Source organism: Paenibacillus methanolicus (assembly GCF_008124765.1).
GTDB lineage: Bacteria > Bacillota > Bacilli > Paenibacillales > Paenibacillaceae > Paenibacillus_Z > Paenibacillus_Z methanolicus.
This window is the reverse complement of sequence record NZ_VNHS01000005.1, coordinates 1-56670: the sequence shown is the minus strand read 5'-3', so window position 1 is coordinate 56670 and position 56670 is coordinate 1. Positions and strand designations below refer to the sequence as shown.

General features: G+C 54.0%; 62 protein-coding genes and 3 pseudogenes (1 of these 65 only partly in view). 20 read left to right on the top strand and 45 right to left on the bottom strand.

Going from position 1 to position 56670, the window contains the following annotated elements; all coding sequences use genetic code 11:
• Positions 1-334: the end of a sugar ABC transporter substrate-binding protein gene (locus BCM02_RS14210; protein ID WP_148929777.1), read on the top strand. The gene continues 665 nt to the left of window position 1, outside the view; the window shows 334 of its 999 coding nt (coding positions 666-999); the start codon falls outside the window, past its left edge; it ends in the stop codon at positions 332-334.
• Between the two features lie 82 nt (positions 335-416).
• On the opposite strand, the gene BCM02_RS14205 is transcribed toward BCM02_RS14210, so the two are convergent.
• Together BCM02_RS14205 and BCM02_RS14200 are read right to left on the bottom strand one after the other, a co-directional pair.
• The gene (locus BCM02_RS14205) at positions 417-4940 is read right to left on the bottom strand and encodes a glycoside hydrolase (RefSeq protein ID WP_187434216.1); all 4524 of its coding nucleotides are present in this window, start codon (positions 4938-4940) and stop codon (positions 417-419) included.
• Positions 4941-5389: 449 nt separating this feature from the next.
• Entirely contained in the window at positions 5390-6424 is a 1035-nt protein-coding gene (locus BCM02_RS14200; protein ID WP_148929776.1) for a LacI family DNA-binding transcriptional regulator, read from the bottom strand.
• Between the two features lie 254 nt (positions 6425-6678).
• Between BCM02_RS14200 and BCM02_RS14195 the strand changes: the two genes are divergently transcribed.
• Positions 6679-8001, top strand: a complete 1323-nt coding sequence (locus BCM02_RS14195; protein WP_148929775.1) for a glycoside hydrolase family 43 protein — start codon at positions 6679-6681, stop codon at positions 7999-8001.
• 175 nt (positions 8002-8176) lie between these two features.
• Here BCM02_RS14195 and BCM02_RS36615 read toward each other — a convergent pair whose 3' ends face one another.
• A complete protein-coding gene (locus tag BCM02_RS36615; protein WP_148929774.1) occupies positions 8177-8668 on the bottom strand; it encodes a DUF1036 domain-containing protein in 492 nt (163 codons plus the stop codon).
• A 564-nt stretch (positions 8669-9232) separates the two neighbouring features.
• Between BCM02_RS36615 and BCM02_RS36610 the strand changes: the two genes are divergently transcribed.
• From BCM02_RS36610 to BCM02_RS14175, 3 genes are all read left to right on the top strand, one after another.
• Complete coding sequence (locus BCM02_RS36610; protein ID WP_148929773.1) at positions 9233-9760, top strand: DUF1036 domain-containing protein; 528 nt, start codon at positions 9233-9235, stop codon at positions 9758-9760.
• A 299-nt stretch (positions 9761-10059) separates the two neighbouring features.
• Positions 10060-10683: a TetR/AcrR family transcriptional regulator gene (locus BCM02_RS14180; protein ID WP_148929772.1), complete on the top strand. Its 624-nt coding sequence runs from the start codon at positions 10060-10062 to the stop codon at positions 10681-10683.
• Positions 10684-10717: 34 nt separating this feature from the next.
• The gene (locus BCM02_RS14175) at positions 10718-13096 is read left to right on the top strand and encodes an MMPL family transporter (protein ID WP_148929771.1); all 2379 of its coding nucleotides are present in this window, start codon (positions 10718-10720) and stop codon (positions 13094-13096) included.
• Positions 13097-13174: 78 nt separating this feature from the next.
• Here the strand turns inward: BCM02_RS14175 and BCM02_RS14170 are convergent, their stop codons facing one another.
• Entirely contained in the window at positions 13175-13783 is a 609-nt protein-coding gene (locus BCM02_RS14170; RefSeq protein WP_148929770.1) for an SGNH/GDSL hydrolase family protein, read from the bottom strand.
• A 178-nt stretch (positions 13784-13961) separates the two neighbouring features.
• On the bottom strand, positions 13962-15479 hold the full coding sequence (locus BCM02_RS14165; RefSeq protein ID WP_148929769.1) for a GGDEF domain-containing protein: 1518 nt from the start codon (positions 15477-15479) through the stop codon (positions 13962-13964).
• Positions 15480-15801: 322 nt separating this feature from the next.
• Here BCM02_RS14165 and tyrS point away from each other — a divergent pair.
• The 4 genes and pseudogenes from tyrS to BCM02_RS14150 all read left to right on the top strand — a co-directional run.
• A pseudogene (gene tyrS, locus BCM02_RS14160) lies at positions 15802-16755 on the top strand (tyrosine--tRNA ligase); the annotation flags it as partial.
• Positions 16756-16841: 86 nt separating this feature from the next.
• Positions 16842-16970 carry a hypothetical protein gene (locus BCM02_RS36335; RefSeq protein WP_281288185.1) on the top strand — a complete coding sequence of 43 codons (129 nt, stop codon included), beginning with the start codon at positions 16842-16844 and terminating at the stop codon, positions 16968-16970.
• A gap of 15 nt (positions 16971-16985) precedes the next feature.
• Positions 16986-17660 carry a TetR/AcrR family transcriptional regulator gene (locus tag BCM02_RS14155; RefSeq protein WP_148929767.1) on the top strand — a complete coding sequence of 225 codons (675 nt, stop codon included), beginning with the start codon at positions 16986-16988 and terminating at the stop codon, positions 17658-17660.
• A 117-nt stretch (positions 17661-17777) separates the two neighbouring features.
• Complete coding sequence (locus BCM02_RS14150; protein WP_148929766.1) at positions 17778-18767, top strand: phage baseplate protein; 990 nt, start codon at positions 17778-17780, stop codon at positions 18765-18767.
• A 99-nt stretch (positions 18768-18866) separates the two neighbouring features.
• Here BCM02_RS14150 and BCM02_RS14145 read toward each other — a convergent pair whose 3' ends face one another.
• The 10 genes from BCM02_RS14145 to BCM02_RS14100 all read right to left on the bottom strand — a co-directional run bounded on the left by BCM02_RS14145 (position 18867) and on the right by BCM02_RS14100 (position 27189).
• Positions 18867-19163 (bottom strand): hypothetical protein, encoded by a 297-nt coding sequence (locus tag BCM02_RS14145; protein WP_148929765.1) that lies wholly within the window; start codon positions 19161-19163, stop codon positions 18867-18869.
• Positions 19164-19263: 100 nt separating this feature from the next.
• On the bottom strand, positions 19264-20265 hold the full coding sequence (locus tag BCM02_RS14140; RefSeq protein ID WP_148929764.1) for a phosphotransferase enzyme family protein: 1002 nt from the start codon (positions 20263-20265) through the stop codon (positions 19264-19266).
• Positions 20262-20546, bottom strand: a complete 285-nt coding sequence (locus BCM02_RS14135) for a hypothetical protein (protein WP_148929763.1) — start codon at positions 20544-20546, stop codon at positions 20262-20264. Before BCM02_RS14135 ends, BCM02_RS14140 begins: the two co-directional genes overlap by 4 nt.
• A gap of 80 nt (positions 20547-20626) precedes the next feature.
• Positions 20627-21532, bottom strand: a complete 906-nt coding sequence (locus BCM02_RS14130) for a GNAT family N-acetyltransferase (RefSeq protein ID WP_187434215.1) — start codon at positions 21530-21532, stop codon at positions 20627-20629.
• A gap of 120 nt (positions 21533-21652) precedes the next feature.
• Entirely contained in the window at positions 21653-22306 is a 654-nt protein-coding gene (locus BCM02_RS14125) for an HAD family hydrolase (RefSeq protein ID WP_222871010.1), read from the bottom strand.
• Positions 22307-22393: 87 nt separating this feature from the next.
• Positions 22394-22996 (bottom strand): hypothetical protein, encoded by a 603-nt coding sequence (locus tag BCM02_RS14120; RefSeq protein WP_148929761.1) that lies wholly within the window; start codon positions 22994-22996, stop codon positions 22394-22396.
• Between the two features lie 33 nt (positions 22997-23029).
• Positions 23030-23431, bottom strand: a complete 402-nt coding sequence (locus BCM02_RS14115; protein ID WP_148929760.1) for a GNAT family N-acetyltransferase — start codon at positions 23429-23431, stop codon at positions 23030-23032.
• A 169-nt stretch (positions 23432-23600) separates the two neighbouring features.
• Positions 23601-23975 (bottom strand): hypothetical protein, encoded by a 375-nt coding sequence (locus BCM02_RS14110; protein ID WP_148929759.1) that lies wholly within the window; start codon positions 23973-23975, stop codon positions 23601-23603.
• Positions 23976-23992: 17 nt separating this feature from the next.
• Entirely contained in the window at positions 23993-26371 is a 2379-nt protein-coding gene (locus BCM02_RS14105; RefSeq protein ID WP_484217499.1) for an SBBP repeat-containing protein, read from the bottom strand.
• 155 nt (positions 26372-26526) lie between these two features.
• Positions 26527-27189, bottom strand: a complete 663-nt coding sequence (locus BCM02_RS14100) for a hypothetical protein (RefSeq protein WP_148929757.1) — start codon at positions 27187-27189, stop codon at positions 26527-26529.
• 89 nt (positions 27190-27278) lie between these two features.
• Here BCM02_RS14100 and BCM02_RS14095 point away from each other — a divergent pair, with 89 nt between their 5' ends.
• The gene (locus BCM02_RS14095) at positions 27279-27428 is read left to right on the top strand and encodes an S-layer homology domain-containing protein (RefSeq protein WP_148929756.1); all 150 of its coding nucleotides are present in this window, start codon (positions 27279-27281) and stop codon (positions 27426-27428) included.
• 105 nt (positions 27429-27533) lie between these two features.
• On the opposite strand, the gene BCM02_RS14090 is transcribed toward BCM02_RS14095, so the two are convergent.
• A complete protein-coding gene (locus BCM02_RS14090) occupies positions 27534-28403 on the bottom strand; it encodes an SDR family oxidoreductase (RefSeq protein WP_148929755.1) in 870 nt (289 codons plus the stop codon).
• A gap of 208 nt (positions 28404-28611) precedes the next feature.
• Here BCM02_RS14090 and BCM02_RS14085 point away from each other — a divergent pair, with 208 nt between their 5' ends.
• A complete protein-coding gene (locus tag BCM02_RS14085; RefSeq protein ID WP_148929754.1) occupies positions 28612-29193 on the top strand; it encodes a TetR/AcrR family transcriptional regulator in 582 nt (193 codons plus the stop codon).
• Positions 29194-29532: 339 nt separating this feature from the next.
• On the opposite strand, the gene BCM02_RS14080 is transcribed toward BCM02_RS14085, so the two are convergent.
• Positions 29533-30231, bottom strand: coding sequence for a DNA alkylation repair protein (locus BCM02_RS14080; protein WP_148929753.1), 699 nt, complete (start codon positions 30229-30231; stop codon positions 29533-29535).
• Between the two features lie 30 nt (positions 30232-30261).
• Positions 30262-30714 carry a MarR family winged helix-turn-helix transcriptional regulator gene (locus tag BCM02_RS14075; RefSeq protein ID WP_148929752.1) on the bottom strand — a complete coding sequence of 151 codons (453 nt, stop codon included), beginning with the start codon at positions 30712-30714 and terminating at the stop codon, positions 30262-30264.
• 124 nt (positions 30715-30838) lie between these two features.
• Between BCM02_RS14075 and BCM02_RS14070 the strand changes: the two genes are divergently transcribed.
• Complete coding sequence (locus BCM02_RS14070) at positions 30839-31282, top strand: GNAT family N-acetyltransferase (RefSeq protein ID WP_148929751.1); 444 nt, start codon at positions 30839-30841, stop codon at positions 31280-31282.
• Entirely contained in the window at positions 31282-31944 is a 663-nt protein-coding gene (locus BCM02_RS14065) for a YczE/YyaS/YitT family protein (protein WP_148929750.1), read from the top strand. The genes BCM02_RS14070 and BCM02_RS14065 overlap by 1 nt, the downstream gene beginning before the upstream one ends.
• A gap of 65 nt (positions 31945-32009) precedes the next feature.
• Here BCM02_RS14065 and BCM02_RS14060 read toward each other — a convergent pair whose 3' ends face one another.
• Both BCM02_RS14060 and BCM02_RS14055 read right to left on the bottom strand, forming a co-directional pair.
• Positions 32010-32507: a DinB family protein gene (locus BCM02_RS14060; protein WP_148929749.1), complete on the bottom strand. Its 498-nt coding sequence runs from the start codon at positions 32505-32507 to the stop codon at positions 32010-32012.
• 90 nt (positions 32508-32597) lie between these two features.
• Positions 32598-33482 carry a LysR family transcriptional regulator gene (locus BCM02_RS14055; protein WP_148929748.1) on the bottom strand — a complete coding sequence of 295 codons (885 nt, stop codon included), beginning with the start codon at positions 33480-33482 and terminating at the stop codon, positions 32598-32600.
• Between the two features lie 119 nt (positions 33483-33601).
• On the opposite strand from BCM02_RS14055, the gene BCM02_RS14050 reads away from it, so the two are divergent.
• Positions 33602-34342 (top strand): MBL fold metallo-hydrolase, encoded by a 741-nt coding sequence (locus BCM02_RS14050; RefSeq protein ID WP_148929747.1) that lies wholly within the window; start codon positions 33602-33604, stop codon positions 34340-34342.
• 19 nt (positions 34343-34361) lie between these two features.
• Positions 34362-34535, top strand: a pseudogene (locus tag BCM02_RS35685) (cell wall hydrolase); the annotation flags it as partial.
• Positions 34536-34657: 122 nt separating this feature from the next.
• Here the strand turns inward: BCM02_RS35685 and BCM02_RS14040 are convergent.
• On the bottom strand, positions 34658-35164 hold the full coding sequence (locus BCM02_RS14040) for a DUF4188 domain-containing protein (RefSeq protein WP_148929746.1): 507 nt from the start codon (positions 35162-35164) through the stop codon (positions 34658-34660).
• A 229-nt stretch (positions 35165-35393) separates the two neighbouring features.
• Here BCM02_RS14040 and BCM02_RS14035 point away from each other — a divergent pair, with 229 nt between their 5' ends.
• The gene (locus tag BCM02_RS14035; protein WP_148929745.1) at positions 35394-36095 is read left to right on the top strand and encodes a YfjL-like protein; all 702 of its coding nucleotides are present in this window, start codon (positions 35394-35396) and stop codon (positions 36093-36095) included.
• 127 nt (positions 36096-36222) lie between these two features.
• Positions 36223-37326, top strand: a complete 1104-nt coding sequence (locus BCM02_RS14030; protein WP_148930130.1) for an NAD(P)H-dependent flavin oxidoreductase — start codon at positions 36223-36225, stop codon at positions 37324-37326.
• A gap of 44 nt (positions 37327-37370) precedes the next feature.
• On the opposite strand, the gene BCM02_RS14025 is transcribed toward BCM02_RS14030, so the two are convergent.
• The 11 genes from BCM02_RS14025 to BCM02_RS13975 all read right to left on the bottom strand — a co-directional run bounded on the left by BCM02_RS14025 (position 37371) and on the right by BCM02_RS13975 (position 45648).
• Positions 37371-37898, bottom strand: a complete 528-nt coding sequence (locus tag BCM02_RS14025) for a histidine phosphatase family protein (RefSeq protein ID WP_148929744.1) — start codon at positions 37896-37898, stop codon at positions 37371-37373.
• An 82-nt stretch (positions 37899-37980) separates the two neighbouring features.
• Positions 37981-39012, bottom strand: coding sequence for a DUF5050 domain-containing protein (locus tag BCM02_RS14020; protein WP_187434213.1), 1032 nt, complete (start codon positions 39010-39012; stop codon positions 37981-37983).
• A gap of 90 nt (positions 39013-39102) precedes the next feature.
• Positions 39103-39639 carry an NUDIX hydrolase gene (locus BCM02_RS14015; RefSeq protein ID WP_148929742.1) on the bottom strand — a complete coding sequence of 179 codons (537 nt, stop codon included), beginning with the start codon at positions 39637-39639 and terminating at the stop codon, positions 39103-39105.
• Between the two features lie 37 nt (positions 39640-39676).
• Positions 39677-40060, bottom strand: a complete 384-nt coding sequence (locus tag BCM02_RS14010) for an HIT family protein (protein WP_148929741.1) — start codon at positions 40058-40060, stop codon at positions 39677-39679.
• Between the two features lie 341 nt (positions 40061-40401).
• Positions 40402-41106 (bottom strand): hypothetical protein, encoded by a 705-nt coding sequence (locus BCM02_RS14005; protein ID WP_148929740.1) that lies wholly within the window; start codon positions 41104-41106, stop codon positions 40402-40404.
• Between the two features lie 140 nt (positions 41107-41246).
• Complete coding sequence (locus BCM02_RS14000) at positions 41247-41540, bottom strand: hypothetical protein (protein WP_148929739.1); 294 nt, start codon at positions 41538-41540, stop codon at positions 41247-41249.
• A gap of 199 nt (positions 41541-41739) precedes the next feature.
• Complete coding sequence (locus BCM02_RS13995; RefSeq protein WP_148929738.1) at positions 41740-41976, bottom strand: hypothetical protein; 237 nt, start codon at positions 41974-41976, stop codon at positions 41740-41742.
• A 62-nt stretch (positions 41977-42038) separates the two neighbouring features.
• On the bottom strand, positions 42039-42476 hold the full coding sequence (locus tag BCM02_RS13990; RefSeq protein ID WP_246183372.1) for a rhodanese-like domain-containing protein: 438 nt from the start codon (positions 42474-42476) through the stop codon (positions 42039-42041).
• Positions 42477-42652: 176 nt separating this feature from the next.
• Positions 42653-43024 (bottom strand): copper amine oxidase N-terminal domain-containing protein, encoded by a 372-nt coding sequence (locus BCM02_RS13985; RefSeq protein WP_187434212.1) that lies wholly within the window; start codon positions 43022-43024, stop codon positions 42653-42655.
• Positions 43025-43205: 181 nt separating this feature from the next.
• Positions 43206-44435, bottom strand: coding sequence for a cytochrome P450 (locus tag BCM02_RS13980; RefSeq protein ID WP_148929736.1), 1230 nt, complete (start codon positions 44433-44435; stop codon positions 43206-43208).
• 331 nt (positions 44436-44766) lie between these two features.
• Entirely contained in the window at positions 44767-45648 is an 882-nt protein-coding gene (locus BCM02_RS13975) for a TetR/AcrR family transcriptional regulator (RefSeq protein ID WP_148929735.1), read from the bottom strand.
• 148 nt (positions 45649-45796) lie between these two features.
• Here BCM02_RS13975 and BCM02_RS35265 point away from each other — a divergent pair, with 148 nt between their 5' ends.
• The gene (locus BCM02_RS35265) at positions 45797-45949 is read left to right on the top strand and encodes a hypothetical protein (RefSeq protein WP_187434211.1); all 153 of its coding nucleotides are present in this window, start codon (positions 45797-45799) and stop codon (positions 45947-45949) included.
• Between the two features lie 320 nt (positions 45950-46269).
• Here BCM02_RS35265 and BCM02_RS13970 read toward each other — a convergent pair whose 3' ends face one another.
• Positions 46270-46809, bottom strand: a complete 540-nt coding sequence (locus tag BCM02_RS13970; protein ID WP_148929734.1) for a hypothetical protein — start codon at positions 46807-46809, stop codon at positions 46270-46272.
• A gap of 270 nt (positions 46810-47079) precedes the next feature.
• Positions 47080-47826: an SDR family NAD(P)-dependent oxidoreductase gene (locus tag BCM02_RS13965; protein ID WP_148929733.1), complete on the bottom strand. Its 747-nt coding sequence runs from the start codon at positions 47824-47826 to the stop codon at positions 47080-47082.
• 179 nt (positions 47827-48005) lie between these two features.
• Here BCM02_RS13965 and BCM02_RS13960 point away from each other — a divergent pair, with 179 nt between their 5' ends.
• Positions 48006-48356 carry a winged helix-turn-helix transcriptional regulator gene (locus tag BCM02_RS13960; protein ID WP_148929732.1) on the top strand — a complete coding sequence of 117 codons (351 nt, stop codon included), beginning with the start codon at positions 48006-48008 and terminating at the stop codon, positions 48354-48356.
• Here BCM02_RS13960 and BCM02_RS13955 read toward each other — a convergent pair.
• The 9 genes and pseudogenes from BCM02_RS13955 to BCM02_RS13915 all read right to left on the bottom strand — a co-directional run.
• Positions 48357-48618 (bottom strand): annotated as a pseudogene (locus BCM02_RS13955) (transposase); the annotation flags it as partial.
• 155 nt (positions 48619-48773) lie between these two features.
• Positions 48774-48977 carry a hypothetical protein gene (locus BCM02_RS13950; RefSeq protein WP_148929731.1) on the bottom strand — a complete coding sequence of 68 codons (204 nt, stop codon included), beginning with the start codon at positions 48975-48977 and terminating at the stop codon, positions 48774-48776.
• Between the two features lie 151 nt (positions 48978-49128).
• Positions 49129-49404, bottom strand: a complete 276-nt coding sequence (locus BCM02_RS13945) for a hypothetical protein (RefSeq protein ID WP_148929730.1) — start codon at positions 49402-49404, stop codon at positions 49129-49131.
• 115 nt (positions 49405-49519) lie between these two features.
• Positions 49520-50362 (bottom strand): tyrosine-type recombinase/integrase, encoded by an 843-nt coding sequence (locus BCM02_RS13940; RefSeq protein ID WP_148929729.1) that lies wholly within the window; start codon positions 50360-50362, stop codon positions 49520-49522.
• A gap of 329 nt (positions 50363-50691) precedes the next feature.
• A complete protein-coding gene (locus BCM02_RS13935; RefSeq protein WP_187434210.1) occupies positions 50692-50934 on the bottom strand; it encodes a hypothetical protein in 243 nt (80 codons plus the stop codon).
• A gap of 374 nt (positions 50935-51308) precedes the next feature.
• Complete coding sequence (locus BCM02_RS13930; RefSeq protein WP_148929728.1) at positions 51309-51509, bottom strand: tautomerase family protein; 201 nt, start codon at positions 51507-51509, stop codon at positions 51309-51311.
• A gap of 228 nt (positions 51510-51737) precedes the next feature.
• Entirely contained in the window at positions 51738-52601 is an 864-nt protein-coding gene (locus BCM02_RS13925) for an NAD-dependent epimerase/dehydratase family protein (RefSeq protein ID WP_148929727.1), read from the bottom strand.
• 173 nt (positions 52602-52774) lie between these two features.
• Positions 52775-52960 (bottom strand): 4-oxalocrotonate tautomerase DmpI, encoded by a 186-nt coding sequence (dmpI, locus tag BCM02_RS13920; protein ID WP_148929726.1) that lies wholly within the window; start codon positions 52958-52960, stop codon positions 52775-52777.
• A gap of 37 nt (positions 52961-52997) precedes the next feature.
• Entirely contained in the window at positions 52998-53579 is a 582-nt protein-coding gene (locus tag BCM02_RS13915) for an NAD(P)H-dependent oxidoreductase (RefSeq protein ID WP_148929725.1), read from the bottom strand.
• 135 nt (positions 53580-53714) lie between these two features.
• Here BCM02_RS13915 and BCM02_RS13910 point away from each other — a divergent pair, with 135 nt between their 5' ends.
• Complete coding sequence (locus tag BCM02_RS13910; protein ID WP_148929724.1) at positions 53715-54563, top strand: helix-turn-helix transcriptional regulator; 849 nt, start codon at positions 53715-53717, stop codon at positions 54561-54563.
• Positions 54564-55156: 593 nt separating this feature from the next.
• Here BCM02_RS13910 and BCM02_RS13905 read toward each other — a convergent pair.
• Both BCM02_RS13905 and BCM02_RS13900 read right to left on the bottom strand, forming a co-directional pair.
• Positions 55157-55597, bottom strand: coding sequence for a DUF4259 domain-containing protein (locus BCM02_RS13905; RefSeq protein ID WP_148929723.1), 441 nt, complete (start codon positions 55595-55597; stop codon positions 55157-55159).
• 265 nt (positions 55598-55862) lie between these two features.
• On the bottom strand, positions 55863-56354 hold the full coding sequence (locus BCM02_RS13900; protein WP_148929722.1) for an immunity 26/phosphotriesterase HocA family protein: 492 nt from the start codon (positions 56352-56354) through the stop codon (positions 55863-55865).
• Positions 56355-56670 lie beyond the last annotated feature (316 nt).

Below are 56670 nucleotides of genomic sequence, written 5' to 3'. Positions count from 1 at the left end.
CGAGACGATGATCGAGGCCCATCCTCATTTCGACGCCTTAGTCGGGCTCGACTTCGTCTCCGCCTCCGCGTCGACGCTCATCTGGAAGGCGAAAGGCTTGGACCGCCTGGCCGTCTCCATGGGGATGACGACGACGAGCAAGGAGGCGCTGACCAACGGCCAGCTCGCCGCCGTGATCTCCCAGCGCGAAGAGGATTGGGGCGCGCTCATCATGGAGACGCTGCTGGCGGCGAGCAAAGGCGAGCCGGTCGCGGAGCGGATGGAGACCGGCATTCAAGATATTCGGCAGGACGACGCAAGGGTAGCCGAGGCAAATAAGCAGTCGCCGTCTTGATCCGGCGATTTGGATCTCTAGCTTGGCGAATACAGCAAAAAGACCTGCAGCGCTCGTTGCAGGTCTTTTGCCTATTGAATGCCTACTGAAGAATGAGCTTCGCCAACGCCGCCAAATCTTCAATATCGATCTTGCCGTCGCGGTTAATATCCGACTTGGCCGCTTCCGCCCAATCCGGGTCCGCGCTCGTCTTCCCGTAAGATTTGGCCACGAGGGCCAGGTCGCCGATGCTGACCTTTTCGTCCTCGTTGACGTCGCCAGGAGACAGCTTGACGATCGCGTCCTCGAACGCGCGCAGCGCGGAACTGAGGTCGCGAAGCGCTTGCTCGACCGCCCCCTGTGTAGCGCCCGCGTTATTCGCAACGGCCGAAGCGGCCGCGATCGCCTGCGCCAGCGCGTCCTTCGCGGTTTGCGGCGCTTGCCCGACGTCCGTGCCGGCGGCCGTGCCGGCGTGCTTGGCTTGCGCCTCTCCGATCAGCGCGCGCAGGGCCGCTTTGTCGATCGCGTTGATCTGCACCTCGATCGCGTCTCCCGCAAGCGGCGTCTCGATGCCTTCGCCGCTCGCGGCGGACGCCGCTTGCAGCGCGATGGCCGCGAGGCCCGCTTCGCTGTCGGCCTTGACGTTGAACCGCAGCTTGAACAGCTCGCCGCCCTCCGTGCCGCCATCTTCGCCGGTCTTGGCCAGCAGCAGCCGGGTACGGCCCGGCTCATCGTCCTGCCCGACGAGCTGATAGCCGTCGTTCAGCAGGACGATGCCGCTGTCAGCCAGCTCCAGCCTCTCGGCGTCGTATGCAACGGTAATGTCTTGCGCTAGGAAAGCTTCGCTCGGACGCGGGAGCGCGACCGTCACGTCGAACGGCTGCCCGCTCTCCCCGATCTCCGGGCCGGTCAGCGTCAATGCGTTCGGCTGCTCTCCGCCTTGCGCCGCTTTCTCGACTTTCAGCCAGCTGATCATCGGCTTGCCGCTGCCGGCTTTCACCGCTTTGACGACAAGCTCGCCGTTCGTAACTTGAACGTCCGCGAACTCGTGCGATTCCCGTTTGTTCCCGATGACGTAATTCGCCAGCTTCGTCTCCCCATTGACCGTCACGTTCATGACCCGGTTGTTATCCGTCCACGGATCGAAGAATCCGGCCGTGACCTTGTACGTTCCGTTCGGCAGCTCGAAGCGGTAGGCCAGCCCTTTGCCATTCGCGGTGCCGTCATACTGCCGGATGGATTCATGCGCATCGACCGGAGCAGTGTGGGCCCACGTCTGGCCGTCGTCCGCTTCGTAGCCCCATTTCATTCCCGTAATCGGATCGGCGCCGTACGGCTGCTCCTCCAACGATTGGAGCGAGCCGAGCGTCTCGCCCGTCTCCGGCTGACCGGTCGATCCGTCGCCGGCATCGACGTAATAGAGCAGCGGGCTGCCCTTCGGCGTGCCCTCCGCCGGGAGCGATTGCGCCCGTCCGTCAGCTCGCTCGGCAATGACCGAGAAGACGTACGCCGTATCGTTCGCGAGTCCGGTTACGATCGTCGTTCTCGGATTAGCCGGAATTTCGATCGCTTCGGCATCCGGCGCGCCTTTCGCCTTATAGCGGATGAAGTAGGCGTTCGCCCCTTCCACCTCGCTGTATTGGAGCGCGATCTGGCCGTCGCCGGCCTTTGCCTCGTAAATCTCTGGAATAGCGCTGAAGCTGCCGGCGTCGCGCGTGATTCTCAGCGCGGAGAACTGCGCGTCCGCCCAGCTGTGCAGTCCCGCATAGCCGCTCGTATACAGCGTGTCGGCGACGTCGAACAGCTGCTTGTCGTCCGCGAACGCTTGGATCCGTTTGCCGTCCAGCTTTACCTCCAATTTGTACAATTCGCCGAGCTTCGCCGTGAACGGAACCGGCACCGCGAGATTCGCGCCATCCTTCCGAAGAACCATCGCACCGTTCTCGAACCCGAACCAATACCCTTTCGAACCGGCGCCGCCGCGGAAAACGACGCCCCAATCCGCGCCTGCCGTCGCGTGCTTAGCGACCGCCGTAATCGTCCCGTCGATCACCTTCGCGTCCTTCACGCTGAGCTCGCCTTGATGGTCGCCGCCGGAGGCATGCTTCATCAAGCCGTCTTCCATCGCCCAGACGCTTACCTCTTGCTGGTAACGGGTCATCTCCCCGCTGTCGAACGTATCCTCGAAGCGCACTTCTTCCGCTTGCGGCGTTACCGTCTTCTCCGCATAGCCGCTTCCCGGACCGCCCTTGCCGACCGTAGATACGCGGATCGCGACCGGACTGCCGTTCGTAAGTCCCTTCAATTCAAGCTCGGTTCCGCTCTGCCGCTTCGGAGCCGCGGCGACCGCGGCGCCCGAAACATATTGAACCGCGTATCCGGCGGCTCCTTCCACTGGAGCGAATTCGAGGCGGACCGAGCCGTCGCCCGGGATGGCGATGATTTTGCCCGGCGCCGGAATGTCCGGCTTCACTTGGAACTCTGCCGTAGGCGCGCTGACCTCCGCGCCATCGACGGCCTCTAAGACGCCGTAATACGTCGTGCCGTTGCGAAGGCCTTCCACGTTGATGATACCGGTTGAATCGCCGCTTATCGTCTCGGCCGCGTAGGATCCCGATTCGGTACCATAACGCACCCGATACGAAGGGACGCCCGATTCGGCCGGGAAGCGGAGCGCGAATCCGCCGTCCGTCCCCGCGGCCGCGACCTCCGCCGGCGGCAGCAGCTGCGGCGTGCCGGTTACGCGCTTGGACGGCGGGCCGAAGCCGTTGCGGTTGCCCGCGCGGACGGTGATCGCGTACGACTTGCCGTTATCCAGCCCTTGGAGAACGACAGGCGCATCCGTCGATTGCGTCACGGTGCGGTCTTCGTTCTCCCGCTCGCCCCGGTAGCTGATTTCGTACTCCGTGGCGCCTTTGGCCGCTTCGAACTCGATCTGAAGCCCTTTGTTCAGCGGCGTCACGCCCGACACTTCCGGCGCGGCCGGCTTGTCGTTGTCCTTCACGACATCGCCGGTCAGCGTGACGACCGAGCGCGGCGGAATGACGGTCTCGAACGTGCCGTCGGCTTGCGCCTCGGCGTCCTGCCCTTTGCCCAGATCGGAAGCCTCGCTCGTGACGTACGATTGCATCGCGAATACCGCTTCGTTCTTGCCCAAGCCGTCCAACGCGACGTTGATCGGCTTCGGCTCGGCGCTGTCGTTGACGAACACCGCCGTAACGGTCTTCTCCTCCTCGTGCCGATAGGCCGAGCCGAGCAGCCCGCTTCGCGCCGCTTCGTCGATCCCGGTCAATTGCACGCGGTCCGCGCCGGGACGAATGAACTTGCTGTAATTGCCGAGCGTCCACAGCATTTTGGAAGTCAGAATGTTCTGCTCGTCGGCCGGAAGGTTGAAGTCGGTGTAGATCAAGCCGTCCTTGTAGTCCTCCTTGGAGACGGCCGTCCACCACTGCCAAGCCGAGGCGTTCGCCCGCGTCAGGTCGAAATGGATCGTCCTGGCGACCACGAGCGCGGGAGACATCCCCAGATCGCGGCCCGGTCCGTAAGAGCCGAGAATGCAGTATTCGCTCATCCAATACTTCGCGTTCTCGTCGTATTGCTTCAGATTGTCGGCCAGCAGCTCTCTAAGCTTACCAAGCCGGTCGTCGCCCGGATTGCTGTAGTCGGACCAGTACGAATGGGAGGCGATCTTGTTGCCGACGGCTTCCTTCAGCTCCGGGTCGCCCAGCAGGTCCTTGATGTATTCGCGGTATTTGCCAAGCCCGAGCGCGTTGGCGCCGCCCTTGTACTGCTCCTGGTTCGCGAACGCCTTGTAGACGGCATCGTCCAGCAGCGCCGTAATCTCGACGCCGTCGGGCGCGCTGATTTGCGAGTCGATCCCTTTCGCCTGCAGCTGCCGGTACAGCTCCAAAATGACCTTTTTCATATCCTCGTTGTTGTACCGGTTGCCCTCCTGTCCAGCCTTGTTCCAATCCCATGTCGGCTCGTTGATCGGGCTAATGTAATCGAACTTCAGGCCTTCCTGCTCGAAATGTTCGAGGACGTCGACCAGGTAAGTCGCGAATTCGTCCTCGTACCCTTCCTTCAAGTTCGTCGAACCGACGGTCGCGTCCGGCTGCCCATGACCGTTCTTCGTCATCCAGACCGGCGGGCTGTTGACGAAGGCGATAAGCGTATCGACGCCCCGCTCCTTCGCGGCCTTCAGGAACCACTGCTGGCCGGCCTGCTTGCTCCAATCGTACGTCTCTTCCGCGGACATCTTGAACGCCTCCGCCCGCCGCCACGGATTGCCGATGATGGCTTGGTCCGTCTCCGTCGAGCCCGCGCCGATGTTGAAGCGCCAAGCCGAGAGGCCGATGCCTTTGTCCCGCGAAAAGAGCAGGTCCGCCACCTTCGTTTTATTCGCGTCCGTCCAATGTTTCCCCAGCTGCTCCATCGACCACGCGTCCGATGCCCCGAAGTTATCGATGGCTTGGAACGTCGTGGAGGCATCGATCACGATGCGGGTTACCGGTTCGGCCGCCGGAATGACCGGATCGGCCGCGTAGAGCGGTCCCCCATACAGCGAAAATCCGCACATGCCCGCCAAAACCGCGGCCGTGCTCTTCTTCAATCGTTGTCGACTCAACGTCTTCCCCCCTAGCAGAATTCGTGCCAAATTACGTGCATATCCTCACCGGTAAATCAAGATTGCTGCCGTTTCCGTTCAAGTCCTCCGGCCTGCGCAAGCCAACCAGCGCCCTCCGTCGCCTCCTTATCCGGCCATGCCGCCGGCGAAGTTGCCCATTAGTGAAATGGGTTTCATGAAACCGGTTTCTGTAGCGGGCGAAAAAAGAGAGCGCACCTCGTCGCTCTGCATGAAAGGGGTTTCACTTCTCGATTTTACTGCTTGCGGGTCGCGGGCTGCATCGAACTAAATGCCCATTGCGCACGCGCCCGGCGGAGCTTTTTTTGTCGCATTGTGTTGGGGAGGGGTAACGCCGCTCGAGGGGCTTAGCAAGGTGATGGATGCATGCGATTAACGAGCTTCGGCTCACTATTGCGCCTCGCAGCCGCCGGAACGCAACAACTTCCGCGCTACGCCATCCCCGGCGCTCGTCCCGTGCTTTGCCTGACGACGAGCTTGGGCTGCAACACCGTGCTGCGCTTGGCGGGCAGGCCGTTGTTGATCTGATAGATCCGCTCGACGGCGAGCTTGCCGAGCTCGTTCGTGTTCTGCGTCACGGTCGTCAGCTCCGGGATGACCGCCGTGGACAGAGGCGAGTCGTCGAAACCGACGATCGAGATGTCGTCCGGTATCCGCAGCCCCCGCTCCGTCGCCGCTTTGATCGCGCCGATCGCCGTGAAGTCGTTGACGCAGATGACCGCGGTCGGACGGTCGGCCTGTTCCAACAGCTTCGCCATCAGCTCCCTGCCGGCCGTGATGGAGAACTCGCCGAAGAGCAGCCGGTCCTTGCGCAAGCCGAGTCCGTGCTCCTCCAGCTTCCGCTTCACCGCCTTCACCTTCTGGATCGTCGTCGTCAGCTCCTCCATCCCGCCGATGAACGCGATCTCGCGGTGCCCGAGGTCGATCACGTGCTGCGCCGCAAGCGCCGCCCCGGCCGCTTCATCCGTGTAGACGCGATGCAGCTGGCTTTTGGCCAAATGACCGTTCACGAGCACGACCGGAATTCCCTTGGCGGTATCGACGACCTCCTGCACAAGCTCGGGCGGGCAGTTCGCCAGATTGATCCGGCCCCCGACGAAAATAATCCCCTCGACCCGCTTCTCCCGCAATATGGACAAATATTCCGACTCTCTGCCGTATTCCCCGGCCGAATTGCATAGGAAGAACGTGTATCCCTTCTCGCGCGCTTCGTTCTCCGAGCCCCAGAATACTTCCGGGAAGAACGGATTCGTAATGTCCGGCACGATCATCGCGATGGTGCCGGTCTCTTTCTTGATCAAGCTCCGGGCCAACGCGTTCGGCTGGAACTTATGCTTCTCGATGACGCGCAGGACCGCCTCCTTCGTGCTGGCCTTGACGGGCGCCGTGCCGTTCAGCACCCGCGACACCGTCGTGACCGAGACGTCCGCTTCCTTCGCGATGTCGTAGATCGTAATGTTTTTCATTCCGCTTCACCCTGACCTCATTGTTGTCTTCATGATAGCAGATGATAGCTGGCTATGAAACCCATTTCATGTCTGCCGCCGGATGAACGGCGCGCGTGCCAAGCGCTTGCTTCGCCCGGATGCGCCGTTCCACCGATCCGCGTAACAGAACCCACTTTTATCGCATCAAACTCCGTAGGCGGCAGAGGACCGCAGGGCGTATACTCTCGTCGAAAGCGCTTTCGAAATTGTCCATGCGAGGAGTTGATCGATTCATGTATGTCCGTTTCTCCCTGCGCCAAGGCATGTCCTGGCTGCTCTGCTGTTGTCTCCTGCTCGGCTTGTCGCTCGCCTGCCTGCCCGCCCCTGCTCAAGCCGCGACGAGCGTGTACACGATGTCGGCTTTTACGAACGCGAACGAATCCAACCTGTATATGTATCAGTCGTACAACGCGACGAACTACGGGCTGATGAAAGGCCCGGCGTATACGCCGCCGACCGGACTCATCCGCGACCCGAGCATCATGAAGCATACGGACGGCAACTATTACATCGTCTATACAACGAACTGGAGCGGCAATACGATCGGCATCGCGTCCAGCCCGGACCGGAACAATTGGACGTTCGTCCGCAACGTGACGCTATCGATTCCGAGCGGCATCGGGCATACGTGGGCGCCGGAATGGTTCAAAGACACGGACGGCGGCTTGAATATCATCGTCTCGCTGTCCCCGGGCAACTACGAGAATTTCCTGCCCTACAAAATCGCGGCGTCCACCGGCAATCTCGCCACGACGTCGTTCTCCGCGCCGGTCGCTCTCCAAGGGCTCGGTCCCAATTACATCGACACGTTCATCGTCAAGAGCGGCGGCACCTACCACGCGTTCGCCAAGAACGAAACGACCAAATATATCGAATACGCGACGGCTTCCAGCTTGACCGGTCCTTACACGTTCCAGCGCGCCGGCGACTGGGCCGGCTGGGGCTCCTGGGTAGAGGGTCCAGCGCTCGTGCAGCTGGATAGCGGCGCGTGGCGCATCTATTTCGACTCCTATACCGATGCCAAATACTACTACAGCGATTCCTCCGGCGGCTTCCTCGCGTGGACGGCGCGCAAGGAGCTAACCGCGCTGTCGGGGACGGTGCGCCATATGACCGTGCTCAAGGAAACCGGGCAGCCGGGCGATGTGCGGCGAGTCGAGTCCTACAACAATGCCGGCTACTATATTCGCCATTCCAATTATCAGGCTCGCATCGATCAGAACGTAAGTCCGGCGGACGACGCCCGCTTCCGGATCGTGCCGGGACTCGCCGCCGCCTCGGGCGTATCGTTCGAATCCGTCAATTTCCCCGGCTATTATCTAAGGCACAAGAATTACGCGCTCGTGCTGGAGAAGGACGACGGCACCGCGACGTTCAAGAACGACGCCACCTTCGTGAAGACCGCGGGACTCGCCGCTTCTTCCGGCTGGAGTTCGTATCGTTCCTATAACTTCACGGACCGCTATATCCGGCATTACAACAACGCGTTACGAATCGACCCGATCGCGTCCGCGCAGGAGAAAGCCGACGCCACGTTCCGCGAAGTGACGCCATAAGGCGAAAGGGGGCCAACCGTCATTTAGGATGACGAGCGGGGTCCCCTTTGCTACTCTTGAGCCTAACTTTTCGTCCCAATTCACAACGTAAAGAAACATCGCAATCTCGTGTTGATTGTCGAGATTCGAGTTGGTTCAGCTTACAACTGTACAACTCGATGGCCGCCGGGCGGCATTACTTTTTTCTAGGGCTTCCCGTTAGTCGTTTCCCGTTCTCTGATTTACGTGATAGGTTGCGTTTCGTGGGTAAGGCCATATGAGTATTTTTGCGCCTCTCATTTCTTTGCGCACTGCTTGCAATGAGGTTGATCGTGTAGTTCACCGTACCTGCCGGAATACTGATTGTTCGAAATCCGAGTCTCCTGCAATTGCTGCATACGCCTCCCGGAACTCCCCGGCTCCAGCATCCGTTATGACCATTATTCGGCACGTCCGTGGTGAAGTTACCGGACCATGTCATCGTTCTTGCCGTATTCTCGGCATAATAATAAAAGTCGCTCCCCCCTACGGTGCCGCTTACAAGCTGCCGCGATTGACCAGGATCCAAACGGTACCAGGCAGCTAAGATAATTCTCTCTCCTATGATGTGGAAGCCGCATCGAGTATCGTGAAAATATATGGCTACGCGCAGGACGGAATTCGTGGTGTTACGAAAAAAGAGACTCATTGATCTCACCCCCACTTAAAGTCTTACCACCCGCATTGCAGCTGTGGGAGAAACACTCCGACAACCACAGTTGCGCTGTGTTATACCTCGTAAAATGAGATGGTGTAGTCATGGCCGCATCTCAGCCGCATATTGCCCCAGGAACCCCATTTGGCTGTACAATAATTCGGTTACCCCGATTATTTTTCCAGTCGAAGATCTCGAGTCCTAATGTACCAGCCTGTCCAACGAGTGTGTCTTTGCTGACGAACTTCTGCTTGGGATCGTACAGAACGCAAATTGCTATTCACGTTTTTTTGTCAATTGAAAACCTCCTCTATCATGAATTACTAGAATCATATGAATTAGTAGAGGTAATCGTTCTGATTTACTAGCCCAAATCATAGAAACGCTTCTAAATTAGAACCAGTCTGTGTCGTAACTGTCGTTGGTTTGTGGCAGGAACATCAACTTTTGGAACAAAAAAAGAGCCGCAATTACGCGGCGTATTAGCGATGTCCACTTCCTTTCTCGAAAACCTGCATACGTTATGCATGTAATTCAATTCGAAAGGAAGTGAAAGCGATGGGATTTAATTTTCGTAACAATACCCATCTAACCGTGTATGTTGCCGCAGCCTACTACAAACCAAGCTGCAGGACCGACTCCGGCTCCACGATACCTTTCCCCAACTGGTATGAAGCGGTTGGTTGGTACCAAGTGAACCCTGGGCAAACGGTAGAGGTTGTGAGGGGAGCCGTAAATAATCAACAAATCTATTTTTATGCCGAATCTATATCCAGGAGTCTTGTGTGGTCTGGCGGGAACACGATTAATCTTCCTCAGAATGCATTCCGTCTTTGCGGGGGCGCAGGCTACTGCGATGCTCCGTTATGTCGAATAGTGGGAATGAGAAGAATCTCAGTTGGAAATTACAGGAACTATACTGTTAATCTTTCAACCGGCAGCAGTCAGAGAAAATCTAGGTTTAGAAACGTCCACACGGAATTAATCGGAAAACGGCCGAACGTTGGTCGGATCTCCCCGCCCGATGTTAGCGGCGATCGCGTGTTGCGGCCTCGTGCTGGTCGGAAATCAATTTCGAAACGTTAGTTTAATAGAACCCCAATGGCTGGTTGAACTCTGCGAGGTACGGGACTGCTCCCGGCCTCGCTTTTTCATGCATGAAGCAACCGACGCGCAAAGTCAAAGAAGTTGTCTTCACCCTCCAACCTCCCCGCGAATTGGCATGCTGCTCTCGGCTTAGCCGATACGCCTGCTGCCGCTCGCATCGAGAGCGTCACAATGTTGTAAACTTTGCACATTGTGCATCATTGCACTTTGAGCAATAATATATATAGACAGTAGCCCATCATCCCATCCGATAACGATGGAAAGGAGAATCTGCTTACGTGCTTCACGACAAGCTAACCTTGCGAGATAAGAAGAAGGAAGCAACTGCCGCCGCACTGGCGGAGACGGCATTCGAGCTGGCGCTGGAGCATGGGCTGGACGGCTTCATCGTCGATGATGTCGTGAAGAAGGCCGGCTATTCGAGACGTACGTTCGCCAACTACTTCTCCTGTAAGGAAGAAGCGGTTGCGGCCGGCGCGGTGACCGTGAAGAACGAAGAGGAATACACCGCTTTGTTATTCGCCTCGCTACCTCCGGATACGACGCCGCTCGATATGCTGTATCGTCTGATGACGATGCAATTGACCAAGGATTTTCTATTAAAGCTTCGCCGGTTCGTCTCGCTGGCCAAAGGTTATCCTACGCTTGAGCCCTATAGTTTAAGCATTCTGCATCGCTTGCAGATGGCCGCCCAGCAATTGTTGGCGGAGTTCGCCGGCGAGCGCTATCCCGCCGAGTACACCCATCTGCTCGCCGGCGCGGTCTACGGCGCGTTCGTCCCCGTTCTCGACGGCAGCATGAACGTGCTGCTCCCCGGCGAGGAGCCGGGCGACCAGACGGACGCGATCACTTTCGAGCAGTATTTGAACTCGACCTTCGCGTATTTGCGCAACGGGTTCTAAGAATTATTTTGGCTAATAAAGGAGCGCTTTACCCATGTCCACGTTTCTGTATAAGTTAGGCCGCACCGCCTACGACAAACCATGGCATTTTCTCATCAGCTGGGTCGTCATTCTCGGGATCGTCGGCGCCATGCTCGGCATCAACGGCATTCATTCCAGCTCCGAGATGAAGATCGCGGGCACCGAATCGCAGAAGGTGCTCGACAAGTTAACGGAAGAGCTGCCGGCCGCATCCGGCGGGCAAGCGAGCATCGTGTTCACCGCGCCAGAAGGCGAGCGACTGGATACGCCCGAACGGCTGGCGGCCATTCAGAAGGCCGTCGGCGGCGTCTATGACAAGGATTATGTGATTAACCCGGCTGAATTGGCAGCCGCGGCCGGCGCTTCGGCTGCCGCCGGCGGCCAAGAGGCGCAAGGCAATGCGGCATCGCAAGCCGGTCAAGACGCTGCTGCAGCCGGTCAAGCGAGCACCGGCGCGGATCAAGCAGGCGCTGCCGGAGGCGAAGCGCCTCCGTACGGCCCGCTGGTCGTGGACGGCGTGCCGGTCATCGGCGCCATGATTGCCTCCGACGCCAGCGTCGCCTTGTTCCAATTCCAGTTCACCGAGCAGCTGACGTCGCTACCGGCCACCGTGCCGGATGAGGTTATGGCCGCGGTGAACGCGGCGCAAGAAGGCAACACCGGCATCGGCGTCATCCCGAGCGAATCGCTCTCGACCATGCCGGCGATCGGCTCGACCGAAGCGATCGGCATCGCCGTCGCCGCCGTCGTCCTGTTCATTACGCTCGGCTCGGTCGTTGCCGCGGGTCTGCCGCTGCTCACCGCGATCTTCGGCGTAGCCATCAGCATCGGCGGCGCGTTCGCGCTCTCGAAGTTCGTCCAGATGACCGATATTACGCCGGCCCTGGCGGTCATGATCGGCCTTGCGGTCGGGATCGACTACTCGCTGTTCATCGTCAACCGCCAGCGCCGCATGGTACTCGACGAAGGTTTGACCGCGCGCGAAGCGGCCAGCCGGGCGGTCGGCACCGCCGGCAGCGCCGTCTTCTTCGCCGGCCTCACCGTGATTATCGCCCTGTGCGGCATGCTCGTCATCGGCATTCAGTTCCTGTCGACGATGGCGCTCGTCGCCGCGGCGACCGTCTTCGTGACCGTCCTGCTGTCCTTGACCTTGCTCCCGGCTCTGCTCGGCTTCGTAGGCGAGAAGATCTGCACCGCCAAAGCTCGCGAAGCGGCCAAGAAGTCCGCGAAGAAAGCCGATCAGGGCTTCGCGAATCGCTGGGCGAAAGGTACGGTCAAGTTCCGCTGGCTCATTATCGCCGGCGTCATCATCGTGCTCGGCGTGGCCGCGATTCCGGCCGCCAAGATGGACCTTGGCATCCCGTCCGGCGCCTCGGCGGATCTCGACACGACGGCTAGACAAAGCTACGACGCGATCACCAAGGGCTTCGGCGAAGGCTTCAACGGTACGCTGCTGCTCGTAGCGGAGCCGAAGGACGCGTCGGCGGCGATAACGCCGGAGCAGCTGGGCGGTCTGGTCCAAGAGCTGCAGAAGCACGAGAACGTGTCGGTCGTGACCCCGATGGGCTTTAACGAGTCCGGCAGCATGGCCATCGTCAGCCTCATCCCGAAGACGGGACCGACGGATAAAGAAACGAAGGATCTCGTGCACGATTTGCGCGACCCGGATTCGAGCTTCGCGAAGGCGGCGAACGCGACGATCGGCGTCACCGGCTTCACCGCCATCAACATCGACATGTCGGCGAAGCTCGCCGAAGTGTTCCCGCTGTACGTCGGCATCATCGTCGTGCTGTCGCTCATTATTTTGCTGCTCGTGTTCCGCTCGATCATCGTCCCGATCAAAGCGACGGTCGGCTTCATTCTGAGCATCCTGGCCACCTTCGGCCTGACGACCGCCGTCTACCAGTGGGGCTGGCTGCACGACGTGTTCGGCTTCGACACCGGCGGCCCGCTGCTCAGCTTCATGCCGATCATGGTAACCGGCATTCTGTACGGGCTGGCGATGGATTACCAGGTGTTCCTGGTCAGCTCCATGCGCGAATCTTATGTCCACGGCAAACGCGGCGCCGAGAGCGTCGTGAACGGCTACGAAATGGCAAGCCGCGTCGTCCTGGCCGCCGCCGTCATCATGGTGTCCGTGTTCGCCGGTTTCATCTTCGCGCCGGATGCGATGATCCGTCAGATCGGCTTCGCGCTGGCGGCCGGCATCCTGATCGATGCCTTCATCGTGCGCATGACGCTCGTGCCCGCGATCATGTCGGTATTCGGCGACAAAGCCTGGTGGCTGCCGCGCTGGCTGGACCGCCTGCTGCCGAACCTCGACGTCGAGGGCGACAAGCTGATCGCCAAGCTGAAGGCCGAAGGTCAATCGAAGGCGAAAAAAGCGGTTTAGTCGAGTTGAAAACAAAAGGTACGGCCTCCGCAAGATGCGGGAGCCGTACCTTTTTGGTCATTTGCTGCACCGGCAGCTTCAGCCGTACCGCTCCAAATACCCCGCAATATATGCGGCCTGCAAGCGCCGCACCTCTTCCGTAAAATGCACATGGTCCCAGAAGGCATCCGTACCGAATGCGCGGGTGAACGCGTACAGATCGAGCGTGGCCACGTCGTATCGGCTCATAATCTCGTCCGCGATCGCGTTATAGGCGACGACATCGTCATGGTAACGATGAAAAGCGGCGATGCGGGCGTTATGAATGTCTTCGACCGCATCCGTCGTGCGAAGCCAAATGACGGCTTGCGTCATTTCCCGCGCAATAATGACGATCTCCTCCAAATTGCGGCGGTACGGATCCGGCGGCACCTGCTTCTCGCCCGTCTCCGGATCCGTCTTCACATCGTGCAGTCCGCAATTAAGCAGCAGCAGATCGTAACGCGTCCCTCTCGCCTGCTCGCTCTTCAAATAGTCGAGCACCATCGCGCTGTCCCCGCCGTTCGCGCCGACGGGATGGTCCAGATCGGCGAGCGCCTCTTCTTCGCCCCGCTTCCGGTCATAGACGAACCGCCCCTCGGTCATCCGCTTTAAGTAAGGCCCATACTGAATGGAGATGCTGTCTCCCAGGACAAAAATCGATCTCATGACGCAAACGCCTCCTCCGCTATCGTTTTCCAATCGTTTCCTCTCCCTACTATAAATCGATGACCGCGGCCGGCACAATAGACCTTTTTCGGGCTATTGTCCTCACTTCCGATCCAACGCGAAAACAACCACGCCCGTAGGGGCGTGGTTGTGAGGAATGCGCTAATTCTAGCGGCTGTTAATCGCTGACGGCAGCGGGCTGCTTCTTCATCCGGTACATCCGCTCATCCGCCCGCTTATACAAATCGTCGGCGTTCTCGCCATCGCGCGGATAATGGCTGATGCCCACGCTCAACGTCACCTCGATGTGCTCGCCGTCGGCGGCAAGCCGGAACGGACTCGCCTCCTGCGCCTGCGCAAGCTTCGCGAGAAAACGGTCCGCTTCCTCCTGGCCGGCGGTCAGTACGACGAATTCATCGCCTGCGAACCGCGCGACGAATTCCGCCGGTCCGGCCGCCTCGGACAGCTTCGCCGCGACATGGCATAACGCGAGATCGCCCGCATGATGGCCGTAATTGTCATTGATGGCTTTGAATTTGTTCAAGTCCATCAGAATGAGAGAGCACGAGGCCGATACGCTCAGCAGCCGGTCCAATTCGCGCTGGAACGCAGCGCGGTTGTACAAGCCTGTCAACCCGTCATGATAAGCCAAATACGTGATCTGCCGCTCGTTGTGCTTCATCTCCGTAATGTCCCGGATCATGATGAACTGCAGCGTTTCGCCCCCGACGACGATAAACTCGGAATCCATGGCGATAGTTCGGTTCATCCCGAGCGCGGCGGATAGCATCAGCTCCGTGTTCTGCATTCGGGTCTGGGCGCGAAACGCCGCCTCATAATCCCTTAGCCACGCTTCCCGCTTCGTCTCCGGCACGTTGTGCATGATATCGGAGGAAGAAGCCGGCAAATTCAAAATGTCGAGCGCGGCCGGGCTCGCTTCCCGAATGGCGCCTTGCCCGTCGACGATAAGGATGCCCAGCGGCGCCCGCTCGAACAAGATCCGGTATCGCTTCTCGAAGGAAGGCAAGTCGTTATATTTGACCATGTTGATATAAATCCCGACCATGGCGAAAATCATCGAATGCGTAGTCAGCTTGTCCAAATAATACTGCTGCGATTGGAACAGAATGCTCGCGACGTTGATCCCGACTCCGAATCCGGTCGCCAAGAGCATCGCCGTGAGCAGAATGCGGGCCGGACCCGGCTCTCGTCTGAACAACGGAATAAACAATCGAAGGATCGTCCCGAGCGCGACGAACGTGAGCCCCCAGAACGCATACATGCCGGGACCGGGTTCATAGAAGACCGAACCATCCGATCGCAGGCCGACATAACCCGTGGACGACACGAAGGGAATCGATAACAGCTGGACGAGAAACGCGGCGATTAGCGCCTTGTACCAACGCGCATGCCTCTTCTCGTAGGCACGGGTATAGAGGAACCAATAATGAAGAACAGATACCAACAGGAGCGTGATGAGCGGAAACAGGATATAGAGGAGAATCGAGGCCCGGTGATGGAGCGGCGCGCTGTTCATGAAGAACATCGCCATAAAATTCAACGCCGCCACGGCAAACATCCGCCCGGCCGCCCGATAGAGGTTGTTCCGATAGTCCCGGCACACGATCATCACGGTCATGCAGACCATGGCCAGCGCGGGAACGAGAAAAATGATGGCAAGCAGGTAAATATTCATCCGTTTACCCTCTCTAAGGTGTCATAGGTATGTTATATCATATCCGCTACATGCCGTCTATTCGACTAAAGCGGTGAAGTATGGGCACGCTAGGCGAAATCATGCAAACCAAGAAACATCTGCGTATATCGACGTTCGTTGCGTAATTCCCGTTCGCTCCGGGCAGAGCGCTTGACGAGACCTCTCGATCATGCGATACTAAGCGAAATCATCCGACCGAACGGTCGGTCGGATTAGGAAGTGAACCCGCATTTATTACAAAGCTTGTCCTTTACGTTGAGCTTTGCTTGAATATATGAACATAACGAAGGAGAGATGAACGATGCATATTCTTGACGATTTGGCGTTCCGCGGACTCGTTCACCAGGCAACCGACCTGGAAGGATTGCGGGAACAACTGAATAAGGGGACCGTGAAGTTGTATGCCGGCTTCGATCCGACGGCGGAGAGCCTGCACATCGGCCACCTGCTGCCCGTCTTGACCTTGCGGCGCTTCCAGCAAGCCGGCCATGTCCCCTTCGCCCTCGTCGGCGGCGCGACCGGCATGATCGGCGATCCGACGGGACGAAGCGAGGAACGTCCTTACAATACGCACGAAATGGTGGAGCAATGGACGAACAGCATCCGCGGCCAGCTGTCCCGCTTCCTCGACTTCGACCATCCGGAGCGCGCCGCGCGCGTCTTCAACAACTTCGACTGGTTCCGTTCGATCAACGTCATCGAATTCCTGCGCGACACCGGCATCCGCTTCACGGTCAACTACATGCTCGCCAAGGAAACCGTCCAAAGCCGTCTGCCGCTTGGCATTTCGTTCTCGGAGATGAGCTACATGCTGCTGCAGGCATACGATTTCCGCTTCCTGCACGAGCGGCACGGCTGCTCGCTCCAAATTGGCGGCAGCGACCAATGGGGCAATATCACGGCGGGCCTGGAGCTCATTTCCCGCAAGGATGGCGGCGATGCGTTCGGCTTAACGATGCCGCTCATCATGAAGTCCGACGGCACGAAGTTCGGCAAGACCGCGGGCGGGGCAATCTGGCTCGATCCGGACAAGACGTCGCCGTTCCGGTTCCACCAATTCTGGCTGCAGACCGACGACGCGGACGTCATCCGGTTCATCAAGTACTTTACGTTCCTGTCCAAGGAAGAGATCGAGCGGCTGGAGCAAGCCGTCCGAACCGCGCCGGAACGGCGCGAAGCCCAGACCATGCTCGCCCGCGAGGTAACGCTTCTGGTGCACGGCGAGGAAGCGCTAAGCGGCGCGATCCAGGTTAGCTGAGCGCTGTTCCGCGGCAACGTCGAGACGCTGACGGCCGTCGTGAGAAATACAAGATGACTTATATGCGTGAACCTATATAACGCTTGTATTTGAACGAAAATCCGCGACGCGACGCGATCCGTCTCGTGACCGCAGAACAGGCGCTTCACGGCCGGTATGTCCTCGTGAAGGTCGGGAAGAAAAAATACGTCACGGCCGAATTCGGCCGTTAAGGAGATCGTTACGCCATGATCGTGGACCAAATCAAACAGCAGGCGCTCCGCTTATTCGCCTCCAAGGGCTACGAAGCGACCTCGCTCGACATGATCGCAACCGAGGTAGGACGCAAGAAGCCTTCGCTGTACACCCATTTCGCCGGGAAAGAGCAGTTGTTCCTCGCCGTCTTCAACGAAGCGATCGCGGAGGAAATCCGGGTGTTGGAGGAATTCTACGACCGGCATCGCGGGCAGCCGTTCGATCAAACGCTGCTGCGCCTGATCGAAACCTACAAGGAACGTTACCTGCGCGACGACCGCCTGAAGCTCATTCTCTACCACGGGTTTATCATCCCGCAGGTGCACAAGGCGAAACCGCGATCGCCCTCTTCTAGCGGCGATGCTGGTTACGTTCCGGCGAAATCCAGGATGGTGGATAAAGGTGAAACTTATCCATTCCTGGATTTAGAGGAGACGATCAAGGACGCGCTGAATCGATACTTCGACCGGAAGGAGCAGCTTGCCCGGCAGCGACTGACCGAAGCCGCGTCCAGCTTGGCCGTCGACGTCGACGCCGCCGTGCTGGCGTATTCCAACCTGCTGGAGGGCATGCTGGTGGAGCTGATCTATGCCGGGCCCGACCGATTCGATCGGCGGCTCGCCGGGTCGTGGGAGGTTTTCCGGCGCGGGATTCTTAAGAAACATTAATATTTATTAGTCCTTACAGGCTATTCCAGATTCGAGGCCCCTCGCGGATAATCAAATGGGCAGTCGGAGGGTCCACCTCTTCCGACCGCAATTTCGATCTCGAATGGAGGCATCGTAATGAACCAGAACCAAAAGCCGGGCGCTCGGAGAAGGCCGATTAAATTCGCCGCGTCTCTTGTGCTCGCCATGCTGATGTTCGGCATGTCCGTCATCCCCGCGATCGCGGCGACTCCGGCCAAGACCATCAACGCTTCGGCCACCCTCGCGTACAATTTGAAGGGGCTGAAGCACAACGTGGCCGTCCAGAAGGCGTATATCGCCTCGACGTACCTGTACGTCACGCAGCGCTCCGGAGGAACCGTCTACCTGTCCCGGTTGCTCATGAACGGCAAAGACGCCACTTACGTGGACGAGATGACGATCACCAACTCCGGCCACGGCCAATCGCTCGACATGTACACGTACAACGGGATCAATTACTTCTATTTCAGCTCCAAAGCGGATGCCTCCACCTCGTACTACTGGTCGCTGCAGGTGGCGAGACTGCAGTATAAAGCCGGCGCGACCTACGATTACACCGACCTGCACCGGTTTACGTACATGAATTATGCCAACAAAACCGGCGCTCGCCTAGGCGAGACGTACCGCGTCGACGGCGGCGGCAACAGCACGCATACGGTTTTCCGCGTCCAAACGGCGGAAGGCACGGTAACGTGGTCCATCTACGACACCGTCAAGCTGAACAAGCTGCTCGACGCCAGCGAACAGGTGCGCATGGATAGCGCCGCGGCGGTCAGCGCCTGCGTGGGCAGCTTCACCCAGTCGGGCAGCGGCATCGTTCGCCCGAACGGCTCGTTCCAAGGGCTCGATATGCTGGGCAGCACGGAGATCTACACGTCGGGCGGGGCGGAAGGCGAGACGCCGCAAATCGCGAAAATGTCGGGCTCCGGCGCCTACAACACGCTCGTGAAAATCACGAACGTCGGCAACCATGAGATCGAAGGCGTGCAGACGAAGGACGGCAACGTCTATTTCACGATCGTCACCGATCCGGTGAACAAGCAGAACACGCAGAAAGTGTACTACGTGCCGGATAGTATTTTTTAAACTGCGCCTAGGCGCGAATAGAGAAAAAGGCAGCCATTGGTCATGTCGACCAGGGCTGCCTTTCGCATTCGAGCATGAACGAGCGGACTCCGACTGACCTCAAGGCCCCGTGCCGACGCTGCCCACGTACCAGAACGGTCCGGTTTGCTTGAGGTAAAATACGCCCATCTCGCCGCCCGTCGCCCGGTCGGTGAAGCCGCGCACATCGTACAGATGCCCATAGACGCGGTCCTCCCGCTCCATATTCGTAATCCCCGCCGTCCAACAGTCAATCGGATGCAGATGGAGGAGCATGTAGCGGCGAATCGCCAACTCCGGCGATAAGAACGAGACGAGGCCGAGTACGATGACCGCCCCGATCGCGATCTTCCATACATGTTTTCGCAGCCATGGCAACCGAAACACCTCCCTCTTCCTTTGCCGTTCCGGCCTTAATCGCATGGACAAACTCACGCCTTAAGAATCGTTGCACGATCGCGAGAATCCTTACCCCTCCCTACCCCAACGACTCGAACAGAAACGGCGCGCCGTTCACGTATGCCCTGAGCAGCGCCTCCGCGTAAGGCTGCTCTTCGATCAAGCCTTCCGTCTCGAGCGGATTCTCCGCGTGGAAGCTGTAGCTTTCGATCATCGCCATGATGAAGAAGCTCTCCAGCTTCGAGATCGCCTCTTGCTCCAACGGCCTCGCTTCCTCGTATCCCGCTACGAAGCTAGCTCTCTGCGCGGGGGGCATGCCCATAATCGCCTGCGCCATGTCGTAGTGATGGTAGCCGTAGCCGCAGCGGCCGAAATCAATCGGGTACGGCTCGTCATCGCGAAAGACGACATTCCCGATATGCAAATCCGCGTGAATCATCCCATAATTTCGGTCATGACCCGATAGAGCGGCGAGCGTGGCCTCCACTTGATCGGCCGCCCTGGCATACAACGTCATCGCTTCCTCCGAGATGAAATGACGGTGATGTCGCCTCAAATGCGCCCAGTCGCGTCTAAAACTCTCCAAGCCCCAAGCCGGGCGCGAGAAACTAGGCGACGGGCTAAAATCGGCGCTCGCTTCGTGCAGCTCCGCCATGAGCGCCCCCATTTTCCGCGTCGTCTCCTCGGTCAGCGCCCCGCTTCCCCGATGTTCTCCCTCGATCCACGTCAACACGGTCGCGTGAAGTTGCTGACCACCGCATGTCGACGCCGTCGTCACATAAGCGCCGTCTCGATTGGCAACCGCTTCGGGGATCGCCAAACCCTTACGCTTCAGCGCGGTCAACCATTCGAGCTCCGAGGCGATTTCCGGGCGCGGCTTGCTGCCGGGATGAATACGGAGCAGGTACGAGTCTCCTTCGCCGGCCGCGATGCGGAAGGTGACATGTTCGGACACTTGTACAAAGCGAATCTCGTTCCATTCCAGTTCATACTGCCGCACCGCATGAAGCGCGGCTTGCCTGGCTTCCGCAAGCGTCTGGCGCCGGCTGGCATCCGTCTCGATTTGAAAACCGCTATTCATGGCTTTTTCTCCTTATTGACCATGTCTCCGCTCACTCGTTCAAACAGCTCCCGATAATGCGACATTCCGAAATCCCGTTCCAGTCCGGCGATTCTCCCCCAGAACTCTTCTTCTTCGAACCCTTCGAAGTTTTCTGCAATGTACCAAGCGAGATTGTGAAACGCATGCGCAACCCGAAACACGCGATTCCAGTTGTCTTCGTTGTACGCGCCGCCATTCTTGATGTCCAGGAACGCTTGGTAATTCAACGTTAAATACGCCTTTCTTCTACGACCGTCCATGCGTCCTCCCCTTATTCCTCTTCTATGCCGACAAAAAAAGCAGCCGCCGCGGCAGACTGCTCCTCGTTCCCGCGTCTTCGCTAAAGCTCCCGGCGATAACGCGCTTCCTCTGATTCGACCTGGAATCCGGCGGCGCGATACAACGAGAGGGCGGATTGGTTGGCCGTCTCCACCTGCAGCGTAGCGGTCGCGCAGCCGCATGCTTGCAGATAGGCAAGCGCCCGAGCCAGCAGATACGCGGCAATCCCCTGCTTCCGCCATGGCTCCCGCACGAACACATCCTCGATCGCGCCATCGCCGTCCTCGTCCACCCACGCCATGATACTGCCGACCAACAAACCATGCTCACGTACGACGAAAGCCGTCCACGACGCCTTCTTTTGCCTGGCCGCGAACGCTTCCCGTCCGATCGGCGCCTCCGGCCAAATTTCGCGATCCGCGGCCAAGTATTCGTCGACGCCGTCTTCCGAATTCCAGGGCGAACAGCGATACGGCGAAGCAAGCGGGGCCGGTTCAATAGAGCTCGATCCTTCTCTTCGCATCGTATACAAGCTCTTCCAGTAGACGAATCCTTTGGACTGGAAAAAGGCGTTGTTATGCGTCTCCGTGGATCGATTGCCGACCGCGATCATCGTCCGATACGGCCCGGGCAACGCTTGTTTCAACGCATGCGCCCGCTGCAGCAATGGCTCGTAGAGTCGCTCGTGCAGCGAATAGTCGGCCGCTCGGTGCGGCAGCGTTTTTAGATTGAGGAAAATCACATGTTCGCGCTCTGCCGAGCTGCCCGGCGGAATCTCGGTCATGACGCTCGCTTGCCCCTTGCCTACGATTCGCCCGCCCTCGATTGCTAGGAAGACGTTCGGCCACTCCGCTTCTTCTCCGACCCACCAGAACACGACGTCATCGTTGGCCGTCACGACTTGGTACATTTCGCCCAACTGACCAAAATCCTCACGGGTAAATAGCCGCACTTCCGTCTCTGCCATGTAACAAAACACCACCATTGCATGGTTTATCCAATTGCTTCGATAACCGTATTGTAGCATGTCGCCGGATGCCTCAGATGGTAGGAAACGATTATAGCGAAAGTGACGGACGCGACGAGACTAAGATGAGCTGGAAGCGACGCACGCGCGTTCGACATAGGCTCGGAATTCCGCGACCGACGTGAACAGCCGATCCGGCGCTTTCGCCGACAGCAGCTCCGATTCGGCCGTCTCGGCCCACGCGGCCGATACGATCGGGACGCCTGCTTCGCGGGACGCGTCGATGTCGCTTGGCGCATCGCCGACGTAGATGGCCTCGTCCGGCGCGATGCCAAGCCGCTTCAGCACATGCTCGATCCCCTGAACCTTCCGCGGTCCCTGCGGCGATCCGGTTTCGATGACTTCGAAATACGCATCGAGGCCGAATACGCGCAGCGTAATGTCCGTGCTTCTCTGACCTTTCCCGGTCACCATGGCCAACCGAATGCCGCTTCGTTTCGCCCAATCGAGAATCTCTACGATCCCATCGAACGGCTTGGCGCAGACGTGATGAAGCGCGCGATAGTGAACGAGGTAATCTTCAATGCCTTGATCGTAAGCATCCGGAATAAGCGCGAGCACGGTTCCTTCTTCGGACGGTCCGAACGTATCGATAATCTCCTGATCGGTCAGCGTCCTGCCCGCATGCGGCTCAATGGCGGCTTTGAATGCGGCGATGCACAGCGGCAGCGTATTGCCGATCGTCCCGTCCAGATCAAAAATAATGGCTTTCATGATCATCAAGCTCCTCCGCCTGGAAATTTGGCCCATCTTACATATGACGCGGTCGAACGCCAAAAAGATGATCCGTCGATGCGGAGACTACTCGGATTGAACAACCGGCGCTACCATGCGATCGATATACTGGTGGAAAATCTCGTAGTTCTCCTTCACCTTCCGCATGTTGGCATCAAGCGTATTCCCTTCCAAGGGGGCGGCAGGGAACGAAAAAAAGTACTTATTGTACTGCGCGAAGAGCTTCGGATCATTCTCTTTGATCGCGGCGAGCTTCTGCACGCGCTTCTGCGTGTATTTCGTCTCGCCTTGGTACATGCCCTCCACTTCGGCAAGCAACTCCGGCAGCGTGCGCGGCGGGTTGTCCTCCAGATCGGCGATATCGTCCTCGCCGTCCTGCCATTCCTTGACCGCCGCTTCCTTGCGCATATCCGACAGCAGCTCGCGCACGCCGACAACCTCGTTAATTTCGCGCAGCAGCGCTTCGCCTGGAATTTCCGGATCCCGCTCGCGTGCTGCCTCCGTCGATTCGTCCGGTTGATCATCCGACGGCTCGTCCATCTCGCCCTGCGGCGTTGGCGAGACGACAGTCGCGGGCTCCGGCAGCGACGGTTCATATTGCGTAATCGCCACGCCCGCGATGACGGCCGCGATGGCCGCGGCGGCGACGGCAAGTACCTTGAGCTTCAAGCGATTCCTCCTCCCTTCGATCTCTCGCCGCGCTTAGCGCACGCGGCGATTCATCAGTCTTTCGTTGCGCTGGAACCCGTACTGCTCGTACAATCCGTGGGCATCGAGCGTCCCGAGCAGGCTATGCAGATTGCCGAATTGCTCGATAATGCAAGCGACCAGCTGCTTCCCCAGCCCCTGCTTCCGATGCGCCACGTCAATGATGACGTCGCACAAATAGAACACGGTCGCATGATCCGTGACGACGCGCGCGAACCCGACCTGCTCGCTCCCCCGATAAATTCCGTAACAAATCGAATTGTCGATCGACTTGCGGACGACTTCGACGGCGCGCTGGTTAGCCCAGTAACTATTGGAGAGCAGGCGGCAAATCCGCTCGAGGTCCAGCAGCCCTTTATCCGTGCTGATCCGATATTCGCCGAATTGTTTTTCCATGCGAACACTCCCACTTTTTGGATGTAATTATAAGGAGCGAACGTCTACTTCACAAGCGCTAATTTCAAAAAAATAGATTAGACGGCAAGCGAAAAGGAGCAGCTGCCTTGGCAACACTGCTCCCCGTCTAGAAGCTCGCTTATTGCATTCACGGTAACCCCCGCGTCCTTTACGGCACGGGAGTGATGGCCGAAATCGGCGATACCTCCGATTGAAGAACGCGCTGCGCGGCGTTCAAATTCCCCCCGGCATCATGGGCGAACACGTCGATCACGACGTTCGCGCCCGTCACGTTGAATTGGACTTCATAAGCGGGAAAACCCGCAATGCCGACTTCCCTGGTCGAGACCGCAAGAGGAGCAAGCGAGAACAGCTGATGCGCGGTCGGAATCCTCGGAACCCCGGCTGCGCTCAAGGGAACCAAAAAGGCCTCCAGCTCGATAATGGCCGTCGCGGCCAAGTCCTCGTTGCTGATCAACACGGTCAACGTCGTGGAGGGGTTCGTTCCGCTGTTCAGGATCGGTCCGCTGCTAATGGCAGGCATGCATAATCACCTCCTTGTTAAGGTACCGGCGTTATCCGGAATACCGGCGCTGCTTCGGTTGGCAGCACGCGTCCGGAAGCCGTCGCGTTCCCGTTGCCGTCCGTCGGAAAGACGGACACCAGCGTATCGCCCGCCGCGAGCCCGCTGATCGCATATTGGATCTCGAACGCGTCGAACGACGCCGCGAAATTCCGGGCCGCAACCGTATTCGGCGCCAACGAGAACAATTCATGCGCATAAGGAATCCGGTCAGTGCCGCTAAGGTAGAAGGCGACGATCTCGATCACGGCGAATTCGTCGGCGTTCTCATTGCTAATCAGCACGTGAAGGCCGGATGCGAGCATGCCCGCTCCGCTTCGGTTATCGAGAACGCCGGTAGAGAACGCGCCGGCGAACTGAATCTTCGCCACGAAGGCGTCGCGGCTGCCGGCAAGCTCGGGCTGAAACGCCTGGGCCGTGACGGGAAAATCCGTCGATTCGGTATCGCCGACCACATAAAGGTTCCCGCTCGCGTCGCTCGCGATTTTTCTGCCCAAGTCAAGCCCGGGTCCCGAGCCGCCAAGATAGGTCGAGAAGATAAGCGCGCTCCCGCTTGGATTCAGTCGGGTGACGAACGCGTCCTGATTATCGCCGTATAGCGGCTGAATCGCATCCGGCGTCACCGGGAAATCAGCAGCAGAGGTACTCCCGGTCACCGACGCATGGCCGAAGGAATCGACCGTGATGCCCCTTCCCTCGTTGTTGCCGCCGCTCCCGCCCAGATAAGTGGAATAGACGAGCGCCGATCCGAGCGCATTCACCTTGGTTATATAAGCCATGTTCGTCGGTTCGAACGTGGTATCGAAGGCGCCCGCCGTCACCGGGAAATCGGCGGAGAACGTCTGACCGGTCACATAGGCGTTCCCGGATGCATCGATCGCAATGCTCTCGCCGCTATCCGACGAGGTTCCTCCCAGATAGGTGGAATATACAAGCCCCGTCCCGAGCGGATTCAGCTTGGCCGCGAACGCGTCTTGCACGCCGCCGAAGAGCGGCTGCACGCAGCCCGGCGTCACCGGAAAGTTGGCCGATTGCGTCGTGCCCGCCACGTACGCGCTGCCGGATGCATCGATGGCGATGCCTCCCCGGCCAAAGTCGCCTCCGCTGCCGCCCAGGTACGTCGAGTAGACAAGCGCCGTTCCGGCCGGATTCAGCTTCGCGACGAAGGCGTCGCTGCCGCCGCCGATCATCGTCTGGAATGCACCGGGCGTCACGGGAAAATCGGCGGACGTGGTTTCTCCGGTCATATACGCGTTCCCGGACGCATCTACGGCAATCCCTCTGCCGATATCGCTCCCGCCTCCGCCGAGATAAGTCGAATAGACGAGCGCCGTTCCAGCCGGATTCAGCTTCGTGACGAAACCGTCGATGCCGCCGCCGAAGTCCGTCTGGAACGCGCCGGGCGTCACCGGGAAATCGGCGGATTGCGCGGCGCCGGTCACGTAAGCATGGCCGGATGCATCGACCGCGATGCCGAAGCCTTGATCGCCGGTTCCGCTTCCGCCCAGATAGGTCGAATAGACGAGCGCCGTTCCCGTCGGATCGAATTTGGTGACGAACACATCCGTCGTACCGCCCAAGGTCGTATCGAAGGCGCCGGGCGTCACGGGGAAGTCGGCCGATCCGGTGTCGCCGGTTACATAGACGTTGCCGGCGCTGTCCACGGCGATCGCATGCCCTTGATCGAAATCGGTTCCCCCGAGGTAAGTCGAGAAGGCGAGAATCGGATCGATCACCAACGCATAATCCGGCCGGTATTCTTCGCCCGTCTCGAAACCGACCGACCGGCTGCCATCGGCTTCCTTCCGGAGCGCGAATCGGCATTCGACGGGCTTGACGACGTTCTCGATCGATTGATAGGCGACCGGCTTGAGATCGGCGAACGTCCCGAGCGGCGTGACGAACTGCAGATTGCCGTCATCGTCCATCCGGAGCTCTTCCGCCCCTTGGCATAGAAGTTTAACATCTTCCAATCGGGCGCCCGGCGAGAGAATGACGTCGTATTTCAATTTCCCCTCGCAGGCTTGGAATACGAGGTCGATGCCAGGCCATACTTGCCGGTAGGCGACTTCCCGGTAAAGCGGTATGTTCGCGTAATGGTACGCTGGATCTTGGCCGCGAAAATAGCTGAACGTTCCTTGATCTGCAGATACGCCTTCCGGGACTAAGCCGGGGCGGGCGTTCAACAATTCCCACACCAGCGTAACGCCGTGCGCTTCTCCCCCGTTCTCTACCGGATTGGCGCGATGGAAGGAGAGCCATACGCGATCGGAACCGAATGCATACCGATAACCTGGCCCCCTCGCCTCGAATCGGAAGCGGTCATCCATTTGACCGGCGTTCGGGACGAATAACAGCGGTATTTTGCCGAAAGACGCTTGCCTCTTCTTCTGCTGCTCTACTGGGTTGATGTTCCCTCACCTCGCTTGCACCGTTTCTATTAATCTATGCCGCGGCGATTCTAGTGATTGGACAATGGACCTTATTTATGGAAGGATAGTTCGAGCGCACGTTACCCGGTTACCTCCCACTCGATCGCGAGCGCCCCTTGCGCCCGTCGGCCGGTAACCACGATCCGCACCGTCGTCGGCGCCTCGACCCGATACCCGATCCAACCATCGCCGTTCCGCGCATCGCTCGCATAGGCTCCGCCTTCGCCATCCAGGTAAGTGCCGTAGCCCCCGCCGTTCGAGATCCGCCAGTCGACCCGGTAGAACAACGTTTGCCCCCGCTCAAGCTCGATTGGAATCTCTTTCTTCCCGTGAAAATAGTCGAACTTCGCCTGGTAGCCATCCGCGCTTCTCGTCTCCGACCACTGCTCCGTTGCCGTAAAATCAGCCAAAGACACATACAAGGACGCGGCCAACAGCAGGACGGCCGCCGCTCCGCTATACGGCCACCACGCACGGTAAATAAGGGACGCGCCCAGGAAGGTCAGCGAACACGCCACGCCGTAGAAGCCGCCGAACAGCGTCCACAGCCATTGGCCCGGATACCAAACCAAGAATGGGAGAACCCCGCCAAGCATATACGACAGCACGGTAAACGCCGCCTTGGCGGGACTCTTCTTCAGCCGGTAGAGCGCCGCATCCGCGGCGACGGCGAACAGCACCGCATAGCCGTACACGAACGCCCACAGCGGAAACTGTCGGGTCAGCTCCTGCATCTCAACCAAATCCAGCCCCGCCGTTAGAGCGAGAAAACCAAGAAACACCGTTCCAGCCGCGGCTAATTTGGAAGACGCGTAAGCCCCTGCCCGCGTCCATGAACGCTTGGGCGAAGAGCTACATCGCCAAAGCGGTGACGGTTGGCCTGCTTCAAGGCCAAGGCGGCAGCCTCTTCGCGCCGGCGAAACCGGCTACGCGCGCGGAATGCGCCAAGGTTGTGTATCTGCTGCTAACGGCGCAAGAGTAAGCAATAGGGTTCAGCCAATTGAATGATGAAAAAGAAAATCGCCGGCGCCTTCTTCTGAAGGCGCCGGCGATTTTGTCATTGTCGGCACATTCGCCGATCTGAACGTTAACCGCGCGGGAGGCAATCGATCGCCCGCTTCAACGTGTCCCGGAACGGCGCTGTCGGCCGGCCGAGCAGGCGGGCCAGCGTCGAATCCGTGCGCGCGAATTCGCCGCGTCGGCTTGCGCGATAGAGACCCGCGAACATGTCCGCCCGCTCTTCCGGAAGGCCTCGGGCGATTAAACCGGCCCGATATTCATCATCCGCGATGACGGTTCTTCGAACAGGGCGACCAAGCAGTCCGGCCGCCATCGCCGCGATGCCTTCCAGGTCGATGGCTTCCGATCCCGTAAGCACGGGCGTCACGCCGCGGATCCTTGCGTCAAGCAGAGCAACCGCGGCCGCTTCCGCCAGATCGCCGTGCGACGTCCAAGCGACCGGGCCGTCCTCCGGAACTGCCAGTTCCCCCGTTCGCAGCGCGTCTCCGAGCAGCATAAGCGCCGAATCGGCGTAGAAGCCGTTCCGAAGCGAGACGTAAGCCATACCCGAATCTTCGAGCAGCGCCTCCGTGGCCGCGTGATCGACCATCGGCGGGAAATAAGAGTTCGGCGATGCGCCCATTTGGCTCGTATAGACGATTCGGCTTGCGCCGGCCTTCTTAGCCGCTTCTATTGCCGTGCGATGCTGTTGGACCGCGGATTCGCCCGAGCTGTTGGATGACACCAAGAACACTTGCGATGCCCCCTCGAAGGCATGCGCTAGGCTTGCGGCGTCGTTATAATCGCCGCTGCGTACGCGAACGCCCCGCTCCATAAGTTCCGCGGCCTTATTCACGTCCCGGACGCTCGCCCCGATTTGCTCCGCCGGAACATGCCGAAGCAGCTGCTCGACGACCAGCCTTCCCAATTGACCGTTCGCTCCCGTAACGATAATCATGGCAAACTCCTCCTTCGTTCTTCCCAAAAACCCAACACCGTTGTTTAAGCAACATCGTTAAACGTGCTACACTGTTAAGGATATAGAGCGGTCATAAACCGGGCAATCATCAATACGACGGAAACGTTGCTTAGCCGACAATAGCGCCGATTTGTAGTGTTTATCCCGGTTCCGGTTCCTCTTAAATGCCGAAGGAGCGTGCACCATCATGCCCGTGAACGAAAATGATCCTCGCGTTCAGCGAACGCGCCAATTGCTCATGCAAGCCTTCATGGAGCTATTGGAAGAGAAGAAGAACATATACTCGATTTCCGTCCAGGACATCGCGGCTCGGGCGACGGTCAATCGCGCCACGTTCTATGCGCATTTCGCAGATAAATTCGCCTTTCTGGAAAGTTGGATGCGGGAGAAGTTTCAGCGAAAGTTGAGCAACGAATTGCCGAACGGCTCGCTGTCGGATATGGACGGTTTGCGGGCCTTGATGTTATCCGTGTTCGACTTCCTCGCTCGGACGAGGCTGTACATGACGCCCGGCGATCGTCAATTCGAACCGCTCTTCGAGATTGCCATGCAAAAAGAGCTCGACCGGCTGCTTCTCCGATGGCTGCGCGGCTTGCAGCAACCATCCGCTTCCCCGGAATTGGTTGAAGCAACCGCGCTCTTCGCCAGCTGGGGCATCTTCGGCTCTGCCGTGCAATGGAGTCGCGCTCCCCGCGAGCGCACCGCGGAATCGGCGGTACGCGATCTACTAGTTGTCGTCGCCGCGGGAGTGAAGCCGGTTACGGGATAACCCCTGCCTTAAGATGGAATCCGTACCGTATCCCCCCTTCCCTAGATATGGTTGCAGCAAACACCGATCGCCCAGTACGGTTGGCGCAAGTAGCTCACGAATAACAAATACGTCAAGGCAAGCACAAGGTCGTATGGCGCGTCGAATACCACGTCTTATGCCCCTAAATGTCAAAGAAGCCGCCCGTTGCTTCGGCAGCTTCTTCGTTTACGGTATTCAAAAGACATCGTACTCCGGTAGTCGCAAGGAACGGATCGCTTGCCTTACCGTACCCCAACGCCAGTACCTGCTGGTCCTTGCGAGGCTCAGATATCTTGCGCTATCCTAGCTCCCGTATGACTAACACCGGACATATTTGCGTTTGAAGCCGAGCTTGCCTTTGTCGGTAAACTTCTGAATGTTCTCGGAAGCATCAATGAATTTCTTGCCTTTCTGGAGTTCAACCGGGCCGACTGCCTTGGCGGCGGCCACGGCCTTCTCATGGAGCGGCACGTAAGAGGTCGCGACCGTGTAGAGAAAAGTATTCATCGCGGATTTCACCCGATCCGGAGCGTCATGAATCGTACGTTCCGCGAGATCCAGCAGACCGGCGATCTTGCTGTCGTTAAACTCGCTATCTTTGCGGCTGCCGAGCAGCCAGCAGTAGCAGCTCCATCCCGCCGAACGGCGCAGCTCCTCTCCGCTTGCGATCCAACGATCGGCGACCTCCTGGGCAATATCGGCTTCGGCCAACGTGACGGCGACGACATAGTCGGACAGCATATAGAAGTACGCCCCGTCCATCCAACGCTCGAAATCCGCCTCCGTCATCTTCAGCGGTTCGGCAATGACGCCGGCGAAATACATGGCATCGTAGTTCCCGGTGGCGTAAAGCCGCTCGGCCAAAGGCTGATTGAGCTTGATCTGCTTCGCAAGCGGCTTCATGGCGCCCGTCGCCACGCCGAACACCGGCTCGCGCGCGCCGTTGCCCATGTACATCTTCTTCATACGTTCCTTGCCAAGCGCCTCCAATTCCTGCATGACCGTTTCGAAATCCATATCGCGCATCCTCCCTGTTCTCTTGCGTTCTCAGTACGCTCGTTTATTTCCTTTCTTCACGAACTCCCAGTCGACCTCGATATTATGCCTAACGCGCTGCAGAAGCTGGAACAGCATGTCCGCTTCTTCCTCCGACAATCCTGCCAACGCGACCGAGTCGGAATGCTCCCCTTCCCGCTTTAGCAAAGGATACGCTTGCATCCCTTTCTCCGTCGCGAACAGCCGTTTGATTTTCCGGTTCGTATCATCGTCTTTCTTCTCCACGAAGCCTTGCAGCTCCAGCTTCTGAATCGCGCGCGCCGCCGTCGTACGGTCTACCTTGATCATCTCGGCCAGCTTCTCTTGGATAATCCCCGGATGCTCCACGATACGGACCAGATACAGATACTGGCCTTTGGTCAACTCGACTTCCTTGAATTCAATATTGCTGATCGAATCCAGCGCTCGCGCGATCATGCCGATTTCGCGAAGGATCTCCTTCATTGGGTCACCGCCATTTTGTTGCATTTACAACAATATTATTTTTCGCTATACTGCTTGTGAAGGACACTGAGTTCATTATGACGATTTTCGTCCCAAAAATAAATGCCGGAAGGATTGAAGTGACATGAAAACCATGCAAATTACGCGCCAGGAGGAATTCGAGGAAGCGCGCGCCATTCGAAAGACAGTCTTCGTGGACGAGCAAGGCGTGCCGCTTCAAGACGAATTCGATGCATTCGATACGCTGGATGGACAATGCCGGCATCTGCTGGCTTATTATGAGGTACAGCCTGTCGGTACCGGAAGAATACGCGTCGTGGAAGGAGTCGGCAAATTAGAGCGCATTTGCATTTTGGCGCCGTACCGCAAATTTGGCATCGGCCGGGGGATTATCGCCGCCTTGGAGGACATCGCGGTTGAGCAGGGGTTGAAGCAGGTCAAATTGCACGGACAAACGCATGCCGAGGGGTTCTATGCGAAGCTTGGCTATCGGACCGCTTCCGAGGCGTTCATGGAAGACGGCATCCCGCATTACCTCATGCTCAAAGATCTGGCTGACGCACGATAATGAAAGGATTACGCATCCACGCCTTGATTATTTTTATTTGCGGCTTGTCGATCTTGACGTTGGGTATCTCGCTCACCATCCAATCCGGTCTAGGCGCCTCGCCTTTCGACGCGCTATTGGTCGGTCTCGCCGAGACCGTCGGTCTTACGGTGGGGAGCTGGGAAGTGGTGATCGCCATCATCTTGATCGGGTGTAATTCGATGTTAGCTCGACAAAGGCCGGAAATCTTGGGACTGCTCACCGCCTTCATTACCGGAATCGGAATCGATATGTGGCTTTATGGGTTAGCCCCGCTCGTTGAACCTACGCTATGGTTAAATAAGCTGGCTTGCTTTGGCCTGGGCTTGATCCTAATCGGGATCGGCACTTCTATTTATTTGTACGCCAAATTCGCCCCGAATCCCATGGATCGGCTTATGCTGTTGATCCAATCGTTAACGGGTCGCTCCATATTCGCCGCGCGCACCTTCATCTACTTCTTCTTCTTGATCGCCGCGCTCGTATTCCATGGACCCATTGGCATCGGAACGATCCTGACCGTTGGCCTGGGCGGCTTCATCCTTCATATCTGCATGCCGATTACGCGTCGAGCCTTGGACCGAATGCAGCCACGCCGTCATCGGTCCGCCGATCGCACTAGGCAAGGTGAAACGGCTGATTAGAATAAGCAGCCGGTCCTCTTGGATCGGCTGCCGTCGTCATCTCGTACCTACATGGTTGTCTTCGTTTACTTGCCTTCCTCGTCGGCCGTGGGACCATATACGCCCGGCACCGGAATATCGAGCAGACGCAGATACACCCCGAGCTGCGCCCGGTGATGGACCATATGGCTGAATCCGAAGGTGCGCAGCGCCGTCGCGCGCGGCTGGCGGAGGATGATATGGTCGCCGCTGCGCAACGTCCACTCCTCGCCGAGCTTCGTCTCGTCGCAATCGGCAATCAGCTGCTCCAGCCTGACGACGTTCGCGTCGAACTCCGCCAGCACGTCTTCGCGACTTGCCAACGCTTCCCGCCGATTCGGAACGGTCGACAGATCGAATTCCGGATACTGCACGATCGCGATTTGCCAGTTCAACAGGTTGACCAGGTGCGTGGCCAACCCGCCCAGCGCCATCGATTTCTCATGCGGCTTCCACGCCAGATGTTCCTCCGGCAAGCGTTCCAAGATGCGGCGCGTTGCGGCTAGCTCTTGCTTGGCATCTCCGATGATCAGTTGTTTCGCCATCAATAACCTCTCCTCTCTGATGGGTAGTGCACGCTCTATTATACTAGCATATATTGTAAGTTTCGTTGGATGAAACGGTATAATCGAAAGCTATAAATCAATCAGCTCTTCTTTCAAAAAGTTTAATAATTTTGCGCTAGCTGAGTTGGACTTAAAGGATGATCCTTTGTAGACCAAACCCATTAACATATCGATCGACGTTTCCTTCATTTGGCGGATCGTTACGCCTGGAGGCAGCCAATCGAAAGCAAGCTCGGGAACTAATGCAATACCGAACCCCTCCTGTACATAGGGCTTCATTGCGGTCATACTGCCAATCTCCATGGTTTCTACCGCGATATTCCCCGTTTCTCTGAGTGTCATCTCCAACTTTTTGCGATACGGACAGTTCTCGGACGTGACCAACAACGTTTGCCCGTTCAATTGTTCGGGACGGATGACATCATATTGCGCGAGTGGATGATCTTCAGGTAGTAAGACGACGAACTTTTCATGAAAAAGCGGTTGGAAGAAAAGCTCCGAGCCTACATTGGGAGACGAGCAAATGGCAAGATCGAGATCTCCTTTCGATAAGGAAGCAAGTAAAACAGGCGTCCCGGAGATTTCCAATGCAACCCGAATTTTCGGATATTGACTCGTGAATTTTTTTAACAACCGGGGAAACCGATAACTTGCGGTCGGTTCCGTCACCCCGATCCGGATCGTGCCTACTTCTCCATTGTGCATATCCATCATGTTCGTTTGAAGTTGTTCAAGGCGCTCGATAATAAAGGAACTCTGCTCTAAAAACAACTTTCCCGCATCGGTTAAACTACATTTCTTCCCCCGATCGAGTAGCAGCACGCCTAATTCCGATTCGAGTTTTTGGATTTGCATCGTCACGGTTGATTGCGCGTAGTTTAATTCTTCGGCAGCGAGAGCAAAACTGCCATATTTCGCGATCGTTTGAAACGATTTTAGCGTTTTGAAATCCATTCCAAATCCCCTTACGACAATTCATTTATTTTGAACATTTTCTTCGATACATTCAATTATACAAAGCCATATTTGCGCTATACAATAAAAATATTCCAACGACGGAAGGATGAGTAGTTATGAAAGTGACGAAGCTACCATGGGCAGGCATTAAAGTTGAAATGGACGAAACCCATCTTGTCATCGATCCGCTCTATCATTTCCCTTCGAAATTCGGGCAATCACACGAACCGCTTTTTCCATTGAGCGACTTCGGCGGCGTAGAAGCCGTGTTGATCACCCATCATCATCCCGATCATTTTGACCCGGAAGCAATCGCCCGTTTTTACGGGGAGGACATCCCTGTCTATTTACCTTCGGAATCCTTGCGACATATTCATCCCTCATCGCTGAAACAACTGCATGGCGTAGAACTTGGGCAATCCCTCAAACTAGGAAGCGTCGAAATTATAGCTGCTTTTTCCATGGATGGTTTCGGTGATCCGCAGGTCAGTTGGATTGTCAGAGGCAACGGTCAACAGCTCATTCACTGCGGGGATACGCTATGGCATGGGCATTGGTGGAATATCAAAAACGCTTACGGTCCCTTTGATGTCGCATGTTTGCCCGTAAACGCAGCCATCGTAGAATTTCGGGGAGACCCGCCAAGCGGTCAACCAATCTCCTTAAGTCCCGAACAAGCCGTTTCGGCAGCCAAGGTATTAGGAGCCAAAATGGTCATCCCCATTCATTATAAAGCTATCGATTACCCGCCAATCTATAGACAAACACCGGATTTGCTTGAACGACTTCAAGCAAGTGCACGGCAGCACGGAGTAGGATTAATTGTGCTCGATTCCAAAGAATCGATCGTGTTATGAATAAGGATTTGAATGAACCGGGGAGCGGTATTGGCCAGCGAAATACTCCCTCTGGTATTTTCGTCCGGGAACGGCTGCGAACCCCCTGCCTTGTCCGGCGGTTTGGTAGGATCAGCCGCATGTAGGACGATACAAACTGCACTGTTTCTATCAGCCGACGGAGGAAGTATGCGAGAGCGTCTATAATATTTAGCCTGAAGATCCGCTGCATTAGCGGATCTTTATTTTATATATGCGGCTAACTCTCAGGAGACGGGTTAACCCAGGTGGGAGAATATCCCGGATGCGCCAGCCTTCTCTCCTAGTCACCGATGATCATTGTGGATTATTTGGCGTCGGTACGGCCGGCTCATTCTCCCCGCCCATGCGGCGGCGAGACGTCTCCATATGGCCGACGGCCGGTACGTGCTGCGACACCTTTGCTAGCCCGAACACCGGCATATTACCGTATACGCACTCATAATCACCCGATCGGATTTTATAGGTTTCATGGTAGATGCCAACGGTTCCGTCCGTGCCGACCTTGCGATTGAAATTCCGCCAAGCGCTAAGATGCTGTCCGCCGCGAGCATAAGTCTCCAGTTGCTCATACGAATCCCAGTATTGGAGCAGATGGACGCTGCGCCAGCCCAGCATGAACTCCGTGCCGCGGAAGCCGAGTTTGCGATTCGTGTACAGTTCGCGCAGCATCGGACCCATGGCCTGAAAGACCGGCAGCCATTTGTGTACCGCCCAAAGCCGATTGACGCGCATGCCGATTATAAAGACGACGAAATCCCCTTCCATACGAGCTGTGTATCTACCCGGTATGACTTTAGCCATTGAACGTCCTCCCATAGCGATCGCGGATCGCATTTATTTATTAATTAATAAATAAACGATATGGCGGTAGCCGTCAACTATTTTCTTCCTCATTCAATCGGTAACAGGCGATGGTGGCAGTGGTCAGGTACTAAGAAAATGTGGTACTTTTCAGAACGTATGGTTGTTGCTACCCTTTGTCATAGAATAACTTCATCTACTTTTAAATACGCAGAAAGGATTAAATAAATTGAAGAAACTCATGAAATGCTTACTTTTCGGTATCCCAATATCAGCATTGCTATATTTTTCGATTCAATGTTACTTTGAACTTCATGGCGGCACGCCTTGGGGGAAACATTCATATCAACTTGAGGTTGAGAACTATCTTGCAACCACATATCCCAACTTAAAAACTCAAATTGAATCCGTAAACTATAGCTTCATAGAGATGAGATATACCGCACATGTTAGCACCACGAATGAGTTGAATTTTTATGTAGAAGAAGGTTATAGAGGGATATGGGATAACTACCCTCAAGCTTTATGGGCAGAGGAAGCAACGAAGATTTGCACAGCTTTCCTAAGTATACATCGTACTAATGCCAAGTGTGACGTGGGATTGGACGGTTCTGGCGGGATCAATGATATTCCTAATCCAATTCCGAATTACGAAGAGGTTCAGGAACAACTCTACAGCTCCTTAGAGGTGAATGTTCGATTTAATATAAAACTTGCCGGAACTGAAACTGATTACATAGAAATTCTAGAATTGAAGAAATTATTGGAGGCAGCTAAAATTTCACAGCAAATAAGTTTTCTATATGATGACGTAGCTTTCTTTGATATCAGTACACAAATAGATACCATTCAGGAATTACAAAAAAAAGCGTTTAAACGATTGACTCCTTCCGGTTATTCGACCACCAGAAAACATAAACCAAACCCCTAAGAGCAGTTTGCTACGTGCAGCTGTTCTTTTTCAATGGAGTCGCGGAAATTAAGTTCCGGTATGTGGTATCCTATTGACGAAACGAAGAACAACGGCATTTCGATTCCGATGCACAAAAGGCGGCGCAATCATGGAAACAGAACTAACACGCAAACTAAACATTCAATATCCGATCCTTCAAGCACCGATGGCAGGCGGTCCAACGACCGCGGACTTAGTTGCTTCCGTTTCAAATGCAGGAGGGCTAGGGAGTCTCGGGGCAGGATATTTGTCGCCTGATCAAATCCGGCACGCCATTAAGGAGATCAAACAGCGAACAGATCGCCCCTTTGGAATTAACCTTTTCATACCTGAGCCGTCTATGACGCATCAAGATAACATTGCCGACATGAACAACCACCTGGATACATTTCGCGCGGCGCTTGGGATTGCTCCAAATCCATCGATCCCCAAGGCCGCAGAGTCGTTCGAGGAACAGGTCCAAGTCGTGCTGGAAGAACATGTCCCCGTATTCAGTTTCACGTTCGGGATCCCTTCGCGGGAGATTATCCTATCGATGAAACAGCGAGGGATTGTGGTCATCGGCACCGCCACGACGGTCCATGAAGCGATCGACTTAGAGACCGCCGGCGTGGATGCGATCGTGGCTCAAGGCAGCGAAGCCGGAGGACATCGCGGAACGTTCTTAACGAGCACCGCGGATGCGCGAATCGGCACAATGGCGCTTGTTCCGCAAATGGTGGATCATGTTACGGTTCCGGTCATCGCATCGGGTGGGATTATGGATGGACGCGGGCTTGTGGCGAGCCTCGCATTAGGGGCTTCCGCCGTTCAGATGGGTACGGCTTTCCTAGCCAGCGCGGAGAGCGGCGCCCATGCCGCCCATAAGCAGAAGATCCTTTCATCGGGCGAAGATTCGACCGAGGTAACGAATGCGTATTCGGGCAAAGCGGCGCGCGGCATTCTCACGGATTTCATGAAGGACATGCGCGATTATCCGGGGACCGTTCCCGCCTACCCGATCCAAAATGCGTTGACGAGAGATATCCGCCAGGCGGCTGCCAAAGCGGGCAACCCCGAGTATATGTCGCTCTGGGCCGGCCAAGGTCTGCGGTTAGCCACCGATCAACCAACGGCGGATATCGTGAAGAGAAGCGTTGAGGAAGCTGTGCTGCTTATTAAGAACATGGGCAATCTTGGTTGTTCAGAGGAAAATGGGGAGTCGATGTGATGTCAGCCGTTCGGTTGACGCTGAGTAAGGGCTGCTAACGACCCTTATTTGTGCGAATATACTTTATACTCGCCGTTATTGGACGAGAACCTGAGAATATTGCCATCCTCGGGAATACCCTCGAAATAAGCGCCAATACACCCCGTCGTACATCTGTGTCCGGAAATCAAGATATTAATCTCACTGTCTCCATATCTAACTTTTAATTCATCCATAAAAGAAAAGATTCTGTTTACAAAGTCCGGTACTTGTTCAACGCCATTATAGAATCTGGAGTCCGGTACGCCGCCATTCATTTTAACTTCGTCTTTTTTCAATAAGTCCGCCTCGCCAAGATCAAATACATCGATTCTTTCATCGATTATGGGCTGCTTGCCCGTTGCAAGTTGAGCGGTTTGAATGGCTCTTTCTTGAGGCGAGGCGTATACATAGTCAATAACAACATCACTCAGTCGGTCTCTAACTCGCATGGCCTCCTCGATCCCACATTCATTCAGAGGGTAACCCTTTCTACCTTGGAGCCTTCCTGCTCGGTTAAGCTCCGTTTGACCGTGCCGAACCACATAAATCAAGCTGCAGTCCTCCTCGATTTGCTGTTTCCCTTCTACAAGCAATTGCTCTGGTTCTCGTTCAAGCCTGCAAACGAGATTCGCATTACGGTATGTTTATCGACACGATCTCGTTTCGATCAGGACTGTAGTAGAAAATCCTGTTGGCTGCAAGATGAATATTAAACGTCTTCTGATCGTTGAGTTTTTGCACAGTCCGGTCCCTAAGGTGGATTCGGTATAACTTTTTGCTGTACTCGGAATGATCGCTGTAGTAAAGCCACTCACCGTCAATATTCAGGTTTCGGGCATCGCGGTCGGACAACTCGGTCAGCGATTGTCCGTCTGTCCCCATGGTGTAAAGCTGGCCATTGTAGTTAAAAAACAAGCTGGTTCCTTTTAGTATGAGGGAAGCGATGCTGCCGCCATCCAATAGCTTCTTTTTGCCCTCTACGTTCGCATCAAGAACAAACAGCTTGTGCGTATGAATCACGTAATAAACGCGCTCCTTATCCACTACAAGCCTTGAGACCGGATTGGACTCCAGCTTCTTTATCGATGTGCCATCTGTTCTCATGCGGTAGAGAGCGCCGAACATCTCGTGCCCCTCCGTGTAATAAATCCACTCTCCGACGACCGACATCACATTCAAGCCGCCTACTCCAAAATCGCGCAAGACAACTCGTTCTGTTCCATCTAATTTCGTTCGGATTAATTGATGGTCGCTGAAGTAAAAAATGTTGTCATCAACCACGTTGATATATTCGACATATCCGTCATCGCTAATTTTTCGCCGCTCGGAGCCGTCGCTCTTCTGCTTGTACAGCTTTCCTTCATCTGCCGGGTTGTTATAATAGATGGTTTCCTTGTAAAAGGCGTAATGCCCGTTATTGTTTAAATTACCGGAAGTATTGCCGCTTGGATGTTTGATGTTCTTCCGCGCATGCGAGGAAATCCACGCTTGCCCCCGCTCAAATGGACCCCACACGCTTCCTTGCTTCATTAACGGGTGAACCTCGAAGCTCACCGCGTTCTCTTCCATCGTTACTGGGATTGCACGTTCTTCCGCATGCATGGAACCCGTAACCGGGGCTAACAGGAGGACCCCCGACAAGAGCGTAGACGCTAGATTCTTCACGTATTTCCGCCTCATTCCCACTTATCGTTCATTCATTAAGCTTGCCGGTTCTTCTGTTCATCTTCGTCGGCCTTCCTCGCCTCGCTCCGGCTACTGGCCTCGAACCGCTCCTCTAGCGAGCACGCGCTTCGCTTCCTCCAAGATCCGCTTGTCCCGCATGACCATGAATCGCGCGGAATAATCGTCGCACTGTCGCAAGGACGCTTCCAAGCACTCCAAAGCTTGTTCGATCGGCATCCACACCGCCCTCATGCCGAGCTTGGCCTCGCTCTCCGTGAGCGCGGCGAAACCGAGTTCGCCGACCGCATGGGCCATGTAGCAATACGATCGCTGCAGGAAGCCCGTGCGCTGCTTATGCTCGTCCACGATGCCCAACACATGCGTGATCTCCGCCTCATAGCCGGTCTCTTCTCGAATTTCGCGGATAAAGGCCGCTTCGATATCTTCGTCCTCGTCGACGCCCCCCCCGGGCAGCTTGTAGATCTCCACGGTCGACATGTACATCAAGGCGACTTGCATGCCATCGTCCAGCAGCACGCCCCGCGAAGCATGCCGCGATACGTGCGTGAGCTCACCGGAGGCTTCACCTACCGCCTCGAGATCGGTTATTTTCGCTAGCAGTTGCATCACTTTATCCTCCCTTCATTCCATTGCATGCGCCGCTCTAATCCTCTCCGTTCTCAGTTTTGAATGCATACCGGATGCCTTTGCCGGCCATCTTCTCGTGCGCATACCGGGGGATGACGTGCATATGGGCGTGAAAAATATGCTGCCCGCCGACGGCGCCGCAATTCCACCCGATGTTGTACCCGTCCGGCGCGTAGTTGAAATCCAGATAGGCTTTGACCTCGCCTAATAAACGATACGTCGCCGCCCACTCTGCTTCGGTCAAATCGAATACGGTTGCCCGGTGTTCATTCGGTACGATGATGCCGGCCCCGCAGATCTCTTGCCGCTCCAACAACGAATAGGTACAGCGGTCATTGCGAAGAATGATCTCGTGTTTGTCGCCGTTGCCCGCTATATCGCAGTATGGACAATCCTTCACCTTTAACACCTCGCTCTTGATTCAACGTCATGATCGAAGAAGGCTCGATTCCCCTTTGATCAAATCTTCGAATACGGGCCGCTGTGCGCTATTGATTTGATCCATGGTCAAGTCATGGAGGTGCCAGAACCGTAATTGAAGCGACTCGTGAAGCGAATCCTCGAAATGTATCCGATTCCCGCATTCCGATAGGTGCTGCTCGTAATCCGTCCAAGCATGAAAGAGAAACATCACAAAGACGACTTTATTCCCGTCCGGATACGTATATTCCATCCGAGGACCGCCGTATACCGCATAGAGCTCGCTCCCCTGAACCGAGAGTCCCGTCTCCTCATATGAGGCTATGGCGCCTGCTGCTCTTCCCGCTCCAATACCATCGAATGATTGCCGGCATTATATCGGAAATGATAGACCGCGATCGAATCCTGCCCTGCCCCCTGTCCCCCGTACACCACTAGCTCGTCTCGCTCTGCGCGAAGCGGATGAAGGGGGTGCTGACTAATGCGCGACAACGGCAGCCCGGTCTTCATATCGAACGTAATCGGGAATGCCTGCCCATCCTCGACTCCGAACAGATACGTCTCGCGTGCATGACAATCGGTATAGCGCGGAACAAAAACGAACAGATCGGCGGTCCCCACGGTTAGCCGCTGCAGCTGGATCGGTTCGTCGCTCGGTTGGATGATCTCGAAGTCGATCGGGAAGGCGAAGAGCTTGCCGGACGACGCGCCGGATGCAGGCTCCCACCAAGCTTCGTAGTCTCCCGTCCAACTGAGGTCGGTCTCCAGCCCATAACAACTCGGTGCCCCCAGCGCGTGCACGTTCGCGCGCGTACCCGGCTTAATGAGCAGACGCCCGTCGGTGTGGGTGCCTAGCGCCCGAACCGAGAGATCGCCCTGATCCGAATCCAGAGCGGAAGCGGAGGCCGGCGACGACACCGCTTGTTGATGATCTGTACTCGGATCGCGTGCCTCTTGAACCGTGCGATTCGCACAGGCGGAGCACAACGCGACTAGGAGTACCATTGCCGCCAGCTTCACGTTCATGATCAACTTCCTTTCGAATCGACTATATTAACTAATATCCAGACGCATCCTGAAAAGGGAATGTTGCGGATATGCGCTCGCTCCATCCAACGAAAAAAGGAGCAGGCCGTGGCGGCCCGCTCCTGCAATGGTTCGGCTTCCTACTCGAACGACGTGCCCAATTCCTCGTTCACCGCGTGAAGCAGCTTCGCTTTCGCCTCGGGAATGAAAGGTTCTGCCGCGGGTGTCGCCTCGTCGCCTTCGGCCAAGTAGTGCACTTCGGTCCGCAGCTCCTTCAGCTCATCGTCGTATATGACTTTCACCGCGATCAGATCGGTAATGTGGCCGTCTTGTTCGTCAACGTGCTGGATCTCCGCTTCCCAATACTCGTCGCCATCTTCCGTGATGCCATATTCGATGCCGTCATGAATCTGTATCTGCTTCCGGTTGCTCATGCGCGATCACCTTAATCCTCATTTATTTACGTGGCTTAATTATATACGAGAGCGAGGGTGGAAGAGAACATCCATGCGTTGAAAGTGCTATCAATTAATTTTATGCGACCTATAGATGGCGGTTATTACCTGGAAAATTATTCTAGGGAATGCCCCCATGCACGAAGAAACCCGGCGCCATGGCCGGGCTCTCCGCCGATCAATTCCGGGAGAAAGGCGGCGAGTAGCCCGCCTCCCGCAGGAAACGCTCCTGCTTCGACTCGCCATGGAATTCGCGCTCCATCGCCAGATTGGCTTGTTCGGCTTCTGCCGCTTCACGCACTTCTACCGCTGCTTCAAGTTCTGCATAACCGGATAACGGCTTAACCGACTCCTGCTCCATTCGCTCATCCTCCTTCACGCGGTGCGCACCTAGTTTTCCCAGCAGGGGAAACATGATGCAGCCTCCGTCGTTCCCGCCAAGGGCGTGGCTAACATGGAGCCGGCTACTTCGCTTTCTCAGCCGACCAAGTTCGCCGATTGGCCGAGCGTACCCGCCACGTCATTCCCTTCCCGCCGCCAGTATTCGATGCCGCCCAGCATTTCCTTCACTTGGAACCCAAGCGCGGACAAGCGGGCCGCTCCTTTGGTCGCGCCGTTGCATGCCGGCCCCCAGCAATAGACGACGATCGTCCGATCCTTGGCCAAGTTCGCGGTCATCTCTTCGCCGATCTGACTGGAAGGGAGGTTGATCGCACCCGGGATATGGCATTGTTCGTAAGCTTTCGCACTGCGAACGTCGATGAGCACGAAGGCATCGAGACCGTGCTGCCTGTCGTAATGAACGTCCGCGACGTCCGTCTCCAGGGCAAGCTTGTTCATGTAGTGCCGATGAATATCGGTCGGCGATGCAGCCGGCGTCTCGAGAACGAGGGAACGAAGTTGTTGCGTTGTCATAGGGATAACCTCCGAATGGGGATGATGTGTACTTGCGATCACTATAGCACGGCCCCCATTGACGGCGTTATCGATAGAAATCTATGCGATACTTCAATGATTTTGATGAGTTGGTACGGACAACCGGTGAACATGCGTTGGTTTCCTTGGCGCAAACATCGCGGATCACCGCGAGCTTAACGGCTTGCGAGCACGATCTCCACCGTATACGTCTCCGCGTTCCAGTCCACCTTCGCGCCGAAAGCCTCGCTGACGAAGCGGAGCGGAATGAGCACGCTCTCCGCCGCCACCAGCGGCTTGGCCGGAAGCGGTACTTTCGCGCCGTCGATCGTCGCCGTTCCTTGTTCCGCATCCAACAGGATCGTACGGCCGTCTTTTATAAGCTTTACCGTATGCGTCTCGGACTGCCAGCTTACCTGGGCGCCCAGCGCCTCCGCGACGCGAATCGGCACCAGCGTAGTTCCGTTCACCGACAGCGCGGATGCGGCGACCTCGACCGCTCGGCCATCGACCTGAATCTCGATCGGACGCGAGACGCGGATCGGCACGAGCGAATCGCCCGAGTTCAGACCGGCGCCGAGCTGACCGTCCCCGCACGCGGCTCTACGCCGAAAGCGCCATTCATGCTGAAAGTCTAGATCTCAGCGATATGCGGGAATACGATTAACACGCGCAAAAAACTGCCGAGCCGCTGCTCGACAGTTTCGGAGTTCCGTTATCTCATCTCGTCTACTGCACGGCCCTCATCGGCAGACGCGTAAGCGATTGGCCCGGCGCCGACATCACGAGACTCTTCTCGAGATCGAACGCCACCGGCTCGATTCGGCTGAAGCGCTGCAGGAACGCCGTGAGCGCGATGTTAAGCTCCAGCCGTGCGAGCGGACCTCCCAGGCAGAAGTGAGGCCCGTTGCCGAACGTCAAGTGCTTCTTGCTGTTGCCCCGGTGGATGTCCAGCGTGAACGGATTGGCGAACATCTGCTCATCCATGTTGCCCGCGCTCATCCACGCGATGACAACGTCGCCCTTCTTCATCTCCACGCCCAGCGCGTCGGTGTCCTGCTTGACCGTGCGGTCCCGTTTGGAAATATGGAACCGGTAGCGGAGCATCTCCTCGACTGTCTGCGGGACGAGCCCCGGATCTTCGCGCATTTGTCCGAACAGCTGCGGATCGTCGTGCAGCAGCGAGTAGAAAAGACTGGCCATCATATGGCTGGTCGTCTCGACGCCGGCGCCGAGCAGCAGCATCGTCGTCCGCACGACCTCGTCGTCACTGAACCGTTCGCCTTCGATATCGACCTTCAGCAGATCGGAGATGATGTCATCCGCGGGATCGGTGCGCTTCCGGACGACGATCGGATACAAGTACTCGTAATATTGCTTTGCCGCGGACATTTTGCGCAGCTCCGTCTCTTGCTCGCTGCCCTTCTCGAGGGGCTGGAACAAAATATCGACCCAGTTCTTGAACAGCACGCTGTCGTCAGTTGGCACGCCGAACAAGTCGGCCATGACCATGGACGGCAGCGGCGCGGACAAGGTCTGCACGAGATCGATCGGCCCGTCCGGCTTCATGTCTTCGACCAGCTTGTTCGCGATTTGGCGAATGCGGGGCTCCCAGTTGTCCAGCGCGCGCGGCGTGAACGCCGCGGAGATGAGCGAGCGCCGACGGGTCGATTCCGGCGGGTCCTTGAGCGTCAGGTTGATTTTGTCCGGAATGCCGCCTTCCTTGTTCTTCGCGCCGACCGCGATCGCCGAACGTTCGCCCTCGCTGGAGAAGAGTTGATGATTGCTGAGCACTTGCTTGACGTCCTCGTACCGGAACACGTTCCACGTGTCCGTCGCTTCATGGTAATAGACCGGATGATCGTGAAGCATCCGCTTGTACCACTCGAGCGGGAAGAACTCCTCGGATCTCGAGCGGAACGCCGGAATGTCTTGAACCGCTATGACTTTGTTGTACATCATTCCACCTCCATCATAATCTCGATTGCAGCACCGTAACGCCTCATCATCACCCCAACAATTCCCATTTTATACGAGTCGTATATTTGCGGGTAATCCAACGAAACAACCAATCTGATTACGCTGATTAATTAGGCAATCGAACTAGACGATTAGTTCATTTTGCGGTTGAACCCAGGTAATACGGATTCCGCCGTCTCGGTACGGCGAATCGCGTTTCATTCCGAAGACATACAAAATGTTGGATAAGCGCGAAACTTATTCATCCTTGTATGCGAACAAAAACAGCCGGCATCGGGGCCGGCCGTTCTCGCGAAATGTCGATTCCGCGCTATTCGTGTTTGAATTGCTCCAAATACCACCAGCAGCCCTGCGCGATTCGCCCGGCCTCCCGGCTTAGCTCATCCGCCGCGAAGCTCCGTTCGAAAGCATGCAGCACCGCCTCCAGCAGCGAGGCGTTGAGCGCCTCCGCTTCCATCGCCGCCAGCAGTCCCTTGGTCAACTCTTTCGCTTTCACCGGCTCCTTCGAACGCTGGACGGACCGGTTGAACGCGCGAAGCTCCTCGCTCAGCGCCTCCTTATCCGGTCGTCTCGGATATTCGCCCTGGCTCATCCGCGACAACGTCGGCAGGTCGAATACGTGCTCCCCCCGCTCCCGCATCGCGTTCAGCACGAGCCCGATATGCCGGAGAACCTTCGGAACCGCCGTCTTCCAATCGGGATCGGGCCGGTCGAAATTCCGCCACGTGTTCGCCATCTGGTGCAGCATGCCGTAGAACAACACCGCTCCCTCGTACGCGAAAGGCCGAATCTCTTCCCCGTACAGGCTGACGAGACGATCGGCCAGCCAATTCAACTGGACCCGCCCCAGATCAGCCGCCTGGACTTCGCCTGAATAGAAGCCGGCCCAGAATAGGCTCCATGTCCGCTCCTTGTCCGGCGAAGCCATCGGAACGGCGATCTGGTCCACCAAGAGCTCGAAGTCCGAGGCGTAGACGTTCCCCTCGAGCGACTTGCGGATATGCAGGTCCTCTTGCAGCCGCTGCTCGAGGATGGCCAGGAAGCACTCTTCCTTCGAGGCGAAAAATTTATAGAAAGTCCCCTTCGATACGCCGGACCGGTCCAAAATCATCTGGATCGTCGTGCCCGCGTACCCTTGTTCGATAAACAGCGACAGGGCGGATTCCTGCAGCGTTTGCTTGCGACTGCTCATGCTCGCTTCCCCCACCGGCGCATGCGCCGCGTTTTGGTCTGATTGTACCACCCGAAGGACGAACCGGGTAGCGCCATATTCAGCGCATGCATGATCGCGCCTCCCGCATGAAAAGCTAAGGCAAATGCCAAAACATGGAGGTCTTGGAATGACAGCATCGAACGAGCATGAGAACACGAACGAACCGGTCAGCCTGGAACAAATCATGGCGGAGATCGAAATCAATTTGGAGGGCAAACGCTCGATTACCAACGTCCCGGGCAGCTCGGTGCTGGAAGCGCCGGAGATGGAGGAGCCTTGAGGTACGGAAGGTAGATTTGCCCACCTCAACACTTATTTCGCCCGCGCCCGGCTATGTGACGATTAGTACGGGCCCGGTTCTCGCAAAATTGACATTCGCGCCCCACTAACCGCGCAGTTATCTTGATTTGCATCGTTTCCCTGCAGACTGAAAGACGCGATTTAACGGGGCTTCTGAGATTGAAAATCGCCAGACTTCGAAAAATAAATATTAGACTGACATAAAAATGAAACAGCGGCCGACCAAGACTTGAAAAATAAAGTCTTCGACTGCCGCTGTCTTAGTTCAACTAATGTTCGCCGTTAGTACTACTGGTATGGCTAATCGAATTCAACCAATTTTTTATCCAATTCCATTAAGTAAGATATAGGTGCGTTGGTATCTTTCCAATTTGTCGGGAGAAATGATTTGATGTCAGATAAGACATTGCTCATTTTTAATAAATATTCCTTTTCCTCCGTTGAAAGTGGACCTTGCTTATAAAGGATGTCAACCGCTTTGCCATGCCACACCGAGTATTTGTAATACAAGTCCGAAATACTTTGTATTTGCTCATTTGGAATCTCAATAATACCAGAGCTTAAAGCAGAAAGGGTGCTTTGCAGGCTCTCTAATGTCATGGTCTGCCAGTTGAGCATGGATAATCGGTAATCCTGTCCCACCCATTTGTTTTTATTTACTGAGTCAATAGCAGTTCCAACTCCATTGAGGCGAGTAACTGCAGTGAACATGGTTTGCGATGTATATTGGGAAATCTTCTTTTCCTTTGCCCTCAATTGATATCCCTGCCAGATACAGATTCCAACCGAGACGGAAAGTACTATCACTAATAAGATTTGCACTTGTTTCTTCACCAGCATTATTTTCATCCATTCACAAAGGATTTTTTAGCATATTTTACCCCTTATGCGTTGGAACTATCCTGCCCGATAGTTCAACGACGAACGGCAGCCGATCTTGTGGCCGGCTGCCGCGGTGTCTTTATTCTACTAACGTCTCCAGTTAGTTCACTCATACTCCTGCCTTGGATTGTCTCGCAACACCTAATAAGCGCAGGCAAGCCAGTCAGTCCAACTCAAAAATTGGGAGTCGTGCTTACCATTATTTATCATAGTGGTATATCTTCCGAACTAAATTTGTGCAGCTCCGCCATCCACAAACAATTCGGTCCCTGTGATATAACTACTTTCGTTGGAAGCTAGGAACATAACTGCTTTTGCAATTTCTTCAGATGTCCCCAATCTACCTAACGGCGTTGTAGACTTGGCATACTCCATAGCATTATCGAGCTCAGCTCCAAATAATTCATTATGAGCTGGTGTAATAATATTTCCAGGGCTAACCACATTAACACGAATTTGAGTTCCCTTTAAATCAAGAATCCAGTTGCGAATTAGTTGTCTGATTGCCGCTTTTGTAGCGCTGTAGATACTGAATGCCGGCATTCCCATTGAACCTGCCATAGACCCAGTCAGGATAATCGAACCTACATTGTTCGGAAACAAGGGTAATGCCTTTTGAACTGTGAATATCGTTCCTTTTACATTAACGTCGAAGGTTTTGTAATAATGCTCCTCCGTAATTTCACCCAACGGAAGAAATGAGCCTATTCCAGCATTAGCAAAAAGAATGTCCAAATGACCTTTCTCTTGCTTCACTGCTTCATACAGCCGGTCCAAATCCGCCAGATTGGAAACGTCGCCTTGAATACCAGTTACATTATCTCCAATCAGCTTCACAGCCGCATCAAGCTCACTTTGTCTGCGCCCCGTGATATAAACATGCGCCCCCTCTTTAGCAAACTGCTGTGCCGTTACAAGCCCGATACCGCTAGTGCCTCCTGTAACAACTGCCACTTTCCCATTAAACTTTCCCATGCTATGACTCTCCTTTTAAAGGTGCTTTAAGTATGTCTGTCCGTCGTTTTGTCATCAAACAACTGTTCAGTACATCTCATAAATGATATTATTTAATAAAAATAACCATAATAATAGTACCCACTTTTTTGTTATATAGTAACTAAAAAGTAATAATTGTAATTGAAGGGAGATACAACATGAAAGTTTATTATTGTAACCTTGAAGTTACCATGGAGGTAATTGGGGGGAAATGGAAAGGACTAGTTCTATACTATTTGATGAAAGGTCCGAAACGAACGAGCGAATTAAAGCAACTTGTGCATGGTATCACTCAAAAAATGCTAATCCAAACCCTAAGAGAATTGGAAGCTGATGGACTTGTTAGCAGGAAAATGTTCAATCAGGTCCCTCCGAAGGTCGAATATTCGACTACAGAGCTTGGGCAATCGCTTGAGCCGATTCTAAGAGCGCTTTGTCAATGGGGTGACGGTTATGCGGATACAACATTCGCTGAAGGAGAGTTTCAAATTCTTAATAATGAATTTTGATTATCCAACTAAGTCAGGATAGGTTATTGTTTTTGACAAAACACAACACTGAGATAGTCGGTTGAACCGATAGCAGAATTCATCCAGATACGCTTGTTCGAGTTAAGACCGTAAAACGTGCCACCAATAAAGGCTTTAGCGTTGGAGATGACCGTATGAAGCCACTTGAGATGATCCTCGTTTTCTACAGGGTTAAACAGCTTGGCTTCATGCGATATCCTTGTTTAGCCAGAGCCTGGTAAGACTTGTACTTGTCGCTATTTTTTAAGTAATCTGCCCGTTACTTCAATAAAGGAGGGAGCAGCTGCCGCGTGGCAAACTGCTCCCTGGTTATTGGGCTATCGCTCACAGTTATTTTAATGACACTGCCGAACAGTTGACCTAAGTCTTAATGATCTCACGGAGAAAGGTCACAATCTATGTTAAAAACTGTTTTGACATTCCTTTGATAATGTCTTTTAGCTCATCCCTAAATTCTTCATTATTGATGTTTAAATAACTTTCGCCGATTTCTGTATATTTTTTCAACTCTTCCTTGCTTAAAAACTCTGCCAGATTTACTCCTAGTTCTTTTAAATAATTTGAAAGTGCAGTAAAAATGATAAACTCCTCACGATTCACTCCGAACACTCCTTTAACTAAATTTGGATTCATTTTATATAACGCAACATGGCGACAGAATGTTGAACTTCCTGTCCCATTACTTCAACAAAAAATAGGAGCAGCTGCAGCGCGGCCATCTGCACCCTGATTATTGCGCTAACGTCTCCCGTTAGTTCAACGAACCGCCGTTACCTCTTCTCAATTTCTTGTAGATGAAGGATAATGGGAACCAGAACATGAGAGAATGAAAAAATCCAACAATAGCCATTATTATGGTTAAAAAGGGAACAGCTATTACTCCTGCAACTACACCATTTAATTGTTTCTCTCCAAAATGGAATACATATTTATCGTCATACAATGAATAACCAAACATGCCTAAACCAATCAAAAATCCAAGAATTGCATAAATTATAATTGTTTTTTTAATGATTTTCTTTAACAAATGGCTTAGTCTCCCCCCTATTCCTCACCGTATTATTATACTATACCATCCCGTTATCCTGCCCTTTAGTTGAACGGCGGCGAAATTCTAAATGGGGTCCGCCGCCATTGGATACTTAAAAAAATCGTCGATAAAGCTCTCTCCGACGTTCGCCGCGGAGCTGTGCGTAAATTTGAGTGGTCGATGCTTTCTCATGACCTAGCATACCTTGGATGAAATCTAAGGGGGCACCGTTATCAAGGAGCTGGCATGCATAAGTATGTCGAAAGCGATGCGGGTATACATTCGCTTCAATTTCTCCCCGATCTGCAAGCCGTTTTAAGGCCCATCTAATCGTGGGTATGGCCATTCGTTTTGTTAGATGCGTATCGGTAACGAATAAGGCTTTGCAGGAGTCCTCACGGCTGGCCAGGTACTTCTTTAACCATACTTTGCACTCTGTCGTAAAATAAACTTCTCTTTGCTTCGATCCCTTGCCATTAACGATTGCTGAGCAGTTCTCCCAGTTCAGATCCTCGATGTTGATCTTCTCCACCTCTCCAACCCGGCAGCCGGTGCTGTAGAGAAACTCCAGCAGCGCTCTTTCCCTGAGTGACTGACAAGAGATCTTTAAGTGTATGACGTCTTCCTCAATCAAAAACTTTGGAATGCGCTTATCCAATTTCGGTTCTCTTAATTTTAGAGAAGGATTTGAAGTCAGATATGTCTCTTCATAAGCGTAGCGGAAAAGAGAACGAACAAACCGAATTCGATGACCTAGGCTGCTTGGCTTCAAACGATCGGCTTGTTTTGCCAAGTACTCCTTCAGCATGGTTAACGTTACCTCTGTGATCTCAATATTACCTAGCTCTTGCATCAACATTTTGTGCTGAAGGGCGTATGCCTTTAAAGTTCTTGTACTGAATCCTTGAATGCGCTTGTCAGCTTCATACAACCTCCACAGTTCACTTAATTGCATAACAAAACCTCCCTTTAGAAGCTATTAAATCTAGTTTGCTTCTAAGGAGAGGTTTTAATAATCAGCAGGGGCGTGTTGAACTAGCGTTCTCCGATAGTTCAACGTTCAGGTTTAAGAATTCTTTCACTGTGTCCTTTTTTATATAGATTCATCATTTCGTACCAGTATCTAATTGTTTCTTCGTTAAATTCCTTTTTAGATATTCTCTCAAGCCAATCATAAAGTTCTTTTATTTTGGTTTCGATATATCAAACTCAATCATAATGGTTTTCTTCTCCATAACATAGTACCTCCAATTGAGCTATAGTTACCGATAGGTTAATAGATCGTTATTCTTCAAAAATCCACTTTTCTCCAATTCCTCCGCCATATGGACCAGGGGTTTGATCGTGAATGTTATTTGCAGTCTTTACAGCTCTATACCATGCTGTGTGCAGAACATTATTTTTATAATACGAAACCCTGTATATTTCTTTGTATTTATTGTAATCATTACCGAATGGTGTATCTTCGTTTTTAATACGATAAATATTTTTTAATTCTCCACCATGTTGTTCTATAACCCTTGTCATTTCATTCTTTAACGTTTTCTCGTGAAGTGGATGTCATTAAAAGCAGCACTGGTACATTAACCAAGAAAATTGCCATGATTATTAATATTAATGTTCCTGTCCTTTTTCTAAAAAGAATACCGAACATAATGCCAACCAGAAGAACTACGATAAATACTATTAGTAGCAACGTTTGCATTTTATATTCCTCGCTATATTTTTCCTAATATTACGCCATGTCACCTCAGAAGTTTCTAATCGTTCATTGACGTAAACTCCCTTTAGTTCAACGACGAGCGGCAGCCAATCAAGTGATCGGCTGCCGCTGTGTGTATTCCTCTGTCGTTCTCCGTTACTTCAACAAGCTAAGGAGAGCGACTACCGCGGCGGCGAAATCATTTTTCTCTCTTTCGGTAGTCATCGGTTAGTACACCCTCAAACCCCCAATTCTCCTCTTCGATCTCCTGTATAACGATATGAATATGTTCTGGCTTTTTGCCAAGAACAGTTACAAGTGTTTCCGTAAACTCCCTAACAATCTGCGATTTTTGCTCGCGATTAGCACCTTTGGTTACCTGTAAGTTGATATATGGCATGTTAACTCCCCTTTGTTATAACGAATTAAGCATCATTATAATTATCCGGCAATCAATTATCGTTTCGCGTTAGCGTAAGCATCGAATGCGCGAGAACTGTAAGTCACTTAAGTGTGCAAATCGCCTAGCCAGAACAAGAACAGGATTCCCACCTCAGCTTATTCATTCTCGGTTTAGGTTTAACCTTTAAAAATTTTAAAGCAAAAGAAGCCAACCCTTGAGCAACTCTTACGATGAGGCGGATCCCAGTGCTAACCTAAATCCATCGCGCCACGAGGTGTAGCGCGGCTTCCAACCGTTCCTAAGGGCTTTGCCGTTTAGGGCCCCGCGCTCCCAGGCCGTGTGTCCCAGTTGAACGTCCGGTAGTGGGGCGCCTACGGCATCAGCGAAGATCGGCAGCCAATCAGTGCCGGCAGCCGGCTCGTCGTCAACGATATTGTAGCATCCGGAAGGCCAGCTGAGCGCATTTGCCGCAGCTAGCGCTGCATCATCGATATGCACGAATGAACTAATTCCACCCGTCGCTAGCAGAAGCCGCTGCCGCGCCTGCTCAGCCATATAGCCATCCGCGGCGTACCACGTTCCTTTTCCATAAAGCAAGCCGTACCGCAGGATAACATGTTCCGGCATTTCGGTAGATGCGCTTTCCAGTGCACGGATACCTTCAATCGTTGTGCTCCGCGGAGGCAGGGCGTCCAGGTCAAGCGGGCAGTCTTCCGCTGCCGGCCCATCGCCCGATTCATAAGCCCACGAAATGCTTTGGACGATCATTTTGCCAACGCCTGCCGCAAGTGCCGCATCCACAAGATTACGCGTCCCTTCTTTTCGGATTCTCGCGTTGTCAGAGAAGTTTATAGCGCTTAACGAGGTGAGCTGGTGAATCACGGCATCCGGTTTTGTTTTCTGTAATGCCGAAAACACAGCTTTGCGGTTAAAAACATCTAGAATAACTGGCACTATGCCCTTTCTTTTCAATTCGGTTGCGGTATCCGGGTTTCTCGTAAATCCGACGACTTCATGCCCCTCATGAATAAGAATAGGAATGAGTGCCCGTCCGACGACACCGGTCGCCCCAGCTACTACAATTTTCATCTTAATTCAACCTCCATTATTTGTTGTTTCGCCCGGGGAATCCAAACACGCCACCGTCCTGGTCATTGCGACTACGGAAGTCCTTCCCACACAGATGCTTCGGCTGTTGCAAATGTGGCACATTAGCAAAAGGGGGCCACAATTCCAGCCCCCTTAATTGTCTGTTATTCTGATTATTCTCTGTCACTTAGCAGTTGCCCACCAACACCTATATTTTCAAATTCATTTTCCTTAATAAAAACATAAAATGTTTCTTTTGTAATTCCAGTAACACGCGATGCCGTTTCCGTAAATTCTATTGCTAGTAGCTGTTTTTGTTCTTTTGTTAGTTTTGATCCTTCTAATGTAATTACTGGCATAAATCTTTCCTCCTAAAGTGTAGGATAGTTGTGAAATTTAAAAATTATCTCTTATCAATTCTTCTACTTGGCCAAGATAGTTAGTGCGGTCTTCAGGTGTTGAAGTAGGAACGCCTCCAAAAAACACATGTTTGATAACTTCCATTCCGCAAAATTCAAATATGGCTCCATCCGTAGTTTGCTTCATGGACTTATGCATCCCAATCTGTTCATATACATCATCCGAAGCCCCGGTTGTACTAATCAATAATGCCTTTTTCCCCTGTAGAAGCCCGGCCGTTCTACCATCCACATTATGAAATGCAAAGCCATTAGCAAATACTCTATCCACATATCCTTTTAATATTGCCGGCAAACCAGCCCACCAAACAGGATACACAAATGTAATAACATCTGCCCATTTGATATGCTCCTGCTCGGCTTTGATATCTTCAGCATGATTTCCACTACGTAAATTAAGGATATCCGTACCCTTAAGAATAGGGTCAAAGCCAATTTCATATAAATCTCTAAATCTTACTTCAGCTTCCTTATTTTTTAGCTCGTTTACAATGGTATCCGCGATTCCTCTCCCAAAACTCTTTGCGTATGGATGTGCGAAAATAATTAAATGTTTCATTTTTATTCCTCCCTTGGGTCGATTATAATTAGTTAATAAACGTACAAACAGGTCTGTGTTTGTAGTACTACTCCGAATACTAAGCGTACGGATACTGGTATAAAAACTAACAGGATATGGAGGTGAATCCTTGTAATGAATTCTGAAACAAGACGAAAAGAACTAGCTGATTTTCTCCGGACTCGCCGCTCACGTCTATCTCCGCATGAGGCGGGATTACCGATTGAGACCTCACGTCGTCGCACGCCTGGTCTGAGGCGGGAAGAAGTAGCAAGTCTATCTGGCATTTCCTTACCGTGGTACACCGCACTGGAACAGGGACGGGATATTCAAGTATCGGAACAAGTACTGGAAAGCTTGGTTCGTACCCTTCAACTTAGCAGCGACGAACGCAATCATCTATTCGTGTTGGCCAACCATGCTGTACTTCCACACGTGACAGTGGATGCGTCCATTTCTCCAGCTATACAAAGGATTCTTGACAGAATGGGGACGTACCCTGCCTATGTCCTCGATAAGCGCTGGAATGTTTTCGCATGGAACCAAATGACGAATAAGGTCTGTGGAAACTTTAATCAAGCGAAAGAGATCGAGAGAAATATCCTTTGGCGGATGTTCATGATGAAGGATAAGGAAGCTCGCATTGTCAATTGGGAAAATGTTGCCACCTTGCTGTTAGCTCATTTCAGAAGCAGATATGCTTTATACATAAATGATTCGTGGTATCAGGAACTAGTTAACATGTTATATAACAGCAGTGAGGAGTTCAGGGAGTGGTGGGGGAGGCATGATGTTTCCGGAAATTCGGAAGGAGAAAAAGTGATCCAACATCCTCAAGCTGGCCTGTTGACATTTCGTTACAATAATTTCAAAGTTTCTGAAAGCGGTGAATTCGTATTGAGGGTATTCACACCAATCGAAAACACTGGAACTGATGAACGGTTAGAAGATTTAGTGTCTGAGTTTCATTCGATTACTCAATAAAAAGTATTCCTGGTGTGAGCAGAAAATAAAGTATTAGACTGGATGTCTTTATTCCACGTGATTTTTCGAATTGTCATACCGTCAGACTCCATAAAATAAGTTTTAGACTGAACTTAGAAAATGAAACAGCGACAGCCAAGGACGAGAAAATAAAGTCCTAGACTGTCGCTGTTTCATTGAACTAACGTTCTCCGTTAGCATAATCATCGTTGCAGTCAAGTCTAACTCCACCAGTCAGGGTCCGAGTTCCATTTCTCAAAAAGAAGGCTCAGGTCTATATCTTCATTTAGTAGTCGCGTCGATACAGGTCCATACCCGCATACTTTACAATTCAAGGGATATGAATCCGTAAATATCAAGGAGAGAGTCTTTTCGTCAACTTCGAGCACCTCAGCATAATAACATTCATGATTAAACTGCTTATAGAGGTTAACTTCTAAATTGCATTGGAAAAGCACTTTGAACTTCGCATCGCCCATGGTATCTGTCCTCTTTGGGTGGTTTCCGTCATGTAGTGACTTAACTATCGTTCCTCGATAGCTTAATGCTCTCGTCGTCTTCTATTGCTGGTTCAGTCTACGGGGATCGTTTACCTATCCCGTTATTTCTCTTGAAGTTTGCGACAACCTGTTTTCCAAATCCTTCACTGTTTTTAACCAATTATTATGCTGATCTGAGTCTTTCCATAATTCCGCCAGTTCAGATTCCGCGATTATTTTAACTAGTGCACGGTGAGCATCTACCAACAGATTACCCCCTTGTCCTTTATGATTTTCGATCCATTCCTCCAACTCTTCATATTCCCAGGAATGAATTTCTTTAAGGTTTTGTTTCCTATTCGTAGTAACTTGTAATGCTAATAAAATCTCGATTGCCCCTATGGCAATGCTTGCAGTGTCAGCTTCAATAAAAGCGTCTTTAAGTGGTAATTGAATTGCTTCTTCGATTAAATTCATGCTGTCGCTTTCAATGAGATCTATTACCCAATCTCCTACAAAATCATTTTGAAATACACCATATCCCCAATACCCCATATCAGCACCTTCTCTTAGTACAGTTTTAAGATAACAATACCATATTTTGGTTGCACATTGAACGGTAAAAGCGATATACCGCTACTAAGTAAAAATGAATACATTTACACTTTCAGAGGTGCCGTTTTCGTTAGCGTAATCTGCCCGTTAGCGCAGCGACGGCAGCCGATCTTTCTGACCGGCTGCCGCTGTTGATTGTTGCGCTATCGTTCCTCGTTAGTTTAACAGTGATATTATAATACAATCGCAGGAGGCTTCATCGTATTTACTGATACTCTTTTCCGAACAGCACTCGATGAGCCTGTCTACCTACGTATCCATAACTTGAGAGTCCTACAAAGTCCAAGAACTTGGGTTTATGTGAGATGCGTTCACCTTCCAAATTATAAAACTTATCTTGTGTCTCGAAATCATCAAAAAAACCGTAGTCCACGTTTAACTCCTTAACAGTGACAGACTGATTCCCCACCGTTTCGAAGTACCCTTTTAACCAACCTTGAAAATTCACTACAGTTGGGGAGAATAAAAATTCACATTCATCCAAATTATCAGGTATTTCCTTATCGTGAGATAGACAGTTATACATGTATATCAGATTCATACCTTGAAAATTTAAATTCTTTCCTTGGATATTTGTCTCAATTACTTTACCAAAGTAATAGTGGTTCTCCTTTGGTTGAATAACGAAAACATCACCCACTACAGGTTTCTTTCGCGACTTCTTCATGACAATCAGTTCAGTAAATTCGTTTGACATACTAGATTCTTCCTCATTAATAATTTATTCAAGCATCCTTATAAACCTTTAGCCCATGCTCGTAAGCAAACTTTAACTACCCGTTAGCTGACAAGCTCCGATTATTCAGCAGCCTGGGTCATTGTGTTATCGTCTCCCGCCGTTAGCTTAATCCAATTATGATACTACTGAAGTGCTTAACTATTCATTTTAACTAGTTAATAAAAACTAAATAGATAAACTATAATGCTACATAGAAACTAGACAGCAAAAAGGAGTATCTTAGTTGTATGAAGCCGACAAGAAGAACGTTTACTCCCGAGGAAAAAGCGCGTCT

Coding starts and splice junctions, on each gene's coding strand:
- BCM02_RS14200 (WP_148929776.1), bottom strand. CDS start 6,424: ATGAAAAACATTACGATCTACGACATCGCGAAGGAAGCGGACGTCTCG.
- BCM02_RS14195 (WP_148929775.1), top strand. CDS start 6,679: ATGTATGTCCGTTTCTCCCTGCGCCAAGGCATGTCCTGGCTGCTCTGC.
- BCM02_RS36615 (WP_148929774.1), bottom strand. CDS start 8,668: ATGAGTCTCTTTTTTCGTAACACCACGAATTCCGTCCTGCGCGTAGCC.
- BCM02_RS36610 (WP_148929773.1), top strand. CDS start 9,233: ATGGGATTTAATTTTCGTAACAATACCCATCTAACCGTGTATGTTGCC.
- BCM02_RS14175 (WP_148929771.1), top strand. CDS start 10,718: ATGTCCACGTTTCTGTATAAGTTAGGCCGCACCGCCTACGACAAACCA.
- BCM02_RS14170 (WP_148929770.1), bottom strand. CDS start 13,783: ATGAGATCGATTTTTGTCCTGGGAGACAGCATCTCCATTCAGTATGGG.
- BCM02_RS14165 (WP_148929769.1), bottom strand. CDS start 15,479: ATGAATATTTACCTGCTTGCCATCATTTTTCTCGTTCCCGCGCTGGCC.
- BCM02_RS14155 (WP_148929767.1), top strand. CDS start 16,986: ATGATCGTGGACCAAATCAAACAGCAGGCGCTCCGCTTATTCGCCTCC.
- BCM02_RS14150 (WP_148929766.1), top strand. CDS start 17,778: ATGAACCAGAACCAAAAGCCGGGCGCTCGGAGAAGGCCGATTAAATTC.
- BCM02_RS14140 (WP_148929764.1), bottom strand. CDS start 20,265: ATGAATAGCGGTTTTCAAATCGAGACGGATGCCAGCCGGCGCCAGACG.
- BCM02_RS14135 (WP_148929763.1), bottom strand. CDS start 20,546: ATGGACGGTCGTAGAAGAAAGGCGTATTTAACGTTGAATTACCAAGCG.
- BCM02_RS14130 (WP_187434215.1), bottom strand. CDS start 21,532: ATGGCAGAGACGGAAGTGCGGCTATTTACCCGTGAGGATTTTGGTCAG.
- BCM02_RS14125 (WP_222871010.1), bottom strand. CDS start 22,306: ATGAAAGCCATTATTTTTGATCTGGACGGGACGATCGGCAATACGCTG.
- BCM02_RS14115 (WP_148929760.1), bottom strand. CDS start 23,431: ATGGAAAAACAATTCGGCGAATATCGGATCAGCACGGATAAAGGGCTG.
- BCM02_RS14110 (WP_148929759.1), bottom strand. CDS start 23,975: ATGCCTGCCATTAGCAGCGGACCGATCCTGAACAGCGGAACGAACCCC.
- BCM02_RS14095 (WP_148929756.1), top strand. CDS start 27,279: ATGAACGCTTGGGCGAAGAGCTACATCGCCAAAGCGGTGACGGTTGGC.
- BCM02_RS14090 (WP_148929755.1), bottom strand. CDS start 28,403: ATGATTATCGTTACGGGAGCGAACGGTCAATTGGGAAGGCTGGTCGTC.
- BCM02_RS14085 (WP_148929754.1), top strand. CDS start 28,612: ATGCCCGTGAACGAAAATGATCCTCGCGTTCAGCGAACGCGCCAATTG.
- BCM02_RS14080 (WP_148929753.1), bottom strand. CDS start 30,231: ATGGATTTCGAAACGGTCATGCAGGAATTGGAGGCGCTTGGCAAGGAA.
- BCM02_RS14075 (WP_148929752.1), bottom strand. CDS start 30,714: ATGAAGGAGATCCTTCGCGAAATCGGCATGATCGCGCGAGCGCTGGAT.
- BCM02_RS14070 (WP_148929751.1), top strand. CDS start 30,839: ATGAAAACCATGCAAATTACGCGCCAGGAGGAATTCGAGGAAGCGCGC.
- BCM02_RS14065 (WP_148929750.1), top strand. CDS start 31,282: ATGAAAGGATTACGCATCCACGCCTTGATTATTTTTATTTGCGGCTTG.
- BCM02_RS14060 (WP_148929749.1), bottom strand. CDS start 32,507: ATGGCGAAACAACTGATCATCGGAGATGCCAAGCAAGAGCTAGCCGCA.
- BCM02_RS14055 (WP_148929748.1), bottom strand. CDS start 33,482: ATGGATTTCAAAACGCTAAAATCGTTTCAAACGATCGCGAAATATGGC.
- BCM02_RS14050 (WP_148929747.1), top strand. CDS start 33,602: ATGAAAGTGACGAAGCTACCATGGGCAGGCATTAAAGTTGAAATGGAC.
- BCM02_RS14040 (WP_148929746.1), bottom strand. CDS start 35,164: ATGGCTAAAGTCATACCGGGTAGATACACAGCTCGTATGGAAGGGGAT.
- BCM02_RS14015 (WP_148929742.1), bottom strand. CDS start 39,639: ATGCAACTGCTAGCGAAAATAACCGATCTCGAGGCGGTAGGTGAAGCC.
- BCM02_RS14005 (WP_148929740.1), bottom strand. CDS start 41,106: ATGAACGTGAAGCTGGCGGCAATGGTACTCCTAGTCGCGTTGTGCTCC.
- BCM02_RS14000 (WP_148929739.1), bottom strand. CDS start 41,540: ATGAGCAACCGGAAGCAGATACAGATTCATGACGGCATCGAATATGGC.
- BCM02_RS13995 (WP_148929738.1), bottom strand. CDS start 41,976: ATGTTTCCCCTGCTGGGAAAACTAGGTGCGCACCGCGTGAAGGAGGAT.
- BCM02_RS13990 (WP_246183372.1), bottom strand. CDS start 42,476: ATGACAACGCAACAACTTCGTTCCCTCGTTCTCGAGACGCCGGCTGCA.
- BCM02_RS13980 (WP_148929736.1), bottom strand. CDS start 44,435: ATGTACAACAAAGTCATAGCGGTTCAAGACATTCCGGCGTTCCGCTCG.
- BCM02_RS13975 (WP_148929735.1), bottom strand. CDS start 45,648: ATGAGCAGTCGCAAGCAAACGCTGCAGGAATCCGCCCTGTCGCTGTTT.
- BCM02_RS35265 (WP_187434211.1), top strand. CDS start 45,797: ATGACAGCATCGAACGAGCATGAGAACACGAACGAACCGGTCAGCCTG.
- BCM02_RS13970 (WP_148929734.1), bottom strand. CDS start 46,809: ATGCTGGTGAAGAAACAAGTGCAAATCTTATTAGTGATAGTACTTTCC.
- BCM02_RS13965 (WP_148929733.1), bottom strand. CDS start 47,826: ATGGGAAAGTTTAATGGGAAAGTGGCAGTTGTTACAGGAGGCACTAGC.
- BCM02_RS13960 (WP_148929732.1), top strand. CDS start 48,006: ATGAAAGTTTATTATTGTAACCTTGAAGTTACCATGGAGGTAATTGGG.
- BCM02_RS13940 (WP_148929729.1), bottom strand. CDS start 50,362: ATGCAATTAAGTGAACTGTGGAGGTTGTATGAAGCTGACAAGCGCATT.
- BCM02_RS13935 (WP_187434210.1), bottom strand. CDS start 50,934: ATGACAAGGGTTATAGAACAACATGGTGGAGAATTAAAAAATATTTAT.
- BCM02_RS13930 (WP_148929728.1), bottom strand. CDS start 51,509: ATGCCATATATCAACTTACAGGTAACCAAAGGTGCTAATCGCGAGCAA.
- BCM02_RS13925 (WP_148929727.1), bottom strand. CDS start 52,601: ATGAAAATTGTAGTAGCTGGGGCGACCGGTGTCGTCGGACGGGCACTC.
- dmpI (WP_148929726.1), bottom strand. CDS start 52,960: ATGCCAGTAATTACATTAGAAGGATCAAAACTAACAAAAGAACAAAAA.
- BCM02_RS13915 (WP_148929725.1), bottom strand. CDS start 53,579: ATGAAACATTTAATTATTTTCGCACATCCATACGCAAAGAGTTTTGGG.
- BCM02_RS13910 (WP_148929724.1), top strand. CDS start 53,715: ATGAATTCTGAAACAAGACGAAAAGAACTAGCTGATTTTCTCCGGACT.
- BCM02_RS13905 (WP_148929723.1), bottom strand. CDS start 55,597: ATGGGGTATTGGGGATATGGTGTATTTCAAAATGATTTTGTAGGAGAT.
- BCM02_RS13900 (WP_148929722.1), bottom strand. CDS start 56,354: ATGTCAAACGAATTTACTGAACTGATTGTCATGAAGAAGTCGCGAAAG.